Annotated in this window: 53 protein-coding genes and 2 pseudogenes; 37 read left to right on the top strand and 18 right to left on the bottom strand. The window is 46.9% G+C overall.

The genetic code is table 11. The features are described 5' to 3' along the window. Positions 1 to 611: 611 nt before the first annotated feature. From GSO_RS05975 to GSO_RS05900, 15 genes and pseudogenes are all read left to right on the top strand, one after another. Positions 612 to 1,991 carry an aspartate kinase gene (locus GSO_RS05975; protein WP_010490073.1) on the top strand — a complete coding sequence of 460 codons (1,380 nt, stop codon included), beginning with the start codon at positions 612 to 614 and terminating at the stop codon, positions 1,989 to 1,991. A gap of 1 nt (position 1,992) precedes the next feature. Beyond that, complete coding sequence (dapF, locus tag GSO_RS05970) at positions 1,993 to 3,000, top strand: diaminopimelate epimerase (protein ID WP_010490071.1); 1,008 nt, start codon at positions 1,993 to 1,995, stop codon at positions 2,998 to 3,000. 3 nt (positions 3,001 to 3,003) lie between these two features. Then, on the top strand, positions 3,004 to 4,062 hold the full coding sequence (locus GSO_RS05965) for an aspartate-semialdehyde dehydrogenase (protein WP_010490069.1): 1,059 nt from the start codon (positions 3,004 to 3,006) through the stop codon (positions 4,060 to 4,062). A 70-nt stretch (positions 4,063 to 4,132) separates the two neighbouring features. Next, positions 4,133 to 4,282, top strand: a pseudogene (locus tag GSO_RS16725) (transposase zinc-binding domain-containing protein); the annotation flags it as partial. 163 nt (positions 4,283 to 4,445) lie between these two features. Then, positions 4,446 to 4,709, top strand: coding sequence for a MoaD/ThiS family protein (locus GSO_RS05955; protein WP_010490067.1), 264 nt, complete (start codon positions 4,446 to 4,448; stop codon positions 4,707 to 4,709). Positions 4,710 to 4,792: 83 nt separating this feature from the next. After that, entirely contained in the window at positions 4,793 to 5,533 is a 741-nt protein-coding gene (locus GSO_RS05950) for a HesA/MoeB/ThiF family protein (RefSeq protein ID WP_010490066.1), read from the top strand. Then, on the top strand, positions 5,511 to 6,737 hold the full coding sequence (locus tag GSO_RS15640; protein ID WP_044112649.1) for an MFS transporter: 1,227 nt from the start codon (positions 5,511 to 5,513) through the stop codon (positions 6,735 to 6,737). The genes GSO_RS05950 and GSO_RS15640 overlap by 23 nt, the downstream gene beginning before the upstream one ends. Next, positions 6,727 to 7,398: a class I SAM-dependent methyltransferase gene (locus tag GSO_RS05940; protein ID WP_010490060.1), complete on the top strand. Its 672-nt coding sequence runs from the start codon at positions 6,727 to 6,729 to the stop codon at positions 7,396 to 7,398. Before GSO_RS15640 ends, GSO_RS05940 begins: the two co-directional genes overlap by 11 nt. A 31-nt stretch (positions 7,399 to 7,429) precedes the next feature. Then, positions 7,430 to 7,648: a hypothetical protein gene (locus GSO_RS05935; protein ID WP_010490058.1), complete on the top strand. Its 219-nt coding sequence runs from the start codon at positions 7,430 to 7,432 to the stop codon at positions 7,646 to 7,648. 44 nt (positions 7,649 to 7,692) lie between these two features. Continuing rightward, positions 7,693 to 8,370 carry an ATP-binding cassette domain-containing protein gene (locus GSO_RS05930; RefSeq protein ID WP_010490057.1) on the top strand — a complete coding sequence of 226 codons (678 nt, stop codon included), beginning with the start codon at positions 7,693 to 7,695 and terminating at the stop codon, positions 8,368 to 8,370. Next, positions 8,367 to 8,696, top strand: a complete 330-nt coding sequence (locus GSO_RS05925) for a YxeA family protein (RefSeq protein WP_010490055.1) — start codon at positions 8,367 to 8,369, stop codon at positions 8,694 to 8,696. The genes GSO_RS05930 and GSO_RS05925 overlap by 4 nt, the downstream gene beginning before the upstream one ends. 126 nt (positions 8,697 to 8,822) lie before the next feature. Then, positions 8,823 to 9,035 (top strand): hypothetical protein, encoded by a 213-nt coding sequence (locus GSO_RS05920; RefSeq protein WP_010490053.1) that lies wholly within the window; start codon positions 8,823 to 8,825, stop codon positions 9,033 to 9,035. After that, positions 9,019 to 9,345, top strand: a complete 327-nt coding sequence (locus tag GSO_RS05915) for a helix-turn-helix domain-containing protein (protein WP_225358884.1) — start codon at positions 9,019 to 9,021, stop codon at positions 9,343 to 9,345. The genes GSO_RS05920 and GSO_RS05915 overlap by 17 nt, the downstream gene beginning before the upstream one ends. Before the next feature lie 288 nt (positions 9,346 to 9,633). Then, positions 9,634 to 10,048, top strand: a pseudogene (locus tag GSO_RS15635) (NUDIX domain-containing protein). Then, on the top strand, positions 10,041 to 10,907 hold the full coding sequence (locus GSO_RS05900) for a DMT family transporter (RefSeq protein WP_010490049.1): 867 nt from the start codon (positions 10,041 to 10,043) through the stop codon (positions 10,905 to 10,907). Before GSO_RS15635 ends, GSO_RS05900 begins: the two are co-directional and overlap by 8 nt. A gap of 242 nt (positions 10,908 to 11,149) precedes the next feature. Here GSO_RS05900 and GSO_RS05895 read toward each other — a convergent pair whose 3' ends face one another. Both GSO_RS05895 and GSO_RS05890 read right to left on the bottom strand, forming a co-directional pair. Continuing rightward, positions 11,150 to 11,416, bottom strand: a complete 267-nt coding sequence (locus tag GSO_RS05895) for a helix-turn-helix domain-containing protein (RefSeq protein WP_010490047.1) — start codon at positions 11,414 to 11,416, stop codon at positions 11,150 to 11,152. Then, complete coding sequence (locus GSO_RS05890) at positions 11,406 to 11,771, bottom strand: type II toxin-antitoxin system RelE/ParE family toxin (RefSeq protein WP_010490045.1); 366 nt, start codon at positions 11,769 to 11,771, stop codon at positions 11,406 to 11,408. The genes GSO_RS05895 and GSO_RS05890 overlap by 11 nt, the downstream gene beginning before the upstream one ends. A gap of 371 nt (positions 11,772 to 12,142) precedes the next feature. Here GSO_RS05890 and GSO_RS05885 point away from each other — a divergent pair, with 371 nt between their 5' ends. Further along, entirely contained in the window at positions 12,143 to 13,771 is a 1,629-nt protein-coding gene (locus GSO_RS05885) for an ATP-binding cassette domain-containing protein (protein ID WP_010490043.1), read from the top strand. Between the two features lie 491 nt (positions 13,772 to 14,262). On the opposite strand, the gene GSO_RS05880 is transcribed toward GSO_RS05885, so the two are convergent. Next, on the bottom strand, positions 14,263 to 15,351 hold the full coding sequence (locus tag GSO_RS05880; RefSeq protein ID WP_010490042.1) for a trypsin-like serine peptidase: 1,089 nt from the start codon (positions 15,349 to 15,351) through the stop codon (positions 14,263 to 14,265). A 54-nt stretch (positions 15,352 to 15,405) separates the two neighbouring features. Between GSO_RS05880 and GSO_RS05875 the strand changes: the two genes are divergently transcribed. From GSO_RS05875 to GSO_RS05850, 5 genes are all read left to right on the top strand, one after another. Further along, positions 15,406 to 16,155, top strand: coding sequence for a hypothetical protein (locus GSO_RS05875; protein WP_010490040.1), 750 nt, complete (start codon positions 15,406 to 15,408; stop codon positions 16,153 to 16,155). A gap of 276 nt (positions 16,156 to 16,431) precedes the next feature. Continuing rightward, complete coding sequence (locus GSO_RS05870) at positions 16,432 to 18,438, top strand: DHH family phosphoesterase (RefSeq protein ID WP_010490037.1); 2,007 nt, start codon at positions 16,432 to 16,434, stop codon at positions 18,436 to 18,438. A 33-nt stretch (positions 18,439 to 18,471) separates the two neighbouring features. Further along, on the top strand, positions 18,472 to 18,927 hold the full coding sequence (gene rplI / locus GSO_RS05865) for a 50S ribosomal protein L9 (protein WP_010490035.1): 456 nt from the start codon (positions 18,472 to 18,474) through the stop codon (positions 18,925 to 18,927). 523 nt (positions 18,928 to 19,450) lie between these two features. Next, complete coding sequence (dnaB, locus tag GSO_RS05860; RefSeq protein WP_010490034.1) at positions 19,451 to 20,836, top strand: replicative DNA helicase; 1,386 nt, start codon at positions 19,451 to 19,453, stop codon at positions 20,834 to 20,836. A gap of 311 nt (positions 20,837 to 21,147) precedes the next feature. Continuing rightward, positions 21,148 to 22,311 (top strand): hypothetical protein, encoded by a 1,164-nt coding sequence (locus tag GSO_RS05850; protein WP_010490031.1) that lies wholly within the window; start codon positions 21,148 to 21,150, stop codon positions 22,309 to 22,311. A gap of 114 nt (positions 22,312 to 22,425) precedes the next feature. Here the strand turns inward: GSO_RS05850 and GSO_RS15630 are convergent, their stop codons facing one another. From GSO_RS15630 to GSO_RS05830, 4 genes are all read right to left on the bottom strand, one after another. Beyond that, positions 22,426 to 24,435, bottom strand: a complete 2,010-nt coding sequence (locus GSO_RS15630; RefSeq protein ID WP_010490029.1) for a glucose PTS transporter subunit IIA — start codon at positions 24,433 to 24,435, stop codon at positions 22,426 to 22,428. A gap of 1 nt (position 24,436) precedes the next feature. Further along, the gene (gene murQ / locus GSO_RS05840) at positions 24,437 to 25,360 is read right to left on the bottom strand and encodes an N-acetylmuramic acid 6-phosphate etherase (RefSeq protein ID WP_010490028.1); all 924 of its coding nucleotides are present in this window, start codon (positions 25,358 to 25,360) and stop codon (positions 24,437 to 24,439) included. Positions 25,361 to 25,392: 32 nt separating this feature from the next. After that, positions 25,393 to 26,436 (bottom strand): DUF871 domain-containing protein, encoded by a 1,044-nt coding sequence (locus tag GSO_RS05835; RefSeq protein ID WP_010490025.1) that lies wholly within the window; start codon positions 26,434 to 26,436, stop codon positions 25,393 to 25,395. Between the two features lie 208 nt (positions 26,437 to 26,644). Beyond that, complete coding sequence (locus GSO_RS05830) at positions 26,645 to 27,514, bottom strand: MurR/RpiR family transcriptional regulator (protein WP_010490024.1); 870 nt, start codon at positions 27,512 to 27,514, stop codon at positions 26,645 to 26,647. 406 nt (positions 27,515 to 27,920) lie between these two features. On the opposite strand from GSO_RS05830, the gene GSO_RS05825 reads away from it, so the two are divergent. The 8 genes from GSO_RS05825 (at position 27,921) to GSO_RS05785 (ending at position 38,464) form a co-directional block, all read left to right on the top strand. Continuing rightward, a complete protein-coding gene (locus GSO_RS05825; RefSeq protein WP_010490022.1) occupies positions 27,921 to 29,213 on the top strand; it encodes an adenylosuccinate synthase in 1,293 nt (430 codons plus the stop codon). A gap of 463 nt (positions 29,214 to 29,676) precedes the next feature. Then, positions 29,677 to 31,530, top strand: coding sequence for a heavy metal translocating P-type ATPase (locus tag GSO_RS05820; RefSeq protein ID WP_010490019.1), 1,854 nt, complete (start codon positions 29,677 to 29,679; stop codon positions 31,528 to 31,530). Positions 31,531 to 31,596: 66 nt separating this feature from the next. After that, positions 31,597 to 31,941: an ArsR/SmtB family transcription factor gene (locus GSO_RS05815; RefSeq protein WP_010490017.1), complete on the top strand. Its 345-nt coding sequence runs from the start codon at positions 31,597 to 31,599 to the stop codon at positions 31,939 to 31,941. Positions 31,942 to 32,206: 265 nt separating this feature from the next. Then, positions 32,207 to 33,421 (top strand): MFS transporter, encoded by a 1,215-nt coding sequence (locus tag GSO_RS05810; protein ID WP_010490015.1) that lies wholly within the window; start codon positions 32,207 to 32,209, stop codon positions 33,419 to 33,421. Positions 33,422 to 33,674: 253 nt separating this feature from the next. Next, positions 33,675 to 33,818, top strand: coding sequence for a hypothetical protein (locus tag GSO_RS17750; protein ID WP_010490013.1), 144 nt, complete (start codon positions 33,675 to 33,677; stop codon positions 33,816 to 33,818). Positions 33,819 to 34,423: 605 nt separating this feature from the next. After that, positions 34,424 to 34,918 (top strand): hypothetical protein, encoded by a 495-nt coding sequence (locus GSO_RS05795; RefSeq protein ID WP_010490012.1) that lies wholly within the window; start codon positions 34,424 to 34,426, stop codon positions 34,916 to 34,918. Between the two features lie 473 nt (positions 34,919 to 35,391). Continuing rightward, positions 35,392 to 37,575: an anaerobic ribonucleoside-triphosphate reductase gene (nrdD, locus tag GSO_RS05790; protein ID WP_010490009.1), complete on the top strand. Its 2,184-nt coding sequence runs from the start codon at positions 35,392 to 35,394 to the stop codon at positions 37,573 to 37,575. 184 nt (positions 37,576 to 37,759) lie between these two features. Beyond that, the gene (locus GSO_RS05785) at positions 37,760 to 38,464 is read left to right on the top strand and encodes a hypothetical protein (protein WP_010490007.1); all 705 of its coding nucleotides are present in this window, start codon (positions 37,760 to 37,762) and stop codon (positions 38,462 to 38,464) included. 1 nt (position 38,465) lies between these two features. Here GSO_RS05785 and GSO_RS05780 read toward each other — a convergent pair whose 3' ends face one another. From GSO_RS05780 to GSO_RS05765, 4 genes are all read right to left on the bottom strand, one after another. Continuing rightward, positions 38,466 to 39,074: a helix-turn-helix transcriptional regulator gene (locus tag GSO_RS05780; protein WP_010490005.1), complete on the bottom strand. Its 609-nt coding sequence runs from the start codon at positions 39,072 to 39,074 to the stop codon at positions 38,466 to 38,468. A 193-nt stretch (positions 39,075 to 39,267) separates the two neighbouring features. Continuing rightward, positions 39,268 to 39,555 carry a hypothetical protein gene (locus GSO_RS05775; protein WP_029345532.1) on the bottom strand — a complete coding sequence of 96 codons (288 nt, stop codon included), beginning with the start codon at positions 39,553 to 39,555 and terminating at the stop codon, positions 39,268 to 39,270. Between the two features lie 197 nt (positions 39,556 to 39,752). Continuing rightward, positions 39,753 to 40,049 (bottom strand): HigA family addiction module antitoxin, encoded by a 297-nt coding sequence (locus GSO_RS05770; RefSeq protein ID WP_029345531.1) that lies wholly within the window; start codon positions 40,047 to 40,049, stop codon positions 39,753 to 39,755. Between the two features lie 425 nt (positions 40,050 to 40,474). Next, complete coding sequence (locus tag GSO_RS05765) at positions 40,475 to 41,128, bottom strand: hypothetical protein (RefSeq protein ID WP_010489999.1); 654 nt, start codon at positions 41,126 to 41,128, stop codon at positions 40,475 to 40,477. 117 nt (positions 41,129 to 41,245) lie between these two features. Between GSO_RS05765 and GSO_RS05760 the strand changes: the two genes are divergently transcribed. Together GSO_RS05760 and GSO_RS15625 are read left to right on the top strand one after the other, a co-directional pair. Then, positions 41,246 to 43,048, top strand: coding sequence for an ABC transporter ATP-binding protein (locus tag GSO_RS05760; RefSeq protein ID WP_010489998.1), 1,803 nt, complete (start codon positions 41,246 to 41,248; stop codon positions 43,046 to 43,048). A 445-nt stretch (positions 43,049 to 43,493) separates the two neighbouring features. After that, the gene (locus tag GSO_RS15625; protein WP_010489996.1) at positions 43,494 to 44,342 is read left to right on the top strand and encodes an IS110 family RNA-guided transposase; all 849 of its coding nucleotides are present in this window, start codon (positions 43,494 to 43,496) and stop codon (positions 44,340 to 44,342) included. A 904-nt stretch (positions 44,343 to 45,246) separates the two neighbouring features. Here GSO_RS15625 and GSO_RS05750 read toward each other — a convergent pair. From GSO_RS05750 to GSO_RS05740, 3 genes are all read right to left on the bottom strand, one after another. Next, on the bottom strand, positions 45,247 to 46,227 hold the full coding sequence (locus GSO_RS05750; RefSeq protein ID WP_010489992.1) for a phosphatase PAP2 family protein: 981 nt from the start codon (positions 46,225 to 46,227) through the stop codon (positions 45,247 to 45,249). Between the two features lie 177 nt (positions 46,228 to 46,404). Further along, positions 46,405 to 47,586 carry an RNA-guided endonuclease InsQ/TnpB family protein gene (locus GSO_RS05745; RefSeq protein ID WP_010489990.1) on the bottom strand — a complete coding sequence of 394 codons (1,182 nt, stop codon included), beginning with the start codon at positions 47,584 to 47,586 and terminating at the stop codon, positions 46,405 to 46,407. A 347-nt stretch (positions 47,587 to 47,933) separates the two neighbouring features. Further along, positions 47,934 to 49,001, bottom strand: coding sequence for a S66 family peptidase (locus GSO_RS05740; RefSeq protein ID WP_010489988.1), 1,068 nt, complete (start codon positions 48,999 to 49,001; stop codon positions 47,934 to 47,936). Positions 49,002 to 49,162: 161 nt separating this feature from the next. Here GSO_RS05740 and GSO_RS05735 point away from each other — a divergent pair, with 161 nt between their 5' ends. After that, positions 49,163 to 49,414, top strand: coding sequence for an MlaD family protein (locus GSO_RS05735; RefSeq protein ID WP_010489986.1), 252 nt, complete (start codon positions 49,163 to 49,165; stop codon positions 49,412 to 49,414). Between the two features lie 154 nt (positions 49,415 to 49,568). Here the strand turns inward: GSO_RS05735 and GSO_RS05730 are convergent, their stop codons facing one another. Beyond that, positions 49,569 to 50,654 (bottom strand): D-alanine--D-alanine ligase family protein, encoded by a 1,086-nt coding sequence (locus GSO_RS05730; RefSeq protein ID WP_010489984.1) that lies wholly within the window; start codon positions 50,652 to 50,654, stop codon positions 49,569 to 49,571. A 192-nt stretch (positions 50,655 to 50,846) separates the two neighbouring features. Between GSO_RS05730 and GSO_RS05725 the strand changes: the two genes are divergently transcribed. After that, positions 50,847 to 51,338: a methylated-DNA--[protein]-cysteine S-methyltransferase gene (locus tag GSO_RS05725; RefSeq protein ID WP_010489981.1), complete on the top strand. Its 492-nt coding sequence runs from the start codon at positions 50,847 to 50,849 to the stop codon at positions 51,336 to 51,338. 111 nt (positions 51,339 to 51,449) lie between these two features. Continuing rightward, a complete protein-coding gene (locus GSO_RS05720; RefSeq protein ID WP_010489979.1) occupies positions 51,450 to 52,451 on the top strand; it encodes a D-2-hydroxyisocaproate dehydrogenase in 1,002 nt (333 codons plus the stop codon). A 371-nt stretch (positions 52,452 to 52,822) separates the two neighbouring features. Here the strand turns inward: GSO_RS05720 and GSO_RS05710 are convergent, their stop codons facing one another. Then, positions 52,823 to 53,173, bottom strand: coding sequence for a YisL family protein (locus GSO_RS05710; protein WP_010489975.1), 351 nt, complete (start codon positions 53,171 to 53,173; stop codon positions 52,823 to 52,825). Positions 53,174 to 53,369: 196 nt separating this feature from the next. Here GSO_RS05710 and GSO_RS05705 point away from each other — a divergent pair, with 196 nt between their 5' ends. Together GSO_RS05705 and GSO_RS05700 are read left to right on the top strand one after the other, a co-directional pair. Next, entirely contained in the window at positions 53,370 to 54,827 is a 1,458-nt protein-coding gene (locus GSO_RS05705) for an NCS2 family permease (protein WP_010489973.1), read from the top strand. A 124-nt stretch (positions 54,828 to 54,951) separates the two neighbouring features. Further along, positions 54,952 to 55,275, top strand: coding sequence for a DsrE family protein (locus tag GSO_RS05700; protein ID WP_010489971.1), 324 nt, complete (start codon positions 54,952 to 54,954; stop codon positions 55,273 to 55,275). Positions 55,276 to 55,282: 7 nt separating this feature from the next. On the opposite strand, the gene GSO_RS05695 is transcribed toward GSO_RS05700, so the two are convergent. Then, on the bottom strand, positions 55,283 to 56,257 hold the full coding sequence (locus tag GSO_RS05695; protein WP_010489969.1) for a VOC family protein: 975 nt from the start codon (positions 56,255 to 56,257) through the stop codon (positions 55,283 to 55,285). Between the two features lie 192 nt (positions 56,258 to 56,449). On the opposite strand from GSO_RS05695, the gene GSO_RS05690 reads away from it, so the two are divergent. Then, positions 56,450 to 56,746, top strand: coding sequence for a hypothetical protein (locus GSO_RS05690; protein WP_010489966.1), 297 nt, complete (start codon positions 56,450 to 56,452; stop codon positions 56,744 to 56,746). Positions 56,747 to 56,868: 122 nt separating this feature from the next. Here GSO_RS05690 and GSO_RS05685 read toward each other — a convergent pair whose 3' ends face one another. Continuing rightward, on the bottom strand, positions 56,869 to 57,444 hold the full coding sequence (locus GSO_RS05685; RefSeq protein ID WP_010489964.1) for a GNAT family N-acetyltransferase: 576 nt from the start codon (positions 57,442 to 57,444) through the stop codon (positions 56,869 to 56,871). Positions 57,445 to 57,671 lie beyond the last annotated feature (227 nt).

The following is a 57,671-nucleotide window of genomic DNA, read 5'->3' as shown; positions in this document are numbered from 1 at the left end:
AAGAGCGTGAACCGGTGCGATTAGAAGTCGGAGTGTAAGCGGCCTTGGTCGTGATGGCCCGGGCTTAGGCCATTGCGTCCAAGGTCCTTACACGCAGACTTCTGCGCCAGTGAGCGCGTTTAAACAAGAGCGTGAACTGGGCCGGTTAGAAACCGGAGCATAAGCGGCCTTGGGTGTGATGGCTGGTCTTTGGCCATTGCGACCCAGGTCCTTATGTGCAGGTTTCTGGCCCAGTGAACGCGTTTACGAGAGCAGCAGAGAAAACCAGTGGTCTTTAGCCGTTGCGCTCAAGCTCTTCACATACAGGCTCGTTCCCGCACCAACCCACTTTCCGCCAGTCACAACCTCAACTCCTTCATCACCCGTTTGAGCAAAAAAATTAAAAACAAATTTCAACACTTTGTTTCTATGCAATGCCGCCAAAACGTGCTGATTTTCCGCCGTCGCTGGGGGTTGTGTTTCTGGGAGAGTCTGCTAAAGTACAAAATAAAATGACAGAGTTCTCATTTGCAGAAACGAGCTGGCGAAACGCGATTTCATTGGCGCGATGTCTGTGAGCAAATAGCCGCAAGTTGCTTGCACTTGAGAACCCATTAGGGAGGCAGTTTATCGTGCGGGTCGTAAAGTTTGGCGGTTCATCATTAGCAAATGGGTCGCAGTTTGCCAAAGTTGTGGCAATCATGAAAGCAAATCCTGCGCGGCAGGTGATGGTGACCAGCGCACCTGGTAAACGGCATCCCGGCGACGTTAAAGTAACGGACTTGCTGATTCAGTATGCCCAGGCGGCCTTGCGCCATGAAAATGCAACTGAAGTCGTTAAGGAAATTGTTGCGCGCTACCAAGCAATTGCCGATGACTTCGGACTTGATCCCCAAGTCATGCAGCAAATCAGCGAAGAACTATACCAGTTACCGAAAAAGACATTTACCAATCACGATTATCTCATGGCCGGATTCAAGGCTCGCGGGGAAAAATTGAATGCGTTTCTGATGACTGCCGTTTTGAATCATGAAGGCATTGAAGCCACTTATGGCGAACCAAAAGACTTGGGGATCATGGTGACCGATGATCCGAATGATGCAGAAGTTTCACGTGAAACTTACACGCATCTGGAAGCTTTTAGTCGACCGCTGGGTGTGCTGGTAGTTCCTGGTTTCTATGGGTATACCAGTAAAGGCGCGATTGCCACTTTTTCACGAGGCGGTTCCGATATCACCGGAGCAATTCTCGCCAACGGTTTTCATGCAGACTTATATGAAAACTTTACCGATGTTGATGGGGTCGCTGCAGCTGATCCGCGGGTGGTGGCAAATCCCCAGATGATTCAGGAAATGACTTATCGGGAAATGCGAGAGCTATCATATGGTGGGTTTGGCGTTTTCCATGATGAAGCGATTTTGCCAGCTATTGCGGGACAGATTCCCATTAATTTGAAGAACACCAATCATCCCGATGCTCCCGGGACCATGATTGTTCCCGAGCAGCATTTTGTCCCGAAGCACGCCATTACCGGCATCGTGAGTTCGCAACACTTCGGCGCCATTTACCTGCATCGTTACCTGTTGAATAAGGAAGTCGGGTTTACGCTGAAGTTGCTGCAGGTTTTGGAGCGGCACGGCATCAGCTATGAGCATATGCCAAGTGGGATTGACGATCTGACGATTATTTTGGATGATCGGCAGCTGAACGAGGCCAAGCGGAAGGCTGTATGCGATGAGATTCAAGCGGCGGTCCATCCCGATGTTTTGAAGTGGATCGATGATTACGCGATTATCATGGTTGTCGGCGAAGGGATGGCGCAGCGAACCGGCTTGATTCAGACGATTTTGCAGCCGTTAGCGAGTGCCGGCGTTCACGTGTCGATGATCAACGAAGGCGCCTCGCAGATTTCACTGATGCTGGGCACCTCGCGAGAGTCAGCCAATCGCGCGGTCAAGGCGATTTACAACGCCTTTTTCATTCCGATTAATCAGCGTCTGGAGGTGCATTAACATGGTGACATTGCAAAAAGTTCACGGTTCCGAAAACAGTTTCTTTTTATTGGATGAGACTCAATTGACCCAGCCGTTGTCTGATGATCAGCTAACCACACTGACACAGCGTTTAACTAACAAAGAGACCGGTTTGTTAGGTGGTGCGGACGGTGTTTTGGCGATTACGGACGCACCCGGAACAGCGGGAAAAATGACCGTCGTTAATACGGATGGCAGTTTTGCCAAGCTTTGTGGCAACGGGTTGCGGACGGTGGCGCGATATTTAAGTGAAAAAACCGGCCAAACATCATTCCGCGTCCACACTGACTTTGCGGATTTGGCCGTCGCCAAGCAGGAGCCATTAGCGGCGGGTGTGCCGGCGTATTCGGTTGAAATTTCACCGGTTAGTTTTGCGCCAGAAGCATTACCGTTTGCCAATTTAGGCACGGATCGCATTGTTGACACCGTTTTGCCGGCCATTCATCCGCATCTGAAGTTCACCGCGGTTGCCGTGCCCAATCCGCACTTGATTGCGTTTGTGTCCAAGGACGAGTTGGCTGGTCCGGATCTTGAACGGATTGGCAAGCAATTGAACGGGGAGAATCCTTATTTTCCGGAAGGGGTTAACGTCACATTTGCCGAAATCTTAGGGCAGGATACCCTTTTTGCCCGGACTTATGAGCGCGGCGTCGGGTTTACCAATGCTTGCGGCACTGGCATGTCAGCCACGACCCTGGCGTTTATTTTGACCCATCCTCACCAAGCGGCGTTGGATCGCGTCAATACCGTGTATAATCCAGGAGGAATGGTCAAAACGGTGGTTCACCGCGACCACGACCATTATTGGATTGAATTAATCGGCAATGCGACAGTCACCGCCACGATGACGTTGCCAGAAGCAGCATTGATCGGCGGCGATTTGCAGCAGGCGGTTATCAAGCAGACGGGCGAGCAGGCGGCTTATGAACGATTCGTTGCCGCATTACCGCATCGCGCATTGGCAGACACATTGACAGAAGGAGTTTAAAACATGAGTGGTTATCACGTAGCAGTTGTGGGTGCAACCGGAGCCGTTGGAACCCGGATGTTGAAAATGGTCGCAGAAAGCAAATTACCGATTGCATCGGTTTTGGCGCTTGCAAGCAAGCATTCGGAAGGCAAAAAGGTACCGTTTCGCGATGGAACATTAACCGTTCACGAAACAACCGATGATTCGTTTAAGGGCATTGACATTGCGCTGTTTTCCGCTGGTGGGTCGGTTTCCAAACGGTTTGCTCCGGCAGCCGTTAAATCCGGCGCCGTGGTGGTCGATAACACCAGCGCGTTTCGGATGGAACCGGACATTCCGTTAGTTGTGCCGGAAGTGAATCCCGAAGCACTGCGTAACCATCAAGGCATCATCGCCAACCCTAATTGTTCAACGATTCAGATGGTCACAGCGCTGGAGCCCATTCGCAAGGCATTTGGTTTGAAACAGGTTGTCGTTTCAACTTATCAGGCAGTTTCCGGTGCCGGACAGTCAGCCATGAATGAATTGTTTGATGAAACCCGGGCAGCACTGGATGATAAGCCGCTGGAGCCGAAAATTTTACCGACTGCCGGCGATAAGAAGCACTATCCGATCGCCTTCAACGCCTTGCCGCAGATTGATGTTTTCGAACCAGACGGCTATAGTCACGAAGAATGGAAAATGATTCACGAAACCAAAAAAATCATGGCCGGCGATATGAACAGCGATGCGATTAAAGTCACCGCCACCTGTGTCCGCATTCCGGTTCCCATCGCCCACTCAGAAGAAGTTTACTTCGAAGTGGAAGATAGCAATGCTACCGCTGACGCCATTCGCGCGAAGTTAGCAGCGGCGCCCGGCGTTGTCGTTCAAGATGATCCGAGCCAGCAACTTTACCCGCAAGCCAGAAACGCCGTTGGCAGTAAAGAGGTCTTTGTCGGGCGTATTCGCGCCGATGCAGAAAATCCACGCTTCTTCCACATGTGGGATGTTTCCGATAATCTTCTCAAGGGTGCCGCATGGAATTCCATGCAGATTGCGGAGACCATGGATGCGATGGGCTTGATTCAGCCGAAGTAAAAAATATGTTAGGACCGATACCATGTATGGTCGCTGTTTGGCGGCGGGGTGGTGTCGGTTTTTTTAACGTATAAAGGATTATAAACTTTTGAAGAACCATGGACGAAGAATTCGGCCAGTGGTAAAAAAAGAGGTTGCCAAATTTGAATCTTGCGGAGACATTCAAAAAGGTTATCGTTTATTTGTTTGTGAAGGCTGTCGTGACACTAAATGGGTCGCTTTTGCAAAGTAAAAGCGACCCAAAAGCGCTCTGTGCTTCTGAACTTAAAATGATAATCAAATTAGCATAAGGCAGCAATTAAACGTTATTTTTTAAAATTTGGGTTGCATTTTGTTTAGGCTTGCCTTAACTTTGACTTATCAAAAGTAAAGGAAGTGATTTTATGGTCAATGTTAAACTTCGTGGTATTGCAGAAGGTCGCCTTGGGAAGGGATCCATCTTGTCCTCTGGCTCTACTGTGAGCGAGATCGTTAAAGATGTTGCATTCAAAGATGACGACCTGAAACATAACTTGTTTGATGAGAGAACCAATAAGCCACGGCTTCTTTGCCGCGTCTTGATTAACGGAAAATTGGCAACCGTTGATCAACCAGTCAATCCTAATGACGAGGTTATGCTTGCCTCTGTTATGACCTGCGATGGCTAAACGGAAATAAGAATGGCCACCTACAATCAGGTGGCCATTTTTATTTTATAAATATCACATATTTTAAACTTTAGGAGAATAATATGGAATTTAACAATTCACGGTACAATAGACAATTACTCATGCCTCAGGTTGGGGAGCATGGCCAACAATTAATAAACAACTTTAGCGTTGTTAGCGTTGGCGCTGGTGGTGTGAAGTCGCCGCTTCTGTATTATCTAGCAGCTGCTGGCATCGGCAAAATTAAAATTATTGATTTTGATAGGGTAGAGTTAAGCAACCTGAATAGACAGATTCTATATACAACTGAGGACATTGGTGAATATAAAGCCGTAGCCGCTGCCAAGAAGTTAAGATTGCTCAACCCGGACATTGAAATAGAATACTCAGTCGAAAAGGTAACTCCCGACAACATAGATGATCTGTTGGGTGGATTTGATGTGATCCTAGAAGGCGGAGATGGTCCTGAGCAACGATTGATGGTGAATCAGTATGCTGTTGATTATAAAGTTCCAATGGTTCATGTCTCCGCTCAATATGGATATGGTTATGCGTTTACAAGACTAACTGACGATGATCCATGCTTACAATGTGCATTCCCAGATTTGCCTGAAAGCAGAAAAGGTCCTGTAGCTGTTTGGGGCATTGGAACAGGGATTGCCGGGATTATGGGTGCTAATGAAGTCTTAAAGATTGCTTTGAAGGAAGGAGAGCTAGCGCGAGGCTATTTAATGTCCTGCTCAAACTTTCAAAATGATTATTATAAACTTCCTATACCAAAAAATCCGAGGTGTCCAGCCTGTGGTAAGAAAACAAAAGCCTAGAAACAATATACAGTTTGCTGCTTTGCTTTCTTCAGGAATTGATTCCTTTGGGACTGGATCATTCGTTAGTGTCTCAACGGTTTTTTTCTCTACGTACAGTCACGTATCTCCGAGTATTATTGGGATAGGGCTAACCTTATCTGCGATAACAGGGATGATATCATCGCTGCCAGTGGGTTATTTAGCAGATAAATATGGAAGGCTTAAATTGTTTTCAATTTCATATTTTTTAAGAGGCGTGGGTGCACTATGCTGGCTGTTTATAAGCGGCAATCTTCAATTCTTAATATATATGTCCTTATTTGGAATTATAGATAGATCTGCTGCTTCTTTAACTAGAAGTCTAATAATTTCGCCTTTATCCAAAAGAGACGCGACAGTTTTGATGGGTAAAATGATGTTGCCAACAAACATTGGATATGGTCTAGGAGCTGGATTTAGTTTTTTATTGCTCGCTATAAATTGGGGATTAATGCCAACTGTGATTACAAATTCCCTGTCTTTTTTGCTGGTGATTTTTTTATACAGAACGGCATTGAAAGGTGTAGCTGTAACGTCTGGTAAGGTTTTAAAAAAGCCAATATCTATAAAGGTGATAAAGTCTGCATTGGCAAATAAGTTTAGAAGATTGCTTATCATGGAGAATTTCCTGTTTTCTTTTCATAGGACTTTATTGAGTGTGTATGTTCCATTAATAGTTGTCATGTACTTTAAAAACTATAGTTGGCTATCACCGATGGCCTTTATTATTAATACAGTGGTTATTTCCTTATTTCAAGGGAAGGTAAACACCTGGGCCGCTGAAAATAGAAGGTATGATAGGCTATGGGTTATATCAGGCGCAATAATAGCAGCTTCATTCCTTGTCACGTCCGTAACAACCGTAATGCATATTGATACTCTCATCTTTATGGCTTTGTTAATGTTAATAGTCAGTCAAGTCTTAGCCGAGTTATTTAGCAGTGCTGCCTTAGCGATGTACATGGTGATTTATAGTCGTTCTGAATCCTTAACCACTGACTTGAGTGCTATAAATTTGGGGGGACAGTTGCAGAACATTTTAGGCCCAACAATGTTTGGTAGCGCAGCAGTGTCATCTAACGGCCTCATATCCTTTCTTATGTTTACTCTAACCGCAGCGGTATCAGCACATGCGTATATGTATCGAGGGTTAAATAAAGAGGAGCTAAAAGATGAACTTTGATGGTGAAGATAAGAGATGGGACGAATACTACAAAAGAGAATGGAATGATAAACGTAAGCCATTGCCTATAGAGAAGATCATAAAGAAGGCTGTTCCTAAACAAAATGCAGGGCTTTATGTTGGACTTGGTACGGGCAGAAATGTTTTTCCTTTATTGAAAGAAGGCTGGAATGTGTATGCCTGTGATATTGCTCACACCAGTATAAAGAATGCCAAAGAAAATTATCCACAATATGCTACTCATTTTGACTATGGAAGCTACACTGAAGCCTTTCCCCATATAAAAGCATTTGATTATATGATTTGTAGTGAGGTCCTGGTCAATGGGAACTTTCCAAATGTCGTAGAAAGATTTCGACTTTTAAAAGACAGGCTCACCAAAGAGGGTTTCTTGATTTTTGAGCTTCCTGCGATAGGCACGGATATATGGCCTAATTGGAAAAGTTTGTCTATGTCAAAAAATGGCAGCTTAAAATTAAAATATAGGGCAGACGTACCTAATAAGCTATATTTGTCCTTTCAAGACATATGCCATTTATTGGAGAATGCCGGTTTTAAAATAGTATACGGGCCTAAACCCGTTAACTCTGAGAGGTCGAGGTACCCTGGCGGACTTATAAGAGACTGGTTAGGCATAGCTCAAAATGTTTCTTTAACATAGCAGTTGCTCAACAACATGCCAGTTTGTTGAAATGATCTTCATTAATTTCAACTATCAATTTATTCGCACTTTTTTGCTAGCCAATATTTTCATCGATGCCTGTCTCATTGGTGGTGTGATGATTTTACGCGGGAAGTGGCAATTCGCATTCGCATTGACGCCTTATCTTTTCATCGAGGCAGGAATTATTCTACTCGTGGCATGGCGGGCACAGCGCAGAGTTTTGGCAACGCTGAATCGCGGACTTTAAGAGCTAGCGCGCATTTAGTAACTGACAAGAGAGGAAAAAGGTACATGATTGAAGTGAAAGGACTTACGAAAAAGTTTGCCCAGCGAATGATCTTTGAAAATGTCAATTGTCAGCTGGTACAAGGTAAAAGCTATGCCATTATTGGTAAAAGTGGTACAGGGAAGACGACTTTTCTCAACATTCTCGGTGGTTTGGAAACCGCCACGGCAGGCACTGTCATGGTGGATGATCAGCCGGTTTCAACCAAAAATCTACCTCAGCTGCGGCGGGATAAATTCGGTTTTATTTTTCAGAATTTTGGATTAGTCGATAAAGAGACTGTTGCCTATAATCTGAAAATCGGCTTAGCCAATCAGCGGCTATCACGTCAAGAACAAACCATTGCTATGAAAGAAGTTTTGCAGCAGTTGGGATTGGCAAATGTTGACTTGAAGCAACGCATTTTTACACTCAGTGGCGGCGAGCAGCAGCGACTGGCCTTGGCGCGCTTATTGCTGAAGAAACCGACGATTATTTTCGCCGATGAACCCACCGGCTCACTGGATGCAGACAATGCCGATGAGGTGACCCGGCATCTACTACATGACTTTGGCGATCAAGCGACGATCATCGTCGCCACGCATACAGCTGAGGTCTGGCGCCATTGTGATTACTTGATTCGGGTCGAAAATTGCCGCATCACCATTACCGAAAATATTGCTAAGGGAGAGAAACCTGCATGAAAAAGGCCAAAATTTTGGGTAGTACATTGGCAGCACTGGTCATGGTTGCGGTTGCCGGCATATTGCTGATTCACAATCAATGGACAGATCTTATCAATCCATTCGTACCCGAACAAACAAGCTACGCAAAAGTCCCACAAGGTACACAGCGTTATCGCAATGTCGAGTTGTATACCGCAACGCAGACAAAGCCGACGCTGGTACTGAAAGAGATGACCGGCTATGATCCGGATGGGAAGTATGTAGCGGTGAGGCATAAGGGGCAGTACGTGAAGCGTGTGACTTATGTGTCAAAAGAGGTGTTTTCAGAAAAAGTGCGACAGTAGGCAGTGACTTAAAGACTGGGGAAGAATTAAAGCCAAAACAAAAGATTGACGCGGATTGAGTTGTTATGGAATAATATGGCTACTATTGGCAGACGCACAGCTTTACAAGAAAGAAGGTAGGCAGCCATGGCAGTGATTGGGACGATTTTAATGTTGTTGTTGGCAGTTCTGGCGTTGGTTATTGTTTTAGCGTTGATCGTTGCTGGGATACAAACGTTACTATCTTTGTGGCCGTCCACTAAAATGAAGCGACTGCCGTATTACGTGCGTGCTGGTATAATGTTGGCTTCGCTTTTCAACGCTCTTTATAAGGCAGTCACACTTGGATCTGTTATTTGATCAAAGCAAAGGGGAGCTGAGGATGACACCGAGAACATTAAAGATTGAAGATCTGATAGCTAAATATACGGTTCACCCTGAGGCAAAAGAGCAGTTTGATCAGGGGAAGGTTCGTTTAATGGCCGCTTATCAATTTATGAAAGCACGTGACGCCGCCGGATTATCGCAAAGAGATCTTGCAGCGGCAGCCGGTGTACCCCAAAGAGAGATTGCCCGAGTTGAACTGGGCGAGCGTACAAGTCTTGATACTTTGCGCAAAATTGCAATGGCACTTGGCAAAACACTTGATGTGACTTTGGCAGATGATTAGGCTACAAATTGGTCCATGCAGCGCGCATGGGCTTTTTTGCCGCATTTTTACGATTTATTTTTGGCCTTTATCTAATAATGATGTTTCAAACTCATGGAAAGTGATTGTCAGAGAAACATCAAAATAAATGACCAAATAGTGATCAGAGCCGGACAGTTCGCCGATCAAATTGTATTGTGCGGGAAACGAAACCTCGTAGCAGTAAAAAATATGATTGACACTCCTACAATGCTCGTTATACAATCAATCTCCGCGCTTTTAACCAAATAAATGAAGAGGTGATTCGATATGGTCGAGGTTCATTTTGAAACGGTTCCGCAAAGGCTGGATTCGGTGCTGGTTGTTCAATTTTTTAATGGCGGCATTATCTGGGTACATAATTCCAAACGCCGGTGGGAGCTGACCGGTGGCAAGTTGGAAGCCGGCGAGACACTTGCCCAAGCGGCGGTGCGTGAGTCGTTTGAAGAATCTGGCGCCGTGATTAAGCCGGGTTCAATCGTGCCTTTGGGTTTATTATGTGTTACCGACTGGACATGTCACAGCGGTCGTCCGCGCCGAAGTTGATCGGCTGGAGGCGATTCCGGCGTCTTCTGAAACCGACGATCGAAAGTTGTTAATTGCCCCGTTGCCGGATGCTGACAGATCGTTTCATGACGATGTTTACTGCCAGATTTTCCGCCATATCGGGTGGCCAAATGAGTAGCCGTCGCTATGGCTTACTGCTGAATGGGTTGTCGGTGGCGGTGATGGCGCTGACGCCGGTGATGAACAAATGGTCGATGATCACGCTATCGCCACTGGCTGCAAGCTTTTATAATGCACTTATTTCACTGGTGCTGACGCTGGGCACAATCGCGATGACCAAAACAAAAATGGTGTGGATTAAGCAGCCGGTTGTCTGGATTTTAGGACTGACTAATTGCTTGGGCATCTTTTTGCAATACCTAAGCCTCTTTTTCCTTGATCCGGTGAGCGTCGGGTTGATCGGACGGTTTTACATTGTCTTCGCCATTTTGCTGTCGGTGCTTATGCTGCATGAAAAATTTGACCGCCGTGAGCTCGTGCCGATTCTGCTTTGCATTGCCGGTACCGCACTGGTCTCTGATTTCTCGGGAAATGTGAACAACATCATCGGGCTTGCCTGTGCGTTTGGGTACACCTTCAGCTTCGCGTTGACGAACACGTTAGCCAAAAAGGCACTGACCCAGGTTGATGAGAAAATATTACTCTTATACAACCAAGGCAACGCCGTCGTTATTCTCGGATTGATACTCGCCGGAAGCGGCAAGCTCTCTTTTTCACCCAACATGGGCATGGGTGCCGTTGCTATTTCGGCGTTTTGTTCAGGCTTTCTCGGGTTATTACTGTTTTATCGTGGGCTAAAGTTTATCTCGTTTCGCGATGCCAATTTGATCCGAGCGCTTAACCCAATTTTTGTCTTGATCTACTCGTTGCCATTTTTCACGATTCAAATCACTCCGGCCTTTCTGCTCGGCGGCGCCCTGATTGTGCTTTCGATTGTTTGGATGTCGTTACCGGTTAAGAAGTCGCAAATTGATTAAAATGTTCATTCATAGTGAGCAATCTGTTCAGTCCTAAATGCAAGATCATTAAACGGCCAAAACATTTGTGCGCATCTTATGGATTGATTATTTTATCGGGATCGCAGTGAGGTTCATCGAATTAAATATAGCAAAGGGAGATCTTTGCACCTAAACAAATGACCTGCAATGCCCGGAAAGTTCGGCAATTGCAGGTCATTTTATGTAGGCTGGAATCCGTATATCGGATTCCAGTAAAGTTATCAAGCGATCTTAACATAGACCTTTTTACCCATAGCATGAGCAATTTCTGTCAATTTATTAAATGAGACATTATCGCCCCGTTCGATTCGGGCAATCGTTGTCTGTGGTACACCGGCACGTTCTGCTAGGTCAGCTTGTGTGAGGCCTGCCGCTTCCCGTGCGTGATAAAGTGCCAAGGCTGCCGCCGAGCGTTCCTTGTCTAGTGTATAAGCACTGGCAAATTCTGGGTTCTGCATTTCTTTTTTCAATAATTCATCAATTTTCATGGGTTGAACGCCATTCCTTTCTGAGATCCAAGGCATGCTTAATTTCCTTGAAAGGCGTCTTCTGTGTCTTTTTGGTGAAACCGTGTGTAATAACGTACTGATTACCCTGAACGTGAAAATACAGCATACGTTGGATATTGTTACTTGTTTTGCTGCGTAGTTCGTAAAGATTCTTTTCTGTCGTAATCTTTTTAACCCATGCCATTCTCTGTGCCACTAGAAGGCCCTGCTCCTCAGTATCCGTAATTACTTGATAGACTTTGGCTCGATCCTTAATCGGTAGTTCGGCAATCCATTCAACAAATTCATCATGCCCATTAGGACGTTCGTAGGACTCAAACACTGGATTTTCCATACGTCAATTATATCATATAAGTCTTAACAATGTACATATGTGATGTTGAAATTTGATATCACTTGACCATTTAAATAGCACTGATTTTTGTTCAGCAACATGCCCACTATATCTGCTCAGTTTGATTTCGCGAAAGGTTGAAATTTGAAGACTGGCGATTTACATATATTCAAATCTGCTTCCTGTGTCAGATGAGTCGTATTTAAGGTGAGAAGCGGACCAAGCCAAGGAGAATGGCGAACAGCTTTAGATTATACAACCATTATAAGATTAAAATAAGATTATAAGCTCATTGACAAAAACCTTGTCAGGCGTAAAACCATAACTATCCTTAGTTCACTCGCGCTGGCTCACGCTCAGGAGGTGTTTCAATGAACGCTGTCGTATGGCAAACACTAAAGAAGCATCGCGCAGCCTTTATCATCTTGGTGATCTTTACGATGATTAGCACGAGCCTGATCACCTGCAATACATATCTCGAAGGCAAGTTGCTGGATAGTTTGGTGTATAGTCGCAATCCGCGCCTGTTTGTGCTGTTCTTTGGCTTAATGCTGGGCCTTAGCATACTGAGGCTCGGTATTTCCTTTTTTACAAGTCATATTCAGATTCTGACCAAACAAAAAACGGTGCTCGAGTTAAATCGAAAAATCATTTTCCGACTGTTCACAAAAAATACGCTCAGCATCTTAAAGTGGAGTCCGACAACCCTAAGTGCGCGGATCAATGATGATGTGACTGAAATTGTTTCATTTTTCTCCGACACAGTTGTCAGGTTGTGCAGTGTCATTGTGTCGACGCTCACCATCACCGCTTATGTTCTTAGAGCGAATGCTGAAATTTTCACCATTATGGTTGTCTTTTTACCGGTTTATTTTCTTATTTACGTTGTCTTTCATCAGAAAATTTACCGCGTGAGCCTAGAAATAAAAGGCAAACAGAATGACTATTATTCGGCCAGAAACGATTTTATTGGCAGATATGTCGAGATTAAAGGCGCGGAAAATCTGCCTAGTGAGGTAGCGCGGCTCGATCAGGTGGGTCGCAATCTATTCAAGACGTTCACCAAAAGTTTTTGGATTCATTATTGGATGTCAATCTGGCAAATCGTCATGCAGTTGGCGTTTCAAACTCTTTTCTTTGTCATCGGCGGCCTGGCAGTCTTAAGAGGCAGTATCACCATTGGCTTTTTTGCGATTATTCTCCAGTATTTCGGGCAGTTACTCAATTCAGTCGATCAGATTTTCGGCATTGCCATCGGCGCTGAAGCATATCGGGCCTCACTTGCGCGGATGGAGCAAATTCTGGACATGGCGGACGATCAAACCGGGATGCAAGATGTTGCGCGGATTCACCGGATTGATGTTGATGCTTTTAACATTGAACGATTTGAGGAAAAATCCGATGCACCGGAACTTTTCTATTCGCGTGATCTATCTTGCTCGTTTAAGACACCGGGATTATACGTTATTTCTGGGGACAATGGCGTTGGTAAGAGCACGTTTGTCCGAACGATGACAGGGATTTACCAGCCAGAGTTGAAGGGCAACATTTCAATTAACGGCATCAAGATGAGGCAAATCGATATGCGGACATTGCGGAAAAAGGAGATCGGTTTTTCGTTTCAAGATGTCCCGTCTCCGCATATGACGGTTCGCGAATACTTAGCCGGCATGACACAAAATGATCCTTTATCAATGGTCAAAAGGTCACCGCTTTTTGCAAAAGTTTATGATTCGGACGTGTTTAATCTCCGGAATATTTATGATGAGAAGGTCGATGTGCTGTCGAGCGGCGAGTTGCAGTTAGTGCGTCTTTTAGCGGCATTTGGCAAAGAAAATGCGTCCATGTACATCTTGGATGAACCGACTGCCAACATCTATCCGGAGATCCGAGCGGCGGTTATTGGGTTACTCAAAGAACTGGCCAAAAGCAAGTTGGTCATTGCGATTACTCATGATGATCATCTGCTTCATATCGGTACGCCGATTGTGATGCAGTGAGAGTTATTGACGCTGTGTTTACGATAGCATTTTCAGCTGATGATGATTTATGAGTGATAAGCGTCGTGCCACTGCTTGTTGGGGGTGACTCTGCTGCTTATAGGATCATGCTGAATAACAACGAGTAGTGTGAGTGGCGACAGGGTCGAGGATCGCGCTAACGCGGTCTTTTAACGGGGCGGTCGCTTTTGGAACGCGAAAACCCGCGTAGTTACCGAGCTACGCGGGTTGGTGATAATTCTAAGCAATCTCAACCACCATGTCTTAGCATGTTTTCGTCGAAAACCACGCTTGTCTAGTGATTCATCCACTTAATGTTCTTCTATCAGAGGGTAGTCAGTTCATTTGCTAAATAAACTCAGATATGATGTGCTTCCAAATTGTCAGCAAATAGCTCGTAAAAGGGGCGCTGCGACCCTCATTTTAGCTTACAAAATATCCAATTATTTACTCGGTACGGCTATAAACGGGTCTCCACACGTGTCACTGTATCAACTATTCAGCATAAATCCGGCAACACCTGCGTTCATTCGCCTAAAGCCCCATTGATTTTCTGTGCCTGAATCATCATGAAAGGCAAGAATGTTAATTCCGATAACCGTATTGTTGACATCAAGCAGTGGTCCACCGGACATTCCGTGATAGGAACTAACATCTTGTGAAACATATATCCCCATTGGATCTTTATACCACGGAGTAACAGTTCCTCTAGATTCAATCATTACGCCTTGCGTCACAAAACCAGCTTGTGGATCACCTGGAAAACCAATTGACACGGCCGATGTATCATTGGGTGGGTTCGTGTTCAAATTAAACGCTGCCGGCATACTACCTGAATTCATTGAGACAATTGCTGCTGCATAGTCGTTGGAGGTAGCGCTACTATTATTAATCCAAGATTGTGGTACCATCAATCTAGTTAAAGTTCCATAACCTACGCCTTGGTGGTTTGGCCGTGAATCGCCGAAGTTGATAATTGCACCGGAAATATAGTGGCCTTCTTCATACAGCATGTGAGCTGCTGTACCGATTCGGTTAACACCGATACTAAAACCAGTACCACCTGCGGTATTCATAGAATGCGAGCCGTCTGACTTGAGGAAATCACTAAGATAAGGTGAATTGATAATCATGACGCCATTTGCCAGTGATGTCCAAGCACTAATGACACCAACAGAACTGAATGGAGCGATATTAGGATTAGCTACAGGAAAAATAGTGCCCGTGATTTTTAAAACTTGATTTATAGCTGAAAGACGCGTAGGAAGTTTGTCAAGATATTCAGGTGTAATGCCTTGTACACTTTTCCCTGCTTTTAATTCACGATACTGGGAAGGTGTGTATGCCTTGACTTCTCCCTTGAAAGTGGGGTAAGAATATTTGTATTGACGTGTGATTTCACTCAAGAGCTGTTGAGGCGACATATTGTTTGACATCCTAGCATCGTTTTTGGGAAGGTTATGTACATTTGCTGAGTTGAGAACATTAACTGGACTGGCTTCGACATTTACCGTGGGGATATGGGTTAGTGACAGGACGAGCGCGCCTAATATAGCGATAGATAACCAAAGCTTTTTCATTATTTAAAACCCCTTTCTATGTTTTTATGAAACCGTATTCAAGGAGGATTGTCAATGAGTTTTTTTAGAAAAAAATTATATTTATATATAGTTTTTCCGATTATAGCTGTAGCTGTAGCGGTTACGCTGGCTAAAAACTTTTTTGAAGGGAATACAGAAGCAGCTCATCTTAATCAGAGTGGGAATTTAGTTAAGCGTGTCGTAGTAACCGGTGACAATACAATACAAATTTCGTTTGTGTCACCACGAAAGAGTTCATATGTCATTACCGACCTCAACGAGAAAAGGCTTGTTTCAGGGATGACGGACACTTCGAGAACGATAGTAAAAGATTTAACTCCAAGTTCATTCAAGGTAGTGTTGCGGACTGAACATAACGGGAGAAAAGTGAAAGAAATAGTCAAGATTCCTAAGGGGTACACGATTGCTAGAAGTGCTATTAGTAGAAAGCCTGTACCAATGGCAAGCGAATTTACATATCAAGGGAGAGTACATGGCTTATTTAGAATGAAAATCAACTTTCAAGGACAAAAAGTATCGAGCAATCAAGCGACATTTAAGGTTTCTGTCAGAAATCTTAATTATGAAACTCCAGTGGAACTAAAACCCCAATATTTCACAGCTTCGAATGGGGAAGGGAAAGTTGTTAAAATATCATTTCGTGGGAATGATAGTGTGCCGCTTGGGCAGGAAAAGGTATTTTGGATAAGTTTTAAGGAAATTAACAGTAATGAAATTAGCGGAGCAGTTATAACGTATAACACGCCAGATTTAGATAGGCCGATTCCCTTTATCAACGAGTAGTGTTATTTTATTCTTGTGACTGAGATCATAAGAGGACCCTTCATGCCATAACGAATTGATTGGATCACATTCATTAACATTTACTGATCGGTATTTGTAACGTTATGATTTGACTTTGGATAGGTGGAAAAGAGCTAACTTGTTTAGAAGGCTTTAGTGAATTTGCCAAAGCTTAGTGGTTTGCAACGTCTTCTTCCAGAATCCGCTTGCACAGTATGGTAGAATAGCTAAAGAAATCCTTAAGTATCTGCGCCAAGTGAAAGCGAGTTTTTCTATATGAAGAAATTGTTTGAACGGATTCGTATGCCGGAGTTTCTGGAAGACATGCGGATGCGGTATGCAGCAATTGCGATGGTGGTTCTTGCGGTTATCGGCATTTTGATCGGAGCCTTGATCCGCCCGTGGCTGGCTTTGTTGATGCTGTTGATTTTAATCAGTCTTGTGGCGACGATTTTTTATGCCCTTGAGACCATTGCCAAGAATACGAATCAGTATATTTCGGATCTGAGTTATCGGATTAAGCGCGGGGAACAAGAAGCGCTGATTAAAATGCCGATCGGGATCATGATTTATGATGAGGATCTGAATATTGAGTGGACGAATCCGTTTCTCCAGAAGTATTTTGGTGATACGGATGTGCTGGGGCAGCCGCTGGAAAAAGTGGATGCCGAGCTGGCCGAGCTGATTCGCAGTCACGAGGACACTAATGAAACCAAAATGGTGACCTGGGGCCAGCATCAGTTTGAGATTATCGTGCAAAAGAGCATCGGCGTTGTCTATCTGATGGATGTCACACGTTATGCTGAAATTGAAGAGCGCGCCGAAGATGAAAAGATTGCTATCGGGCAGATTTTCATTGATAACTATGACGAAATCACCCAGACGATGGATGACCAGGTTGTCACGAATTTGAATAGTTATGTCACCAACCAGTTGACAGATTGGGCCAACCAATTTGGCATGTTTTTGAAGCGGATCGACAACGATCGCTTTTTCTTACTGGCTTACGCTAAGTCGCTAAGGGATGTTGAACGGGATAAGTTCAAGATTTTGGATGCGATTCGGGAAGAAACCTCTAAACAGAATTATCCATTAACCCTGTCTGTCGGGATTGCTTACGGTGACGAAGATTTAGCTCAACTCGCGGTCACCTCGCAGAGTAACCTGGATCTGGCGCTGGGTCGTGGCGGCGATCAGGTTGTGGTTCGGGCTAAGGGTCATGAAGCCCGGTTCTATGGCGGTAAAACTAATCCCATGGAGAAGCGGACCCGAGTACGAGCACGCATGGTCGCACAGGCCTTGCAAGAGTTGTTTAAGCAAACCGATAAAGTCTTTGTCGTTGGCCATAAACGGCCGGATATGGATGCCGTCGGGGCAGCGATGGGGATTCGGCGGATTGCCCAGATGAATGGCAAGGAATGTTACATTGTCATCGACCCCGACCACTTGCATTCTGACGTGGAACGGCTGATGGGGCAAGTTGGTCAGGATCCGGAAGTGGCCAATGCCATTGTGACCCCGGAAGCGGCGCTGTCACAAGCAACGGATCAGAGTCTCTTGATTTTGGTTGACCACAGTAAGCCATCGATTTCAGCCGCACCTGAATTGTACAAGCGGTTGGCGGCACGAACCGTGATTATTGATCACCATCGCCGCGGGGAAGAGTTCCCGGACAATCCGATGCTGGTTTACATTGAACCGTATGCCAGCTCGACGTGTGAGCTGATTGCCGAAATGTTTGAATATCAGCCGACAAATGTTCCAAGCCTGGATAAGCTTGAAGCAACGGCGATGTTAGCAGGGATTACCGTGGATACGAAGTCATTCAGCCTGCGGACCGGCACGCGGACGTTTGACGCTGCCAGTTATCTGCGCTCCATGGGCGCTGACGGGATGTTGGCGCAGAACCTGCTGAAAGAAAATATCGACAGCTTCATCCAACGCAACCATTTGATTGACACAATTGAAATGATTGCCCCAAATATGGCACTATGTACTGGGGAAGAAGATAAGCGCTATGATCCGGTAATTGCTGCCCAAGCGGCTGACACTATGCTGTCGTTGAATGGCGTCGATGCTAGTTTTGTCATTACCAAACGGCCCAGCGGTGATATCGGCATTTCCGCCCGCTCAACCGGGGATGTGAATGTGCAGGTCATCATGGAGGCCATGGGCGGCGGCGGCCATTTAAGCAATGCGGCCACCCAGATCAAGGGCAAAACAATTGCCGAAGTTCGCACCGACTTACTTGCTCAGATCAAAAAAGCAGACGAAGACGCGTGACGCGTTTGTCAGAGCAGAAAGCAGGGATTTTTTATGAAAGTCATCTTTACACAAGACGTTCGTGGTAAGGGTAATCGCGGTCAGGTGAAGGAAGTACCTGATGGCTATGCCGAGAACTTTTTGATTCGCAAGGGTTTGGCTAAGGCAGCCACTCCGCAAGCCATGAGTGCTTTGCGTGGGCAACAGCGGCTTGAAAAGAAAAAAGAAGCTGAGAAGAAGGCTGAGGCTGAAGCGCTTAAAGCCAAGATTGAAGACGACAAGACAGTTGTGCAGATTCAAGCCAAGGCCGGTGAAGATTCCCGGTTGTTTGGGTCGATTCCTAGCAAGCAAATCGCCACGGCGTTGGATCGGCAATATCAGATTAAAGTTGATAAGCGTAAAATCGATTTGAAGCAGCCGATTCGTTCGTTAGGCTTTACCAACGTTCCGGTTAACCTGTTCCCCGGCATTGATGCGCGGATTCGGGTTCACGTGCTTGAGCAGAAGTAGCACAGAGCCTGCAGATCGATTTCAACTAAATAGTGGCAAGCAATATGACTCGTGCGTTAAGAGGGTGTGTCATAATTCATAGCCACAATACAGAAGCGAACTACTCGCAACAAGAGTATGTTCGCCTTTTGTTTCTATGGGGTAATTCGATTGAGTTATTTAAGTTATGAGTGCCAAGGCGGAGCAATCGTAGGCCAGATGGGGCTCAGCTGTGCCCTCCGCTCTAGCTTCGCGTCGCCAGCCCCGTCTGGCCGGAGATTGCGGAGTTTGGCACGGTCTGGACTTATTGCCTCAACCTTGTAGCGCGCGTTTTTGAATGCTTCGGAGGTTATGCCTGACAATGGCGGCTAAAAGCGCATAAGGGCGGGCTTTTCCAGCATAAAATCAGCAATGTTACGTTAAGCGGGAACGCTTGTTTTGGTCAGCGGTTTAACGTAGACTGTTAAGGATAAGTGCTATCACTTTGCAATATTTTAATAGCGAGGTGTTGCAAAGTGAAATGGCTGAATGGAAGGGGACGCGCATGGATAATCAGTTAATTGAACAGCAACCGCCGCATAGTGATGAAGCGGAACGTGCCGTCCTTGGCGGGATTTTTCTGAATGCCGACACATTGCCGGATGCCCAGGAATACGTGACGGCAGATGACTTCTATAAAAAGGCGCATCGGCTTTTGTTCCAGGCGATGACGGACTTACAGGACAACGGGACTGCCATTGATACGGTCACGGTAACGGACTATCTGGACAATCACAACCAGTTGGATGACATCGGTGGTGCCGGTTATATTACCGATTTGGTGGCATCGACGCCGATCGCCAGTAACGTGGTTTATTACGCCAAAATTGTGCAGCAAAAGAGCACCTTACGTAAGCTGATTAACACGGCGCAAAATATTGCCAGCCGTAGCTATACTGAACAAGATGATGTTGAAGGTCTGGTTGAAGATGCCGAACGCCAGATCATGGATGTTTCCGAGAATCGCAACCAAGCCGGATTTAAGCAAATTAAAGATGTTTTGAATCAAGCGATGGCGCAAATCGATCAGCTGTATCAAAATGATCAGACGATTACCGGTTTGCCGACCGGATTCCGCGACCTCGACAAGATCACAACCGGGCTGCACGAAGATGAAATGATTATTTTAGCTGCGCGCCCGGCTGTCGGGAAGACGGCGTTTGCGCTGAACATTGCGCAAAATGTCGGCACGAAGACCGATAAAAGTGTCGCGATTTTCAGTTTGGAAATGGGCGCGGAACAACTGGTTAACCGGATGTTGTGTTCGGAAGGCAGTATTGATGCCAATCATCTGCGCACCGGCCAGTTGAATGAAGAAGAATGGCAGAATCTGATTATTGCCATGGGCAGTTTGAGTAAAGCAAAAATATATATGGATGATACACCCGGAATTCGGATGGCCGAGATTCGGGCCAAGTGCCGGCGACTCGCCCGCGAACAAGGCGACCTGGGGCTTATCATCATTGATTATCTCCAGCTAATTGAAGGTTCTGGCCAGGAAAACCGGCAACAGGAAGTCAGCGCCGTGTCGCGGCAACTCAAGAAGCTGGCAAAAGAATTACACGTGCCAGTCATTGCTTTGTCCCAGTTGAGTCGTGGTGTGGAACAGCGGCAAGATAAGCGCCCGGTTTTGAGTGATATTCGTGAATCCGGCTCAATTGAACAGGATGCCGATATTGTTGCTTTCTTATATCGAGACGATTATTATCGCGATGCGGAAGGCGATGACGATGATGACCAAGGCGGCAGTGACGACGGGGATGATAATGTCGGCGAAGTCGAAGTCATCATTGAGAAGAACCGTTCCGGCCCCCGTGGCACCGTGAAGTTGTTATTCGTCAAATCATACAATAAATTCACAAATATTGCCTATAATGGACCGGATCAGTAAGTTTTTCGCAAAAGATAACGTACCGAAAATGAGTGACGCACATAACGCGTTCGCCAGCCCAGAAACCTGCGTGTAAGGACCTCAGTCGCAATGGCCAAGGTCGGGCCATCACACCTGAGGCCGCTTACACTCCGGTTTCTAACCGGGCTGGCTCACGCTCGACAATAACGCGTTCGCCGGCGCAGAAGCCTGCACATAAGGACCTTGAACCTGAATGGCTAAAGCCCAGCCATTCAGGTTCAAGGCCACTTATGCTCCGGCTTCTAACCGCGCCGGCTCACGCTCAAAATTAAGAAAGTGAGGGATGCCGCATGGATGCCATTTTAATGAGTTTGATGACAGCGCTCAATGAACACCTGCTGATCAATGTTTACCAGCGTGATACCGATGATTTTTACACTGGGTATGTGCAGGTTTTGGGTCATGATGCGGTTGTTCTGGGAACCTATAATGATTCGGGGATTGCTGATGGCTGCGCGTTGATTGCCTTTTCAGCGATTGACCAAGTGGAATTTGCCGGCGACGATCTGGATAACATGAATTTCCGGATCGGGTTGGCACAGTCGGAGCATTTTTTGACGCTTCAAGGAAAGGAAAAGCCGTTTCAATTTGATGCAACTGAGAGCCTTATTTGGCAATTAGCCAAGCAGGCGCAGGCTAGCGAGCAAATGATCATGGTCGTGGTGGCGGATGACGATGCCTATCTCGAAGGTCGGGTCACGGCGGTCGCTGAGGATCGCTTCAGTATGGCCATTTTCAATAAGTTCAACTACACTGATGTTCGGGCGCTGCAGGTTGATTTTTCGGATATTCTGGTGATGGAATTTCATGGCTTGGATCTCAAGCTGGAAACCGAGCTGGTGCGGCACCGCGATCAACTGCAACATGTGCCAACGAAGCTGTTTCAAAATGACGGGCAGCTTGAAGGCGTCTTTCAAAATGCGCTGGCGGGGAATCGGTTGATTTCGGTTGTGCCAAAAGGGCCGGAAGACCAGTTCTTTGTTGGCCGGGTTAAAGCAGTCAATGACCGGGTCGTGGTGCTGAGTCTGAAGGACATGGCCGGGCAGTTTGGTGGCTATATTCTCATGACGCTGCCGAGTATTCAAAATGTAGCGACTGCTTCGGATTACCTGCAGACGATCAGCTTTTATGAGCAGTGGGATCAAACGCATCATTTCAGTCAGCAACCGGTCCTAAATGCCGACCGGGAGTTTGATCCGAACGATAATCTGGTTAAGGCGATTATTTCCGAAGCCGCTGGTTTTGAACGGGTTGTCCGAATCAAGGTTGCGGATAGCGACGAGCATTTCCTCGGCTATCCGGAACATGTCGATGAAACCGATTTTGATTTGAAACTCGTGGGTCAAGACAGCGGAGAAACGGTGCGCATTCGCTATGGCCAGATTCGGGAGATTGCGTTTGGCCACATCTTCGCGTACTTGCAGGAAGCTCAGTTGAAGAATGCTGATCGCTAATGGTTGATTTTTGAAAAGTTACCGCTTGTGGTTGGTAAAATCTAAAAAAGCATGATTCTCACGATGATGAAAGTGAAAATCATGCTTTTTATTTTGGCACTGGAGGAGCCGGGATTACTTGCTGGTAACTGTAAAGACCTCATCCCCCGCCGCGACAGCCTGATCCGTGAAGGCTGTCAGGGAAGCAACGTGATCCATGTTGGTGATGATGGTCATCACGGTTGTTCCCTTGCCGGCTGCCTGAATTGCTGCTAAGTCCATGGTGGCAATTGGCTGGCCGGCCTTGACGGTATCCTGGTCGTTGACATCAATTGAGAATGGCGCGCCGTTAAGTTCAACGGTGTCTAAGCCCATGTGTACCAGAATTTCCAGCCCGGTGGCCGTGGTCATTGTCCAGGCATGTTTGGACGGCATGACACTGACGATCGTGCCATCCACCGGGGCGACAATTGTCCCACTGGTCGGCTCGACTGCAAAACCGTCGCCCACCATTTTTTGGGAGAAAACGTCATCGGCAACTTCGGATAGATCCTTCAGCTGCCCTGTAGCTGGGGCGACAAAGTTGATCGCTCCGGTTTGAACGGTTGCTGTTTCGGCTTCCTGGTCAGCAGTTGGTTGTTCTGGGCTAGGAGCCTCTTCTTGCGAGGCCGTTTCGTCAATGACCGTGCCATCAGATGCCGTTGCGACCATGGCACTTTTTGGAACGCCAAAGAAGTAGGTGGCCACAAATCCGCCAGCGTAAGAAGCGAGTAAACCAAAGACATACGCCATCCATTGGTGGTTGGCAATCAGCGGGATGAGCGCCGCACCGGAAGGACCGATGGTGATGGCGCCGACGTGGCCAAAAGCACCGACAACTGCGCCGCCAATGCCACCACCGATACAAGCGGTGATGAACGGCCGGCCAAGTGGTAAGCTCACGCCATAAATCAGCGGCTCGCCGACACCAAGAATGCCGACCGGGAGTGCGCCTTTGATGAGGCGGGTTAGTTGCTTGTTCTTGCGGCACTTGATCCACAAGGCCAAAGCGGCACCGACCTGGCCACCGCCAGCCATCGCAAGGATCGGCAGCAACGCCGTGAAGCCGGTATTTTTGATCATTTCCAGATGAATGGGTGTGAGAATCTGATGCAATCCCAACATAACCATTGGCAGGAATGCCAGTCCTAAAACAAAGCCAGAGAAGGCACCGCCGACTTGGAGAATCCAGTTGATGGAGCCGACGAGTGAATTAGACACCCACCCGGCAAGTGGCATGATGAAGAAGATCGTTAGTACACCGATGGATAGTAAGCTCAACATTGGTGTGAAAATAATGTCGATAGAGTCGGGAATCACGCGGTGCAGTTGGTTTTCAACGAGCGCAAGCAGCCAAACAGCGAAGATGACGCCGATGATCCCGCCTTGTCCGGCCAATAACGGTTGATGGGTGAAAATATTGGTAATCGTCACTGGCGCCACCACACCTGGCAGGTAAATCAGTCCGCCGATAATCCCACCAAGACCAGGAGTTGCGCGAAATTCGGTCGCCGCATTGATGCCGACATAGATGTTCAGGAAGGTGAACAGACCGCCGTTGATAACTTTTAGAACGGTAATGAATTGGGTCCAGTCTTTTGGCAGCTGGCCGGCAGCTAGCATGTTTGCTAAAATGCCGGCAATCCCGGAAATTAAGCCAGCGCCGACAAACGCCGGGATTAATGGGATGAAAATGGCCGAAATGTGTTTCAAAGCGGTACGCCACCAGGTTTGTTTCAATGACGCTTTGTGGGCAGCGTGAACCTCGGCTGCCTTGGCCTCGACAGCGGATTTGTTGTCTAGATGAGCATTTCCGGTAGCAGTGCTGTCCGGGAACGGATCACCTAAGCCGACACCGACTTTATTGACCATCGCTTGGGCGACTTTGTTGACGGTTCCGGGACCAACGATGACTTGCAGTGTTTCTTCTTCAACGACGCCGAGCACACCGGGGACCTTTTTCAGGCCAGGCACGTTGACTTTGGCGTTGTCTTTGATGGTCATCCGCACACGGGTCATACAGTGGATCAGTTTCGCGACGTTTTGTGGGCCGCCGACTTGTGCGTAGATGCCGTCCCCCATGATTTGATATTTATCTTGCCCCATTTTATACTTCCTCCTCCTGACTTAGTGCAACGGCTTTGCTGATGAAGCCGTTTGCACGATTGAGTAACGTTTGCGCGATGGTGCTAGGTTGGTCGGTCAAAATCATAACAATTGCTAATTTAACGTGCCGATTGGCTGCCTCAAAGGCCTTCGCTGCAGTTGCTGCATCACAACCGGTCGCTTGTTGAATGATGCGCTGGCTGCGGACAACCAACTTTTCGTTCGTTGGCTGGACATCGACCATGAGATTCTTGTAAACTTTGCCAATCCCGACCATGGCACCGGTTGAGAGCATGTTTAAAACGAGTTTTTGCGCCGTGCCGGCCTTGAGTCGGGTCGAACCGGTGAGTACTTCCGGACCGGCGGGGACTTCAATGGCGATTTCGGCATGCCGACTGATCTCGGCGCCGGCATTGCAAGCCAGACTAATCGTTGCGGCGCCGACAGATTGGGCGTAGTCGAGTCCGCCGATCACGTACGGCGTCCGCCCGCTTGCCGCGATGCCGACAACGACATCGTTGGCGGTCAACTTGCGGTCTTCCAGATCCGTTTTGCCAAGCGCCGGTGAGTCTTCGGCTCCTTCAACAGCAACGGTCATGGCTTTCATCCCGCCGGCAATCAGCCCTTGCACCATTTCCGGCGATACGCCAAAGGTTGGTACACATTCGGCAGCATCCAAAACGCCTAGTCGGCCACTGGTACCGGCGCCGATGTAAAATAAGCGGCCATTTTGTTTGAAGGCGGTGGTGATCGTTTGAATCGCCGCCTCAATAGCTGGCAACGCCTGATGAACGCTTGGGGCAACGGTTTGGTCTTCGGCGTTCATGACAGTTGCGAATTCATGGACGCTCATGGTGTCCAGGTGCATGGTGCGTTGATTACGGGTTTCGGTGGTCATCTGGTCTAAATTGATTGATAAAGTCATCGTTTTTCCTCTTTCATTTTTCGTTTTGGCCATTACTGCTTGAAGCGGAGCGCTTGGTGCGGACCGATATGATCAAGCAAAGGCAACGCTGCCGGTGCGACGTGACCGATCACATTGACTTTCGGATCGGCGGGTAAGTCACAGCGGGTTATTTGGAGTTCGCCAGCGTATCTGCCATAGCGGGTGTTATCAAGGGTAATGCTGCCGCGGGGGCGTTCACCGGTGTGATGCGGCTCCGGGGCGGCGAAAATATGCTCGAGACGGGCTTCTGCCAGCCGCACGACTTGCTGGGCGACATCCGGGCGATTATGCCAGGTTAAATGATATAAGCGCTCATCAGCAGTTTCGGTTTGAATCAAAAGCACCTGGTCGCTTGTGTAAGCCTGAAAAGCGGCGATGCTGCGCGGGCTGAGTTGCGGGTCGCCGATGTAAACATGGTCGGTTGCCAATCGCTTGAGGTCCAGATAAGCGGCCAGCGGTAGTAAGCCGCGATGAGACTCAAGTGTCGGTAAGCCAGCAAAAAGGGGACCCCGTTGCTGTGCGTCGCCTGGAATAAAGGCCATGGTTTTAAAACCGAGTGTGTGCAGCCAATGATTCTTTTGTTGGAACCAACATGGATCCAAGCCGGTTTCCGGTCGCGGATAGAAATTGTGCCACGCCTCGATGTGCCTGAGGTTGGCTTTGGCATTGGCCAACTGATCAATGGTTTTGGCCGAAAGGGTGCTGGCATTGAGTGCAACCCCCATCGTGTGCGACAGCGCTGCGACCGTGGTCATGTCAATGCCGTCGTCAATGCGCACGCCGTCTAGTTGTAAGGCTTCAATGCCGGAGCAGTCCCGCGGCGCAATCCCCAGTCGCTTCAAACTAGCCAGGGAAATGTCGGCCACAACTGCCAAACCTAATTGGTGGCAGCTCGTTATCAAGTGGTTTAAACGTTGTCGTAAAGTTTTTGGATCATCTTCCGGTAACTGCAAAGATGTGAATACCCCGGTGAAGCCTGCTTGCTGCATCTGTTTAAGATAAGCTGTTTGTTGTTCATCAGCCGGTTCACTGAGATAGCATGAGAACCCGATCATCCTTATTCCTCCATAAGTTGTGTCATCACCTGATACTGGTGATGAAGTGACAACCAACAACGAAAGGTGAAAGCCCTTTCGGAATTAAAGATAACCGATTTATCTGAGAATTTCAACACATTTCTATTTTTTTTGAAATAAAATTTCAAAGATGACTAAAAAATAACGCATCGACGGCCGATGCGTTCAGGGTGAAACTCGTTTGTTGTTATTTGAAACCGTGACGCATGAATTCTTTGTATGTTGTTACCAGCGCCTTTGAGTCATCGGTTTGTTTTTTTGAAGTGTCGTAATAGCGGCTGACGTAGGCGTAATATAAAATATCAATTAACATAAACTGTGCGTGTAACGACTGCGTTGCCGCAAATCGATTAGGTGCCTCCATCGGCTGGGACGTTTGAATCACGATATCGGCATAATGCGCGAGTGAGTTGTTGCCGAGTTTGGTCGTGGCAATCACCGGCAGACCGGCCTTTTTAGCCAGTTTAGCGCCCAAGACTGCTTCCGGTGATTCACCGGAGTTGGAAATAAACCAGGTGAGGGTACGCTTGGGATCGGCAGTGGCGGCGACCGGTAGAAAAAGATTCAGATCATCGCTGAAATGGCAGGCGTAACCGAGGCGCCCCCATTTTTGCGCAATATTTTGCGCGGAAAGATACGAGGCGCCAACGCCGAATAGCAACATCTGCCGACTATGGTGAATCAGATCGGTGATCGTTTGCACCGTGGCTTCGTCAACTTGATCAACCGTTTCGCTTAAAGAGCGCTCGGCATTGGTGCGCAATTTGGTTTTAATGGTGGTCAGGCTTTCATCCTTTTGAATTTCCTGATAATCCAGCTCATTAGCCTCACCATTCAAATCAGCGGCCAGCTGCATTTTTAATTCATTATAGCCGGCAAACTGCAGTCGCTGGGCGGCCCGACTGACTGTGGCAGGACTGGCACCGGCAGCTTTGGCAAGTTCATAAACACTCATCGTCAGGACATCCTGCGCGTGGGTTAACACGTAGTCCACGATTTTCTTTTCGGCTTCTGAAAGTTCACCGCGCGTACTTTGGTAATTACCTTCAACACTCATAATTGCTCCTCCTTCTAAGCACGGCGCGACACAGTCTAAAAGGAAAATATTGATCCATACTGATTGATAGACAGTACTAGACTCGGTCCGTGCACGACGAAAAAACGTACAGGTTCGTACAGATTTTGCTATCCTCAAGTCATCATGCCATGAATGACCAAGATTGCCAATGTTTTGATCAGAAATCCAGGATGCCAGATTTTTGCCGGGTGTCAAGTCTGACAAAATTTTATTTTCGGATTCAGCTGAATAAATGCTGCCATTTGATATAATTGTTCGTATTTTTAAAGATAAGAAAGGAAATAAAAGGATAAAGTTCGTATTTTACTTGTCTTCCCTCACCGATCCTGTTAGACTACGAAATGGCGGGCGAATCCCGCACTAATCCGTGAGGAGCGATCGATAAATGGGAACTGTAGTTATTGTCGGCACACAGTGGGGCGACGAAGGTAAGGGGAAGATTACCGATTTCCTGAGCCAAGGCGCCAAGGTGGTAAGCCGTTACCAAGGTGGCGACAACGCTGGCCACACGATTCATGCTAACGGCCAGGTTTACAAACTGCGCTTGATTCCGTCTGGGGTTCTTTATCCGCATCAACTATCTGTGATCGGTAACGGTGTTGTCGTCAACCCTAAGAGTCTGGTCGGCGAACTGGCCCGTCTTGCTGGGCAAGGGGTGACAGGGGAGAACTTACGGATTTCGGATCGCGCCCATGTTATTTTGCCTTACCATATCAAACTTGATAAATTACAAGAGGCTGCCAAGGGTGCCGACAAAATTGGCACCACCAATCGCGGCATCGGACCGGCCTATATGGATAAAGCAGCCCGTGTCGGGATTCGGATGGCGGATCTGCTTGATAAAGAGATTTTTGAAGAACGATTGAAGGCTAACCTGAAGGCCAAAAACGAAGAATTCGTCAAAGTTTATGACAGCACACCAATGGCATTTGATGATATTTTTGAAGAATATTACAACTACGGCCAGCAACTAAAACAATATGTTTGCGACACGTCAATTGTCTTGAACGATGCGATTGATAAAGGCGAACATGTTCTTTTTGAAGGTGCACAGGGCATCATGCTGGATATTGACCAAGGGACGTATCCGTTTGTGACGTCATCGAACCCTGCTGGCGGCGTGACGGTGGGGGCCGGTGTCGGTGCCTCCAAGATCGATCGGGTGGTCGGCGTTGCCAAGGCGTACACATCACGGGTCGGCGATGGGCCGTTCCCAACTGAATTACTTGATGACACTGGCGACTTTATTCGCAATGCCGGTCATGAGTTCGGTACGGTTACCGGGCGGCCGCGGCGGATTGGCTGGTTTGACGCTGTTGTGGTGCGCCACTCACGCCGGGTTGCGGGCATTACTGATTTGTGCCTGAATTCGATTGATGTGCTGACGGGTTTGGACACGGTCAAAATTTGTGTGGCTTACGAACGCGATGGTGAACGGATCGAGAACTATCCGGCATCGCTGAAGTTCCTTAGCGAATGCAAGCCGGTTTATGAAGAGTTGCCTGGCTGGAAGGAAGACATCACCCACGCCAAAACGCTGGCTGATCTGCCGGAAAATGCGCGGCATTACGTTGAGCGGATTACCGAATTGCTTGGCGTTGATCTGTTGACCTTCTCCGTTGGTCCGGATCGTGATCAGACAAATGTGATTGCGAATGTTTGGGATAAGGTTGAGTAAGCGAAGTATTTCGGAATGTTGGTAGGCTCAGAGTTGCTTGCCGTGCCAAACTCCGCAATCTCCGGCCAGGTCGGGGCTGGCGACCGCGAAGCTAGAGGGGTGGGCACGACTTAGAGCCTCTGCAAAAGCGGCAGAGTCTCTAAGCTCGGCCTTGTTGTAGGCGGGGCAAAAGGCGCCCCACCAACAACAATGTCACCCCTGAGCCCCATCTGGCCTCCGATTGCTCCGCCTTGGCACTAAATCTTGAAATGCTAATAAAATTAGCTATGACAAAATAAAGGACGAATGAACGTCATCTGCATGTGCGATGAAAGTTCATTCGTCCTTTTTATAATCTTCCGTGTGGTCCTTCAAATCACCTGAAGATTCTGATTGACATCAATGCCAGAAGCCGGTATATTCAAAGTAACATATGAACAAATGCTCATATGAACATAAAATATAAAGGTGGTTATGATTCGATATGACGAAAGCGATTGGCTTGTATTTATTTGGTGTTATTGCTTTTATCGGCGGTTTATGGATCAGTCAGCCGCTGCCGCGGGCGACACTGCTTATTTTGGCGGCTGTGGTTGCCGGTTATCACGTCATTGCGGAAGGCGTGGTTGAAACGATTCAGGCGTCAAAAGTGCAGCACCACTTTTCGCCGAACATCCATATTCTCATGGCTTTGGCTGCGATCGGGGCGATTGCGATTGGCAGTTTTGAGGAAGCGGCAATGTTGATTCTGATTTTTGCCGGTGCCCATTTTCTTGAGGAATATGTGGAGAATAAAAGTCGCAAAGAGATTACCGCACTTTTGGCAATGGCACCACTTGAGGCCCGACGCTATGGACATGATGGCGAGTTTGAAGTTGTGCCAGTTGCTGAACTTGAAATTGGCGATCGCCTGCAGATCCTTAACGGGGCGCAGGTGCCGACAGACGGCGTGATTGTTGCCGGAACGGCGAGTCTCGATGAATCGGCGATCAGCGGCGAAAGTATTCCGCGCGAGAAACAGGTCGGCGATGAGGTGTTTGGTGGGACGATTAACGGCCAATCAACGTTTGACATGCGCGTGACGAAGAAAAGCGACGAAACGGTCTTCGCCAAAATTATCCAGATGGTTCAGGCGGCGCAACAATCGCCGACCAAAATGGCGAGTGTTATTCAGCGGTTCGAACCGATTTACGTCAAAGCAGTCTTGGTGGCGCTGCCGATTGTTTTCTTAGTAGGGCCGTTCTTGCTGCATTGGTCGTGGATGACTAGTGTTTATCGAACCATCGTTTTCTTGGTGGCGGTGTCGCCATGTGCTTTGGCAGCCAGTGCCGTCCCGGCAACGCTATCAGGTATTTCAAACTTGGCTCGTCATGGGGTGCTTTTCAAAGGTGGCAGTTATCTGGCGAATTTAACCCAGCTTAAAGCAATTGCGTTTGATAAAACCGGGACATTGACAGAAGGCCGGCCAGTGGTGACTAACAGTGAATTTGCGTCGCATGTGGATCAGACAGCGTTGACGGCGATTATCATCGCGATGGAGAAACAAAGCAACCACCCGCTGGCGACGGCGATTGTAGCGCATTTTCCGGCAAGTAGTTTGGTGCTTGAATCCGTGCACAATGAAGTCGGCAAAGGGCTGACTGCCGAGTATCAAGGGCACACTTACACGATCGGCAAGCCGCAGCGGTTCACGCATGTCGATCCGATTTTTCGGCAGCGTGCCAAGGTGCTAGGACAGCAAGGAAAAACCGTGGTATTGGTGGCCATTGATCAGCAAGTCGTTGGCTTGATTGCCTTAATGGACCAAGCTAAAAGCAGCGCTAAAGCCGCGATTGCTTACTTGAAGCACCATGACATTCAGCCGGTGATGATCACCGGAGATGGCAAGCAAACCGGCGAAGCAGTGGCAGCTGATTTGGGCATCGAACAAGTTGTGACCGATGTGATGCCGGAGCAAAAAGTTTCCATCGTCAAACAGTTGCAGGAAAAAATGCGACCGGTCGCGATGGTCGGCGATGGCGTGAATGATGCCCCGGCGTTGGCTAATGCCGAAGTGGGCATCGCCATGGGGTCCGGTACAGACGTGGCCATTGACGTGGCCGATGTGGTGCTGGTTAAGAATGATCTGTCCCGCTTGGCTTTTGCCCACCGCTTATCCGCTAAAATGAACCGGATTGTGATTGAAAATCTGCTATTCTCAATGGCCGTCGTGGTGATGTTGGTCATTTTGAACGTGTTGCAACTCACTAACATTGCCTGGGGCGTTGTTTTCCATGAAGGCAGTACCTTGGTTGTGATTTTAAACGGGTTGCGCTTATTGTTACCGCAGAAACCTTAAGGCAAAAACCGCCTTCGATGCAAAAGTCTGCTAAAATGGCCTTATGTATCGTAAGGAGCCATGAAGATGACAACCAATGATGTTCATACAACTGCCGCCAGCGACAGTGATATTCCCGACGATGAGGGCTTACGTGATATCCTCGAAGTCTTTAAAACCATGAGCGACCCTACCCGGATGCGGATTATTTTGGCCATTGCCAAAGGACCCATCACCGTCAACGAGCTTGCGGCCATGTTAGACCTTGGCCAATCCACCGTGTCGCACCAGTTGCGAATTTTGAAACAGACGCGCCTCGTTGTGGGCGATCGCTCGGGCAAGCAGATTTATTACCACTTGGTCGATGATCATGTTTTGGAGATTTATGAGTTAACTAAGGCGCATATAGAAGAGAAGCAGCATGGGCAATAGGATTGTCATGCGGGAAAATCGTCGTATATTATTGCTGAAAAGGAATGACCAAGCAGACTTGATTGTGACGAGCTTGCTTGGGCTTTTTTATACTCGGAACTCGTTGAGAGAAATTAAAAGTTCTTTACACTTTATTTATTTAATGATAATGTCATTAAATTAACGTGAGCGTCTACTGCAAGTGTGCAGGCCAAAATTCTTGTGAGAAACCCGGATAAGGTCTGTATATTTGTAGAATTTAAGAAGCGCTTAACAGGAGTGTGGGATGAATCGTCAACCGTCGCAGAGCATACAAAAATACTACCTGTACACCCTGTTCACACAGCTGAGATTTACGAGAATTGTCAACGTCATCTTTCTGGTTCATTTTTTGAAATTCAGTTTGGTGCAGTTTGCTGCGTTGCAATCGCTGTTTTTATTCTCTCAATTTGCATTCGAAATCCCGAGCGGTGTTTTAAGTGACCTTTTCAAGAAGAAATCGGTTATTGCGATTGGGTTGTTTTTGCTGATTCTCTCGCCATTAATCATGACCAGCGTGAATCTGACGAATCATTCTCTGGGATTTACCGTTATTGTGTTTGCGTTTATTTTGGAAGGTGTAGGTAATGCGCTTCTTAGCGGTGCAGATGATGCTTTGTTTTTTGAAGCAATCCGGCGCGATGGGTTGGAGAAAGCATATGCAAAAATTCGTGGCAGAATTCAGCTGATTAGTGCCATCGTGACCGGTATAGCAACGTTTATTGGCGGGTATTTATATTCGTTAAATGAGATGTCGCCCTATTTTTTTCAGGCATTTATGCTGCTGGGAGCCGGTGGGGTTATTGTATCGATGAAAGAAGAAAAGTCTACCGTTGAATCAGTTCGGGTTTCTTCACAGTATGAAAAGGTCAAGGACATCCTTCTGGTCTTTGATGAGGTGAGAAGGTCGGCGAACGTTCTTTTTCTTGTTGTTTTCACAACACTCGTCGTTGCGATGGTCAACGCCATTTTTTCTTTGCTGCCGTCTTATGTTTCAGACCTCGGGTTCACTTCTTCTGCAAATGGGACGATTTTTATGATTTTCAGCTTTGTCGGCGGATTTGTCGCAACCCAGGCTTTCCGACTCACAAAAGTAAGCTATCAGACGCTATCGCTGATCATCATTGGTTTACTTAGCGTGGGGATGATCCTTCAAGTTCAATCTAATGCCTACATTTTCTTAATTGGTGCCTGTTTATTGTATGTCACAGTCGACATTTTGGATCCGATTGTTATGGAGATGCTGAATTTATGGGTTAAGGATTCAGCACGGGCTACTTTGATATCAGGGCTTTCATTTGCCGTTAGCTTGGTCACCATGATCGTCAATCCTCTTATTGGCATTGTCATCCAACAATGGGGTACGGTTTTAATGTTGACGGTATTTTCGTTCTTCACGGTAGTCATGATCGCAATTTCTTATATTTTGATTTTTAGGACAAGTAAGGGAAAACGAGATTAAAAGAAGTGACACTGATGAGTGTATTCAGTGTAGCAACTGTGTCATGATGGTTGTTTAAATGGTTTAGGCTTGGGTGTTGCGTAACTGGCCCCAGACAAATGACTTCAAACGAAGGTCGTTTGTCTGGGGCTATTTTGTTACCCAAAAGTATCTTGATGGTTGACTTTAACGGCCCTAAGTTTACAGAGCCTCGATATATAGCGATGATGTGCGCCCTTACAGTGAGAATAGAAGTCAGAAAAGAGGAGGCCAAATGGTAATCAATGCGGGGGCTGTGATCAGCACTTATCGGAAACAGACGGGCATTACCCAGCAGGTTTTGGCAGATTTTATTGGTAGTTTGAAGGCGTTAGTTTCAACGTGGGACCCAGAAGTTCCCCGAGCAGAAGGACATTAGAAACAACTCATGAAATACCTTTTTGCATATAAAAGAACATATTATGATGCTGCAAGATATCGCACAAAGACGGACTCGTATAGATCTACAAACGCAAAAAAACAAAATTAAAACTTACGAGAAATAAAATCCTGCGTTAAAATATAGTTATTAAAGGTGTGGGAGGAATGAGATGAAAAAGACTAAATCGGCGTGTATTCAACACAGATCTTGCATTTCCTTTTGAAAGAGGATTATGACCATGAATATGCCATCAAGGAAATTATATGGAGAAGTAAAGAAACACAAGGAGTATCTAGAGGGAAATCATATAAACCATAAAATCCTCTCGTTAAAACGAGGGGATGGCGGCTCAGTTATTCATTATATGGGGAATACAATACACTGATAGTCGGGAAACATTCTGATTGATCTTTTAATTGACAATAGAAGAAAACCTTTGGTAGAATTAAGGAGTCAAACAGCGGACAGCGTAGAATTTTGATGCTTCTACGTTGTTTTTTTGTTTGTCGGATTTTCTACCAAAGCGTCTCGAATATCGGGAATCTTGTATTGTCTGAGCCGTTTTTCTATTGCACTTTTTGATTTTAGGAGGAACTATAAAGATGGATTTTTACATGAAATTACCACGTAACAAAAAAGAATTTGCACTATTTATGGGGATTGTCTCTATTGTCTCTGTAAATATTATCGCGCCGCTTATTACCTGTTTTGAGTCAGGATTTCACCTTTATGTGTGGCGAGACGTACTGACGATACTTCCGTTTATCTGGCTGAGTGTGATTGCTATTGTGCTTATTACTTATATACCGGCAGAAAAAATGACAGCTCTGATTGCGGCGAAAGACGACAGTTTCCGCTCTCATATTGTCGTGAATATTTTATGTACAGTATTGATGATGTCTGTTTTTCTGACTGTAATCGGAACATGGATTGGGACACGCGCTATCACCTTAGAACCGATACAGATGTTTTTCTATAAGTGGCCCAGAAACTTTGCTATTTCATTATTCGTTGAAATGTGTATCGCACAGCCGATTGCCAGATTTGCACTTTTACAACTGCATACAAGACTTGATGAAAAAAGACAGTTGGGATAATTAAAAAAATGTATAGAATGTTTGAATTCTGACTTTATTTATGCGCAAGCTGAGAAAGAAAATTGATCCGAAGCCTTTGAGCTTGTGATCCTGAATCCAGCCGGTGTGGGCTAACTTTCAGTTGACGGCGTTGAACGGTTTTGCCAAGCAGCATCAAATCAGGACCATCGCGGGCTTTAAAACGAGATGCGACCGGTTTGCAGGACGATGAATGATCGTCTTGCGGAACGGCCGCCTTTTTTGATGACACGATAAAGCCGCAGCTATGCGAGTTTGTTATGTTCTGAGACGGATGAGCCGTTATTTTAAAAATCAATCGTTAACAATCAAATGATGCAAAACCACTATATCATGTATAGTATCGTGTCATTACCTACCAAATTTAGTAGTTTAGTGCTTTCTTTTGAAGAAAAATCCTGTATACTATATATATTGATGCAAGTGGAACAAGTCAGTGTACTGGGGGATTAGCCATGATTGAATTTTATACACAAATCAAGAAACGAGACGGGCGCATCGTTGATTTTGATGCGAGCAAGATTAGCACTGCGATTACAAAGGCGGCGGAGAGTGTGGCAGAGCTGTCACCCAGTGATGTGCTGACGATTGATCACTTGACGGATACGGTGACGGCTAAAATTCGCGATCGCTATCATGATGACGTTGAAATCGCCGAGGTTCAAACGGTGGTTGAACAGACGCTGATTGCAGCCGAGAAGTATGACTGGGCCGAGGCGTATACGCAATATCGGCTGAAGCGGGATTTAGCGCGTAAGCAGAAGCAAGATGTCAATTACAATGTGGCGAAGCTTGTCAATCGCGACAAGAGCGTGGTGAACGAGAATGCCAATAAGGATAGCCGCGTGTTCTCGACCCAGCGCGATCTCACTGCCGGTGCTGTGGCTAAGGCAGTCGGGCTGAAAATGTTGCCGCCAGCTGTGGCCAATGCCCATCTGCGTGGCGACATTCATTGGCATGACCTCGATTACACCCCGTTTATGGCAGAAACCAACTGCTGCTTAATTGATTTTGACTACATGTTGAATCATGGCTTTTGCATCGGTAACGCTGAAGTGGAGCCGGCCCACTCGATTCAGGTGGCTGTGACTCAGATGACCCAGATTATCGCGAATGTGGCTTCCAGCCAATATGGCGGCTGCTCCAGTGATCGCACGGATCAGGTGCTGGCCCCGTTTGCCGAGAAAAATTATCAGAAACATCTAAAGGAATTCGGCGATGTGATTGATGATCCGGCCCAATTGAAAGCGTTGGCTGTGAAGCAGACCAAGAAGGATATTTATGATGCCTTGCAAACGTTGGAATATCAGGTCAACACCCTTTATTCGACGCAAGGACAGACGCCTTTTGTCACCGTTGGCTTTGGATTGGGCACCAGCTGGATCGAACGGGAAATTCAAAAGGATATTCTGAAAATTCGGATTCTTGGTCTGGGTAAAGAGCGCCGTACTGCGATTTTTCCGAAGCTGGTCTTCACGTTGAAGCGCGGATTGAATCTCAACCCGGAAGATCCTAACTATGACATCAAGCAGCTGGCTATTGAATGTGCCACCAAGCGGATGTACCCGGATGTCGTGTCATACGATACCATCAAGCGGCTGACCGGCTCATTCAAAGCGCCCATGGGTTGCCGCAGCTTTTTGCAAGGCTGGACCGATCCTAAGACCGGCAAGGAAGTCAACGCCGGCCGGATGAACCTTGGGGTGATCACGGTTAATCTGCCAAGGATTGCCATGGAGTCCAAAGGCGACAAGGACAAGTTCTGGAAGATTTTTGAAGAACGGATGCGCATCTGCAAGGAAGGTCTGTTGTATAAGATTGAGCGCACCAAACAAGCGACGCCGGAAAGTGCCCCGATTCTTTACAAGTACGGCGCATTTGGCAAGCGTTTGGCTGACACAGACAGCGTCGATGACCTATTCAAAAACGGCCGCGCCACGGTATCGCTTGGTTACATCGGCTTATACGAAGTCGGCACGGTTTTCTATGGTTCAGCATGGGAAAAGAATCCCGAAGCCAAGGCGTTTTCCGTTTCGATCGTCAAGGCGTTGGATGATCACTGCAAAGCCTGGGAAAAGCAGTATGGGTATCATTTTTCGGTTTACGGTACGCCGAGTGAGTCCCTGACTGATACCTTCTGCCGCGACGATACCAAGAAATTCGGGATCGTCAAAGACATTACGGACAAGGAATATTACACCAACAGCTTCCATTATGATGTCCGTAAATCACCGACTCCGTTTGAGAAACTCGATTTTGAAAAGGATTATCCGCAGTACAGTGCCGGTGGCTTCATCCACTACTGTGAGTACCCAAATCTGAAGCAGAACCCAAAAGCGCTTGAGGCAGTTTGGGACTATGCCTATGATAAGATCGGTTATCTCGGCACGAACACGCCAATTGATCAATGCTTCAAGTGCGGCTTCAAGGGTGAATTCACGGCAACAGCGAAAGGTTACGAATGCCCGGAATGCGGCAACCACGACCCGGCAACCTGCGATGTGGTCAAGCGCCTCTGCGGCTACCTCGGCAATCCAAACAAGCGGCCGATGGTTCACGGTCGTCAGGAAGAAATTATCCACCGAAAGAAACATATCTCGTTTAGCTTGAATCAGGTGGCTAATCGGCGGGAAAAGTAAGATGAAATAAGTACTAGCATATTAAAACGGCGATCGCGAGAAGCTTCCTGCGATCGTCGTTTTATGTTGGCTGAAATGAAGCCTGCGACTTTTTATTTTATTTGACTGCGTGTAAAATGCAAAGCAATTAATTGTTATATTGAAGCGCTATTTTGAGGAAGACAAACGAGTCGGGAGGTGCAGCATGGTTGCCAATGCATTTACCACCAGTCAGTGGCAGTCAGCCGAGCAATGGAACAATGGCTGGCTATTTTTCGCTATCGTTGTCATTTTACTCATTGTGAATCATCTTGTGATCATTGGCGTTTATGTTCCGAATCGACTGAAATGGAAATGGGCAGTTATTGTACCGTTTATTTTCATCTGTCTTGGGTTGGCCAGGTACAGCTGGGTTCGGACGACCAGCGCCGCGAATGTGCAATTCAATCAGTGGGCCAAGCAGATCACGCCCCAAATACGAGTCAAAAAAGCCTCTTTTTTCCGACTTGTGCCAGTTCCTGATAGCGCCATTGAAGCGTACCAAGGACTAAATGAGTATCCGGCTTTTAAAACATTGCCCATGTATGCACACCGGCAAGTCACCGCCCCTGTGACTTATTTGGGGCGGAATGCCAACAGCGTTTATTTTAAATGGCAGGGTATGATTTATCGCTACACAGGGACAACGCGCACGGGTGATCACGCTGCTTTAATCGGTTATCGTTTTTGGTTAAAAGACCGGAACTACACGCGACTGGGCTTTGTCAATCCATCTAAAACGTTCACCGCTGCTTTGATGATTCCTAAGGGGCAGGCCAAGCGCATCTATCATCCGGTCAAGCAGATTGTGGTCACGCTTGAGAGTATGGATGGCGATTGGACGACTGAGAAGGTATATCGGGGATCCTGATTTACTTGGCAGGCTGATGTTGCGGCCAAATTGGCTTTGTCAGGATCAGCATGAACAGGCTCCCGACAATAACCAAAATGATGTCAAGGCTAATACCGCGATACCAGACAATGGTCAATCCCGTGATTAAAAGTGTGAGACCAAGTAAGCGGAAGCCAAGTGCAGTGAGCCGGCGGGATAAAACTGACCAGTCGGCGAAGATGTCGACTGTTTTTGGGGCGATAAAATGTCCCCAAACTAAAGTGGTGCCAGTAAGTAACCACCAGATGGCTTGCGTCAGCCAGTGTGGGTAGAATCCAAAAAGCGTCGTTGTTGCCATGCCAATCAGAATGGCAACAACTGTGGTTAAGACAGCCATCACAGTTTGCCAATGATTGACCGTACTATCTTTGATCAATTTCTTCTTCAACTGTGGATTATCCAGAATAAGATGATCAAGGGAGACGTCAAATATCCGGGCAATGCGGGTGACCATTTCTAAGTCAGGTAAATTGCGCTCGTTTTCCCAGTTAGAAACGGTGTGGCGTGAGACATTAAGATCATGGGCAAGTTCGGCTTGAGTCATATGATGGGCAGTGCGGATTTGTTGAAGCTGCTTTGAAAAATTCAAATTGTTCACCTCGCTTGGTCTGATTGTGGCAGACGCCATCGGAAATCACAAGGAAGATAAGCATCCGCACGAGCTCGTCATTCGAGACAAGTAATTATTGCCCGGGAAATGCTGGTTTAAACAATATAAAAAGGCTCACAAGATTATGGGTGCCACAATCTTGTGAGCCGATTGGCGTATGACAAGGCGCCGCTTAAAGACTCGCGCCCCAGAGGTTACTGCCAAGTTGTTTGAAAGAAAAGACTTTATCCCACAGTGCCTTTTCTGTTTCGCTAAATGCAAAGTTGTCAGATACTTTGATGCTAGGTGCCATGTTGAAAAATGTTTGAAGTGTACCGGTAAAAGCAACACCGTCACTGTTCGTCAAATTTTTCAATGTTTGCCGCACATACCGCGCAGTATCAGAGTTGGGATGAGATTCTGCCAATGCGGTATTGAGACGTTCCATTGCTTGAACTACTTCATCCTTTGATACCATGATTGCCACCATCTACTTTTCTAATGACCATGACGTTATTTTCGAAATTCTTTTCTTTTAAGGACACCGTTATTGTAAAAGCGCTTTTAATCGACTGTCAACAATTTGCGATTTCACAGAATCAGATAACAGACAAGGATTGCCTGAAGGCCGCGGTGCCTTAAATAAAAATGTTGCTGAAAAGCCTAGGCGTCAAACTCTTAATCGCGGATTTGATGCCTACGAATGGCATTGTACTCACTTCCATACGCCTCTGTAGCATTCCTAAACTCAATATCGTTTTGAAGGTTGAGAAAATACTTGTCCGATACCCCGAAGAAACGGCCCAAGCGAATTGAGGCATCGACCGTAATCTGCCGGCGATCATGTAGGATATCTTGAATGCGTGAGGTCGGGATGCCAAGGGACTTGGCTAGCGAGTGAGTAGACAGATCGAATGGGAGCATGAACTCTTGCTTTAAAATCTTGCTAATTTTTGGGGTTGGGATTTTTTTCATAAGAATTCGCTCTCTTTCCTTTATAAGGCTATCATGTAAGACCGGAACTCTGTCAACAAACGCTTTCATTATATTAGTGGAAGGATTCTGCTCAGAAAAGAAATAAGGACTATAATTCAACTTAACCATCATGGTTTTACTTAGTATTGACTTTGGTTTCTTCGGTGAGCTTATTCAGTTATTTTCGGCCTTGTAGCTGCTTCTTGTTTATTAGGGTTTATTGCGTTCATCTGGATTTCTTCAGATTTCACCTCGTTATGAGACGCTCCTGCGCCTGGTTAGCTATTCCGACTAGTATGATGTCGGGAGATCTAGTTGATGTCTAATGCCGTCGTGATCACATAGAAAAGCCATCTTGCTATGCAGATGGCAAGGTGGCTTTAAACTCATACTGTTATACCTGTTATACCATACCTGGACATAACTCAAATCCATAAGCGATCGTTCATGTACTGTTGAGAGAACCGATCTAAATCTTTATCACTGATCCTCTGTCTGTTTTTTGCAACATATCGCGTTCGCATAGAGTTGCGAACATCGTAGTGAAGCTCAACTTCTTCGTCTTCATCCAATGCGACGATAGTGAACTTGCGCCCACTTTCATCATATTCGTACACGCGACTGTCATCGGAGAATGAGAAGTACTTGTCGGTGGTCTCATCAACTGGTTCAATGATTACTATAGGAGTGCCTTGATCGTAGCATGATGTCCTATATTTCCCATCACTTACCATTGGAGCAATCTTTCCTCGATGGAATTTAAAAACAAAGCCATCATAAACTGGTTGAAAACCCTCTTCTGTCAATTCAATTTGAAAAGTGCTTTCTTCACGTAAACGGAAGATTTGGCCAAAGTTATCACGAATTTCAACACGGCCTTCATTAGTCTGAAGCAGTTCTTCGCGATTAATGATGGTTCCTGCCAATAATCCATTACCGTTGAGTGTTGCTGGTTTGCCATTGCCCTTAGGCTTGCTAACAAACGTGACCATAAAAGTCTGATTTCCGAGATCTGATATACGTGAAGTGTCCTGTAGACGTTTTGGTGCACTATTAAAGGGAGATGAAGTTTCTGGCATATGAAATTCCTCCTGACAAAAGTTGGCAGTAATTGGTATGCTAGGTATGGCATAGACGAATAATACCATGTTATAATTTAAATATAAACTAAAAAATAACAATAAGATGGTGGTTTTATGGTTAAATCAGCAACCAACTTTCTAAACCTATATCGGAAAAGCTTAAGTGAGTTTTTCAAGGCGTCGCCCTTATATGCGACCATTCTTTTTGTTCTGGTGCCGATACAGTCTGTCTTACCAGCGGCTACCATCGCGGGATCGCAATTATTGTTAACATCCTTAAGCAATAACGATTCCCCTATTACTCCTGCCGCTGTTTGGAGCGTTTCTGTTATTGCACTTGGGATCGCCGGTCCTATTGTTACTTTGACGCAAGGGTTGCTGACTGACCGACTTGTAGCGCATATTAATTTAACCTTGATGGAGCATTCCAAAAATCTAAAGGGAATCGCAACGTTCGAGACTGCCAATTATTATGACGAATTAGAGTTTATTCGCTCACAATCCGGATGGCGGCCAGTTAACTTAATTGTGTTTGGCCTTGATCTTTTGCGCGACACATTATCGATTGTGTCTTATATTGTTTTATTAGCACAATTCAACTTTATCGTTATCCTGCTAGTTTTATTACCGATCATCCCACAAGCAATTTTCACGTATAAAATTCAACAGGATGCATTTGAAACAATGGTGGATAGGAGCCCGCAGTCGCGAAAAATGCAGTATTATGCGAAAACGTTACTTGCAAATACAGACGCTAAAGAAGTGAGAATTTTCAATGCATTTGATTTTTTTATAAAAAAATATCAGCATACGTTTACGCAAATTCACGGCCGGCTTAGTCGAGTGCGATTAAAGCAGATGCGTATTTCAGGAGCCTACGCCATTGTAAACGGTGTTGCGTTAGTCGTTTCTCTATACCTAGTGATCGTTGGCATACAAAGAGGTAGCTATCCAGTTGCATCACTGCTCACGTTTGCTGTGACGGTCGTTTCATTATCTCAAAGTCTAGGAAGTCTAGTGGAAAGTTCTAGCTTGCTGTACGATACGCTTTTGTTTATGCAGAAATACTACAAGTTTCTGAGTAGAAAAGATACGCTTGATATACCTGGTAAAACGATCAGTTTGCCGAAGGTGCCATTTGCAGTTGCATTTAACCATGTTTCTTTTGCCTATCCAGAAACTGACAAAAAAGTTCTGCAAGACATTACTTTCGAGATTGATCCCGGTTCCACTGTGGCTGTTGTCGGCGAGAACGGGTCTGGCAAGTCAACACTCGTTAAACTGTTACTACGCTTATATGAAGTTTCTTCTGGTGAAATTATGATAAACGGGACACCTATTAATCAGTTGAACGTTGATGCATTTAGACATCAGATCAGAGTTGTCTTCCAAGACTATTCTAAATTCAATTTATCCTTGCTAGAAAGTGTGGGTATTGCTGACCTTCAAGACTTTACTCCAGAAAATGTTAAACTGGCACTTCAAAAAGCAAGTGCCTGGGATAACTTTTCGGAACAGAAAATCAGCTTACAGTCTCATTTGGGAAAGCAATATGAAGATGGTATTGAAATTTCAGGTGGGCAATGGCAAAAGATTGCCATTGCTCGAGCATTTTTAAATGATGACCAAGCAAGCTTAGCCATTTTAGATGAACCGACGGCAGCCATTGATCCACGTAGCGAGTTTGAAATTTATCAGCACTTTGCAGAACTCAGTAAAAACAAAACAGTTATCTTCGTTACGCATCGACTTTCTTCGGTGACAATGGCCGACAAAGTACTATTCCTCAAATCAGGTGAAATTATGGGTTTTGCATCACATCAAGAGCTAATGCGAACAAATTCTGAGTATGCAGAAATGTATCGGATGCAAGCAGAAGGATATGTAAAAGGTCTGGATAAGTCTGAAAACCGCTAAACGAAACGGAGGCGAATAGTTCGAGCAAGAGGCCTTCACTTGTTTTGACGCCGATTTTTGGTATTTCACTGTATCTTTATAATCTACAGCGGCGACGACCCTTGTTTTTGTAACCAAAGCCATGCTATACTCCAACACGGTGCCAAACCACGGTGAGTTCGTAACGATCGGCGCGTCAGCGTTCAGAAGGTCGAAGCGACTCGCCATTTTTTTGAGCGTGAGCCAGCCCGGTTAGAAACAGGAGTGTAAGCGGCCTTGGGCGTGATGGCCGGTCTTTGGCCATTGCGCCCAAGGTCCTTACACGCAGGTTTCTGGGCTGGCGAGCGCGTTATAGATAATATGAAGTGACCCCCTAGATTGTCGACTCGGGGATTTAGACTGATAATGGTGTTGTGTTAAAACGAACCATACAATCATTACCCCATGACAATAGGAGGTCACTCACATGGAAAGTATAGTTTACGTCGGGATGGATGTCCATAAAGCCACTTACAGTCTATGCGCGTTAGACAAAGCAACGGGTGCGCTCTTAGCTGAGACCCAGTGCGCTTCAGAGCCAAAATTAGTCGAAAAATTTATTAACGGATTAGCTGAAGAACTGGATCCAGACACAAAATTCGTGACCGGGTATGAGGCTGGTATTTTAGGATATTCACTCTATCATTCACTCAAAAACTTAGGCATTGACTGTATCATTCTGGCACCGACAACGATGTATAGTTCCGCTAAGAACAAAATGGTCAAAAATGATTCAATGGACGCGCGAATGATCGCCAAGAATCTTGCAGCTAATACGTATTGTGCCGTTTATGTCCCTGATGAAGCGGATAACGAGGTAAAAGAATTCATTAGACTACGTAAAATGATGAAAAAGGACCTCATTAGAGTGAAACAGCAAATCGGCATGTTCCTTCTCCGTCAAGGATTGAAGTGCTCAGCATCCAAGTGGACGCTGGCCTATATGGATTGGTTAAAGAAAGTCCCATTGTCTCCGGTATTACGGTCAGTGCTCGACGAAATGACGCTGCAGAAATCTGAATTAGAGGAAAAGATTGCCCGCTACGACCAGACCATCGAGACGTTTGCGAACAGTGAACGTTACACCAAGCCCATTCACGCGTTGACAAGTATGAAGGGATTTAAAACCACAACAGCCATGACCATCCACATCGAGATTGCGGACTTCAAACGTTTCAAAACAGCTAAAGCGTTTATGTCTTACGTTGGGCTAAATCCGTCAGAACATTCAAGCGGCGATCATACCATCAAAGGGGGGGATTTCGAAGCAAGGTAACAGTATCGTCCGCACAACCATCATTGAAGCCACACAGGGATTGGTCAAGGGCAGCATTGGGTACAAATCAAGAGCCCTAAAAGCACGCCAAGCAGGACAAGAATCAGCCGTTATTAGCTATGCCGATAAGGCAGGCGCTCATCTTCATCGCAAATTCACGCGGATGCTTACTCAAGGAAAATCATATAACGTGGCAATCGCCGCAGTCGCCCGAGAACTCGCTGGATTTATCTGGGGTATGGAAACTGGCAATATCAACTACTGATCACCAAAGCGCAATTGAGCCCGAAGATTCAAACAACAAAGATGACAGCAAGAAGTATCAAGGACTAAAGCGTCACGATATTGTCGCTGGTAGCAACAAGCGTCAGAACTCAACGGTCTGGCTATTTACGAGCGTTCTATTTTGGTACAGGCTCGCCCTGGGTATGGCCATATTTAGAGACAAAGAGTTTGTGATCCACGACTATAGATTAGATTCTAAAGCCTTCGACGGGACCATTAACCTGGGGTAGCCAATCCCCGTATAACAGAGTGGTTAAATGTCGAGAGACAACGGAATTCTGGAGCTTGTTAGTGCCATCGACAATATCGAAAATCTTATAAAGATGGGGTTGACAGGGGTCACTTCATAACAGAACGCGAAAGTTAACAGTTCAATTGCCCCTAATAGGATAATCTCCATTGAATCGCTACACTTTGGCCATTTAGGCTTCAAGGTCCTTATGTGCAGGTTTCTGGACTGGTGAGCGCGTTATAGATAGCAAAAGACAACCCCCACAATTGCCCTAAATAAATGTGACACATCTTCATCAACCACCCCAAAACAAAAACCGCAGCCAAACTACCGGCTGCGGCCAAACAAACGATTCAACTGAGCAAGACGTCGCTGATACCCCAAGTTTCAGGACGCCGGCTCAGTGTCTAACTTTTTGGACTTAGCATGTGCCGTTAATGCCTCCCAATTAACCAGCGGCAGTTGGGCAACGGCACCCAGGATTAAGATCAGTGACCAGGTGAGGATCAGACTCATGGTGACATCACCGGTGAAGTGGGCAAGAATCCGGACACGGGTGTAGGCCATGATGGCGCCGTACGCAAAGGTGAGCCAGAAAACCAGGCGTTGGCGCTTAGGCTTGTCGCGGTCAACGAACCAAGTCAGCGTGAGAATCGTTGCGGCGGTTTGCGTATGGCCGGATGGGAAACTCATGTGACCGTTCGCCCCGTTTGGATGGAACCAACTGGTGAAGTGTGCCGGATTGCCATTTAATTCGTATGGACGGAAGCGGCCCCAGAAGGTTTTCATCGCGTTTACAATCTGATCGGACATGATGCAGACTAAGGTGGCCACAAGTGCGACCTTCAATAAGTAACGCAGCTGTTCGTCGCTTTTGTGCGAGAGCCAGTATTGACTGCCGGCAAAAACCGCAATGTAAAGCACAATGAACAAAATGAGACTGGTGGCACCAGGCAAGGCAAGCTTGCTGCCATCGGAATTGGCCATTCCCATTGGCTTGCCGGCGTTGATGTCGTTGAGCGATGTGATCACCATCGTCATCGCATACTTCAGGTAGCCGGCCCATAATTCCCAACCGGCGTAAATGACACTACCAATAATCATCAGCGTGCGAATGTACCACGCAAGCTGCGAGGAGCGCAGCGCATAGTGACAAACAATATTGCAGCTGATCATAATAATCAGCGGTGCCGTCCATAGACCGACGTCTTGAAAGAGCGTGGCGAACGGATCGTTCATATCACCAATGGTTTGTGAAATCTGCCAGTCAAAACCGGCCGCTGCAGCTAACAATAAAAGTAAAATACCAGCAACAATCAGAAAAATATGTTGGCGGATCGGAGCGTTTAACTTTTGCGTTTGGTCCATTTTTCTGCCTGCTATATAAAACGTGGAAGAATGTCTCTTTGACACCAATAAAGGTTTTATATATTTCCTTTCTTGATTGACAATCCTACATTTCATTTAGTCCCGTCAACAACGGTATTCCCGTACTGAAATAATTCAGCATGACAGTGACCGCCTCCTGAACTTTAAGGGTATAGCCTACCCCGTAACCTTTGATTTTGCATAAGCGACTAGATTCTCAACGGCGTTTTCGTCTCGCCGCAACTTCACGCCACACTGATAACAATGATAATCATCATGACCAGTTCGGTGTTTCAAGTTGCCGCTTAGCGTGACTCGTTCATCAGCGGTTTTCACATAACCACAGCAGGAACAACGCTGGGTGCTGGGATAAAACCGATCTGCCAGCACCAACGTATTGCCATACCAGTCGGCCTTGTACTGCATGATCACCTTGAACTTGCCAAACAATGATCGATGCAGATTCTTGGCGAGACGTTTATTCATGCGCATATGGTGATTATCCAAATCCTCAATCCCAATTAGGTCATAATCAGTGACGAGCATAGTCGTAAACTTTTGCAGTAAATCCGTTTGAATCCGTTCAACTCGTTGGTATTGGCGCTTCAACTTGGTTCTCGTTGTGCGATAAGCCTTGGAGTTAAAATGCTTGGGATTTACTTTCCGTTTGCGGGCTAATTGGCGCTGATAATGAGCAATGCGGGCGTAAATTCTTGGTAATCGCTCAGGTAAGGTGGGTTGGGAGGCATAGCCAGTCGACGTTTGATAGTCAAACTTGCCGATGTTGGCATCAACCCCAGTGACCGTTAGAACCGGCCGCTTTTCAACAGCGGACGATACCTCAATTGAAAAGGAGGCATAGTAACCATCAGCGTCTTGAACGACACAAACTTGTTTCAGTTCGCCCTGCCAACGCGGTTGCTCGGCTAGTTTGATGTCATACCAGGCACCAGCACCATGAGGTTTATCTAAACGTAACTTGCCATTCACAAGTTGCGCCCGATCCGTTTTGAAAGTTTTGCGGGATCGTTTCTTAGATTTCCAGTTGGGTTTATCGTGATCTGGCATCTTCGGATTGAAGTAGTTTTTCCACGCTTTACCTAGATCTTTCACGGCGAGCTGTAAAACTCGGGCTGACTGTTCGTACTGCCAATCGGCTTTGTTCCAGACCAGTTCGTCGCGGACTTTGCGTTCATTAGGCCGCAGCGTTTTATCGGCCATCACCAGAGATGCATCGTACATGCCATTCCAAGCTTCGAGGGCCTGATTCCAGCAAAACCGGCGATAATTAAACAACCGCTCCAGTTCACGCCGCATGGTTGCATTGGGATAGAGCTTGATCTTATGCGTTTTGATCAAAAGTTGTCACCTACTCTCAATTAGCTACTTAAACGCCACTTGAGAGGAAGCTCAGAGTAAGCGTTCAAATTAATGCTAGCTGCGAAACTTTGGTAAGAACCATCATACAGTACCGATTCAGGCTCTTGTCAATACATTTCGCTAGTTAACTTAGTTTGAACACATGGACAGCTTCCACTTAATTATTCTGTCCATGTTGTACCGCTTGATTTCATGTTGTTCGTCATATTTGAGTGCTGTTAACCTCCTCCCTGTACTTTGAAAATAGCACAGAGTTTGCAGAAAATGGGCGGATTTACGCGACGTGTACGTAACATTTAAATCACCGATACGAAATTTACAGATGCTTAAGCAAAGAAAGGTTCGTTAATCGTTAATTGCCGCTGGTCAAAGTCGACGGTTGCCTGTAAGCCGTACGGTAAAACGGTGCGTGGATAGGCGTGACCAAAATTGAGGTTGTATAGAATCGGCGTTTGATAAGAAGCCGTCACGTCCAAAAGTACTTGTTGGTACTCGGTAAAATAAGTTTCATTTTGCGGCTTGCCAACCAAAATGGCGCGTACTTGCTGCAGGACACCATGATCATCGAGATGGCGCAGGAATTGGCGATACGTTGCCGGGGCGATTTTTTCCTCAGAGGTTTCAATGAAGAGAATTTTTTCGGCCCATGATTGCGGGAAAAGGTGATACTTTTCCGCAACTTGCGGCTCATCGGAATAGCGGACAGGATATAGCAAGTCGTGAAGGCTGTCGAGACACCCACCGAGCAAGGTACCGGTGACGCGGCCATGACCGCGTAAGGTTAAGTAGCCGTGCTGCTCCGGATGGGCTTTGCGCGGCACGCCTAGCTGGTCCGCGGAAAAATCGGTTCGCTCTTCGTACCATGTTGGACTGGATGTGATCTCGGTGGTCGCTGGGTTTTCAAAGAAATGGTGAAAACTGGCTGCCGTGTAAGGCAATAACTGCTTATCCAGCTCGGCCAGATCATTCAGGAAATTCGGTCCGTAAAAAGTGGTCATCCCCATCTGGTAGAACATGAGATGATCGATGGTTGTGTCAGAAAATCCCGTGAAAATTTTCGGATGATTTTTGACGACTTCAATAAATTCCGGGTCATCAAGCAGATAGGGCACGATGCGGTAGGTGTCATCGCCGCCGATCGCACAAATAATGCCTTTGATGTCAGGATCAGTCATGGCCGTTTTTAAATCAGCGGCCCGAGCTTCAGGATGTGCTTTTAAATACGCTTGCCCGCGTAAAGCATTGGGCATAAAACGCGGGACCAACCCCATTGCTTCGAGGCGTTTGGTCCCTAGTTCCCGTTGATGCGCGGCAAAGGCTTCCCCTAGTGTCCCTGCGCTTAGACTGACAATGGCAACTTGATCAAGTTGCTGCAACTTCGGTGGTTTGATCATTAAACCAGCCCCTTTCGGCTAACAGTTGCCTCTATTATTCATGATGAGTCAGGCACATGCAAGCAGGATTGCTTTTCGCGATTCGTTAAAGTTGTGTTTCCACCCGGCATGCTGGTAAGATCGAAGGGTAGCTAGTGAATGCGTGAACGAGGGGATAAATCATGTATACCATTCAAACTGCCGCAACGGTTGGGGCAAGGGGCACGGTGATCACGATTGCACCGCCGATTGAACGGATTCGACCAGGCGATCCGATTCGGCTTAATGGCAAAAGGATTGGCAGAGTGCGCGCGATTGAAAAAGCCAATCATCCGCACCATGTTAACGACAAGCCGTGTACCGGATTAGTGATCACGATTCCGGTTAAACCCGGTGACACCATTGAGTTTCCGCAATCACCACGCAAGTCATAACGCCGGCGGATTGGCGGGCGGTGCGACTATTTGATGAATGTGAATAAGCATCCACATTCATTTAAAGTAATCGCAACGCAAAAAACGGTCTTAACCCACAAGGACTCGTCATGCGAGTTTTTGTGGTTAAGACCGATTTTTTAATGTAGGTGAACTAGTCGGCTGACGCGGCCGTCATAATGCCAGCCTCAGTCATCCCGTCTGCGTATAGTTTCAGCTTGCCATTAATAATGTCCATGACAAGATCGCCATATTCAACACCGTCTGCTTCGGCTTCTTGTGGCAAAAGCGATAGCGGCGTCATGCCAGGCAGGTTGTTGGCTTCGATGACCCATACGCCTTTATCGTTAGCAAAGAAATCGATGCGGCCATAGTTTTGTAAGCCTAAAACATCCATGGTTTGCAGCGATACATCCTTCATCGCCTGATGGACGTCTTCATCTAAATCCTTTGGCGGGGTGATGAAGTCGGTGTAACCGGCTTGGAACTTGTGCTTGAAGTCATACCAGCCAGAATGGACTTTAATCTCGATGGCCGAGAAGGCGCGCCCGTTGACAACGCCTAACGAGAATTCGCGACCAGGCGTGAATTCTTCAACAATCGCACTATTATCGAAGCGGAAAACGTCGGCGATGCCACTTTCCAATTCTTCCTGATTGTGGGCGATGTGCGTGCCAACACTGGAACCACCAGACGTTGGCTTAACGACAACCGGAAAATCAAACGGCACCTTATGTTCGCCAGGTTGATTCCGTTTGAATTCCTTAAACGCAGCGGTCTGGATCCCGTGGTACAACATGATCTCCTTACTGAAGACCTTGTTCATGGTCATCCCTGAAGCCAGCGGACCGGAGCCGGTATATTTGACATTGTTCAGATCCAGCGTTGCCTGAACCTTTCCGTTCTCACCGTCCCCGCCGTGCAAGGCCAAAAAGACAATATCTGCGGCTTTGCAGATCGCCAAAACATTCGGGCCAAACAGCTGTGTGCTGCCATCGGTCCGTAACTTGTTGATGTCAGCGTCAGTCAGGATGGCATCCGAAATCTTCAGATCCTTACTGGTGTTGGCGTCGTCAAACACCTGGTCGACCGTCTTTCCTTCGAGGTCGTAGCCAAGAAACAGGTCAATAAAGGTGGCCTGCTGCCCTTTTTGTCGCAAGGCGTTTGTGATCCGGTAGCCGCTTGAAATCGACACATTGCGTTCCGTGCTCCGGCCGCCTGCTAAAACGACAATTTTCATTGATAGTACCTCCACGTATTATCCGAGTTTGATAGAAACTACAGTTTAGCACAATCCGGTCTAACCGGCGAGAACGGCGCTTGGATTTGCGGTAAAATTAACCGAAATAAAAGGGATTACCAAAATTGAAATCGACTTAAATTTGAGCAAAAGACTGCAACGGGGTTAACGAACGCAGTCTGAGGAGGTCACATGCAATATTCATGGTTAACAATGCCCGATCATCGTTACTTACTGGTAGCTGATCAGGGAAAACTGGTTTTTGTCGGGTCGCCTGATGCCGATTTGCAAGAAGCAGAGCACTATGTAGACGGGCCGTTTGAGTTTAACGAGGAGGCGATGAAGCCATTTCAAACCGCTTTGACTGATTACCTCACAGGGAAAACACGGACAGTGACAGTTCCAGTAACTTTTCGCGGCACCACTTTACAGGAAGCTGTCTGGCAGTACCTGCTAACGATTCCTTATGGCCAGACCAGAACCTATGCGCAAGTCGCAGCAGCAGTCGGGCACGACCGCGCATTTCAGGCAGTCGGACATGCGGTTGGCCAGAACCCGCTGATGATGGTAATTCCTTGTCATCGGATTTTGCGCAAAGACGGCGGGTTAGGCGGTTTTCGCGGCGGTTTAGCACTAAAACGCAAGCTGCTGGCGCTCGAACAAGGGGAACGTCCACTCTTTTGACCGTAGCGGGAATTTCCATAATTTTTTAAAGGGCGATGCGAAAGGTTCTATTTTTATCTCAGGATCTTGTATACTGGGTTAGACAAACTAAAAACAAGGGGATAGTGAGACATGAAGATTATCGCTTACGGTGCGCGGGTGGACGAGATCCAATATTTCAAGCAGTGGGCCAAGGAAACCGGCAACACGCTTGAGTATCATACCGAGTTCTTGGATGAGAACACCGTTGAATGGGCTAAAGGATTTGACGGGATCAACTCGCTGCAAACGACGCCTTATGCAGCCGGCGTTTTTGAAAAAATGCATGAATACGGCATCAAGTTCTTGGCGATCCGTAACGTTGGCACCGATAACGTTGATATGGCGGCCATGAAGCAATATGGCATCCGGCTAAGTAATGTTCCGGCGTATTCACCAGCGGCCATTGCCGAGTTTGCGTTAACCGATACGTTGTACCTGTTGCGTAACATGGGCAAGGTCCAGGCACAGCTGCAGGCAGGCGATTATGAAAAGGCCGGCACCTTTATCGGTAAGGAACTTGGCCAGCAAACGGTCGGCGTGATGGGCACCGGACACATTGGTCGGGTTGCGATCAAACTCTTTAAAGGCTTTGGCGCCAAAGTCATTGCCTACGACCCGTACCCGATGAAAGGCGAACATCCGGACTTCGAGTATGTCAGTCTGGAAGAGCTTTTCAAACAAAGCGATATCATCGACCTTCACGTTCCCGGTATCGAGCAAAATACCCACATCATCGATGAAGCGGCGTTTGACTTGATGAAACCCGGCGCTATCGTGATCAACACGGCGCGGCCAAACCTGATTGACACGCAGGCCATGCTCAGTAACCTTAAATCCGGCAAGCTAGCCGGTGTTGGCATTGATACTTATGAATATGAAACCGAAGATCTGTTGAACCTAGCCAAGCACGGCAGCTTCGAGGATCCGTTGTGGGATGAACTGCTCGGCATGCCAAACGTTGTCCTCAGCCCACATATCGCATACTACACGGAAACCGCGGTGCACAACATGGTTTACTTCTCACTGCAGAATCTGGTTGACTTTTTGACCAAAGGTGAGACGAATACGGAAGTAACGGCGCCGGCGAAGTAAGGATCAGGAGGTTAGACTAGCCTAGCGAAAAGAGTGATTAAGATTAGATTTAAGATGACGACAAAACGGATTATTTGGATTTGCGCGTTTGGTGGTTATCTTTTTGGTGAACTTACCGGTCGCCTAGCCAAAATGGTAAGCAATGGCGTGCTGTCATGGAGTATTAACATTGGCTCTATTGTCGTTGGGTCATTGGTCGCATACGCATTCGGGTACCACTTTGACAAAAAGGAAAAATCTAATTCATAAACATGACAAAACGCGCTGCCTCCTGTGGATTAGGAAGCGGCGCGTTTTAATATGTCAGCTTTAAATAGAATTAGTGATGACTCTGTGTCACTATCTTTTCGAATGTGTTGGCAACATTCAAATCAAACAAACGGCCGGAACTGTGCCAGCACAAAGCCCGTAACGGTCACAAGTGCGAATGCAACAAGCGCGCTCCACAGGATGGCTTTACTTAGGTGCTGTTGCTTTTTACCTGCAAAGGCAACTTCGATTAACCCGATTAAACCAATAGCCAACAAAATCTTAACGACTGTCAGCAAGGGGTTGCGAGCGAATGCGAAGCGCATCAACACCACACCAGTCACGATCGAAACTAGGTAACAAACGCGCGCGATCATCGTCCACATGACAAACTGCCGCGTGTGACTGAAAATAGCGATTCCGGCTGCGACTGCCAGTACTGCCCACGAAATAAGATGTAGCCAAAGCCACATAAAGAAAACCTCCCTTAAATCAGCAAAAGTATTAGTTACACTATACCACTTTTTCTGAAAAAACGGACGATATTTGGGTGTCGTCAGTAAAACACGAACATTAACGGCAACTTTTTGAAAAATAAACGTATTTTCTATTGCAAGTTGATGTGTTCTTCGGTAAACTTTTCATATTCAAAGTTTAGGGGAGCGTGTCATGGAAAACTTTTTTCATTTGAAGCAAAATAAAACCACGCCGATGACCGAGGTCATGGCGGGGTTGACCACATTTTTTGCAATGTCATATATTTTATTCGTTAATCCTCAAGTGCTGTCACAAACCGGGATGCCGGCGCAGGCAGTTTTCCTCGCGACGATCATCGCGAGTGCGGTTGGTACGTTGGTTATGGGGCTGTTCGCCAATGTGCCTTATGCTTTGGCACCGGGCATGGGCCTGAACGCTTTCTTCACGTACACGGTTGTCTTCGCTCTTGGGTTTAGTTGGCAGGAAGCCTTGGCGCTGGTTTTCATCTGTGGTGTGATTAACATTTTGATCACTGTCACGAAAATTCGGAAATTGATCATTGTGGCGATTCCGGAAACCATTCAACATGCGATTGGTGGCGGGATCGGGGTCTTCGTTGCGTATATCGGGATCAAAAATGCCGGTTTCCTGCAGTTCACCTCCGAAGCATCAAGCATTAACACGATTAATGGTCAGCCGCTGAAGGCCGGTGCATTGACGCTCAAACATGGGGTTGAATCAGTTGTTTCCAACGGTGGGATTGTGCCGGCACTGGTTAACTTCACTCAGGCTGGTGCTGTGCTGGCTTTGATCGGGTTGGTCATCATGGTCATCTTGAATGTCAAAAAGGTACCTGGCGCGATTTTAATCGGGATTCTGTTGACGACGATTATCGGGATTCCAATGGGTGTCACCGATTTGCATCTCAGTGCTGCAAATTCCTTTGGTAGCACCTTCGCATCACTTCAAACAACCTTTGGCGCGGCTTTCTCGGCTAAGGGGATGGGTTCGCTGTTCACGAATCCGGATAAAATCGTGTTGTCCATCATGACGATTTTTGCTTTTAGTTTCTCGGATATTTTTGACACGCTGGGAACCTTCATCGGAACCGGCCGGCGTACCGGTATTTTCTCCGACGCCGATGAGCAAGCTTTGGAAGAAGGATCGGGCTTTTCATCGAAAATGGATCGGGCACTGTTCGCCGATTCAATTGCGACGGGTGTTGGGTCGATCTTCGGCACCAGTAACGTGACCACTTATGTTGAAAGTGCCGCTGGTATTGGTGCCGGCGGGCGAACCGGTTTGACTTCGGTTGTTGTCGCAGGGATGTTCCTGATTAGTTCGATTTTTGCACCATTTATCGCCATTGTGCCGACACAGGCGTTGGCACCGGCTTTGATTCTGGTCGGGATTATGATGATGAGTACCTTTAAGGAAATCGAATGGGAAGACCTGTCCCAAGCCATTCCGGCGTTCATGGCGTCAATCGTCATGGGCTTTGTCTATAACATTTCATACGGCATTGCGGCTGGTTTCATCTTCTACTGCCTGATCAAGCTGATCACCGGCAAAGCCAAGGAAATCCATCCGGTTCTGGCGGTTGTCACCGTCGGCTTCATCTTGAACTTTGTCATTCTTGCAGCGTTATAAAAGCACGCAAAAACCACTGTCAGGCGGCAGTGGTTTTTGCGTGAACGCGTTCTAAGGCATGTGCTATTTTGGACGCTCGGCGAAATGCCGAATCTATGCTATGCTCATCTCGAGGTGATTAACAATGGCGCTAAAAGCAATTTTCCATTTAGATACGACCGAGCGCTGGTCCCATCTGGCTTCGAATCTGACTAATTTTCTGACGGCTGAGCCGGATGCTGATTTGGAAGTTCTGGTGAACGGCGACGGCATTACCGTTTATTTCGATCAGGAAGTTGTCGATTTCATCGCTGCCCATCCGCAGGTGAAGTTTTTTGCCTGCCACAATTCGCTGGCGCAACGCCACTTGGATGAAAAGCAGTTGCCGGCGACTGTGGCGATTGTTCCAGTTGGTGTGATTAAGCTGGCGCAGGCGGAAACAGCCGGTTATGCGTACATTAAGCCATAAAAGTAGCCTAAAGTTTCTCCGTTGATTGTGGTTCCGTGTTGAAGGGGACCAGATTGCGTTCGATGGCGGCGCGCTGATCTTCCAGAAATGGCGGTAATTCAAGGTGAACGCCGGCTTGTTCGTAAGTTTCATCAAGTAGAAAGCCCTGGCCATCGGTAGCAATTTCAAAGAGCAGCTCGGGAATCGGGCGGAAATATTCAGACGCAAAGTAGAACCGATCGACGAAGCCGGAAGCATCCAAGCCGGCTCCGCCGATTTTTTTGATCCAGTATTGCAGGCTATCGCGATCATCTGTCCGAAACGCAAGGTGGTGAACACCGCCAAAGCCTTGGTAAGCAGCGGGGATCAAACGTTGGTAGTCAATGATCACTTGCGCACCATGGCCGCCGTGATTTAGCTCAAGTAAGGTATATTGGCCGTCTTTGGCGACTTTTTCGAAGCCGAGCAGGTCGGTCATAATGCTGATAAGCTCCTCATGATGATCGGTGGTGATGTACTCGGGACCGAGGCCGCCGATCGCAAACTCCGGCGGCACGGGTGAATGCCGCCACGGCGTACCTGCAGGGATGCCATGGTTGTGTTCATCGCTAATCAGTTGATATTGTTGGCCATCGAAATCGTGAAAAGGCAGTATTTTGGCACCGAACAATTCAGTGATCGCGTCATGACGCACGCGTTGCTCGTCAAATCGGTTGATCCAATAATTGAGGGCGTCATCGGAGGGCACGCGAAAGCTGGTGCGGGCAATTTCGTTGTTGCCATGCTGGGCTTTTTGGATGCCGGGGAAGTCGAAAAACGTGATATCCGTCCCCGGGGTGCCCATGTCATCCGTGAAATACAAGTGATAGGTGCGGACATCGTCTTGATTGACGGTTTTCTTAATGAGATGGAGACCTAGAATACTACTCATAAAGTGAAAAATCCGTGGTGCGCTTGACGTAATAGCGGTTAGATGATGTAAACCGGTTAATTGATTTGGCATGCTTGGCACTCCCATTTACTTATATTTAGTAAGTGAAAGGTACCATGCTGCCCAACAAATTGCAAGGGCTTGCGTTTTCCTTAAGTTGATTAAGCTCTTTTCAAAATGTTGTACTCGGTCGCGATCTGGCCCTAACGACATGATATGCTCACCTCATTAACGTAAATCCAGGTAAAGGAGCCCGAGGCGAACATGTTTAACTTTTTAGATAATCCAGATGAATATAAACGGTTGATGAAAATGGAAATATTGATCACGGTCGTTGCCGTGGCTGCCAGTGTCGTGCTCTTCAACTTTGGCGTGCTGACTGGGGCCTTGTTTGCGACCATCGCTGCTGCATTCTTCTTGATGGACGCAATCGTCGAAGGGCTGCGACTGTTAGGAGCATCACGCGGATTCAGCTGCTTCATCGGCACAGCCGTTGCGATTCCGGCATTGGCAGGCTACTTGATGGTGATGATCGCCCGCTTCCCAATTGGCATAGCGTAACGGGCGTGAAGGTATCAACGGCATAACAGCTGACCAAGCACAAAACGACTCAAAAAGCGATCTCCGCCATGGGGATCGCTTTTTGAGTGTCTCTGGATTGATCTGAACCTTGCTGCACAGCTTTAAAAGTGGAAGTCGTCTTTATCCGCCACCGCTTCAGCCGTGAGTTCATAACGAACCAGCGGCACCTTACTGCCATCGGGGAGGGTTCGTTCATGCCGATAATCGCCCACCTGCGTGAAGAAGTTGGCGGTTAATAACTTCGCAGCGCGGTCATTACTTGCTGGCAGAATGACATAAACCCGCTTAAGGCCAAGTTCGAAAAAGGCAAACCCAATCATGCGTTTAAGCACTTCGCTCATAATGCCTTGCCCTTGATAAGCAGCTAAAGTTTCAAAACGAATCTGGGCAACAGTCTTCTTCTCGCTAAAGTTCCAGATGCAGAAACTGCCGAGAAAATCATTCGTGCTCCGATCTTTAATGCCGTAAAGCAAGGCATTATTACTCATCACCAGCCGCATCGAGCGGTTAACATAGCGCGCGGTGTCGGTAATTTTCTGGTCAAATTGACGCCCAGACTCCGCGGCAATCTGCTGATCAGCTCGCAACTGAAAAACATCTTTAATCTTAAAGGTCGTCAGCCAGTCCATCGTGTAATGAACCGACATAATCGGATGGTACTTTTCAAAACTCTGCATAGTCTTCCTCCATGATCATGGTGATGACGTAAGCTTAACATAAAAGTTGGTGAGCGTGAGCCAGCCCGGTTAGAAACCGGAGTGTAAGTGGCCTCGGGCGTGATGGCCGGTCTTTGGCCATTGCGACCGAGGTCCTTACACGCAGGTTTCTGGGCTGGCGAACGCGTTATAGGAGTGAGCGTGAGCCGGCGCGTTTAGGAGTCGGAGTGTAAGTGGCCTTGGGCGTG

It is taken from the genome of Lacticaseibacillus zeae DSM 20178 = KCTC 3804 (assembly GCF_000260435.1).
GTDB lineage: Bacteria > Bacillota > Bacilli > Lactobacillales > Lactobacillaceae > Lacticaseibacillus > Lacticaseibacillus zeae.
Note: the sequence above shows the minus strand (reverse complement) of the source record. Positions and strands in the feature narration are given on the sequence as shown.

What these genes read in the sequence shown, in the direction of transcription:
- dapF (WP_010490071.1), top strand. Translation starts at nt 1,993, where the DNA reads ATGGTGACATTGCAAAAAGTTCACGGTTCCGAAAACAGTTTCTTTTTA.
- GSO_RS05965 (WP_010490069.1), top strand. Translation starts at nt 3,004, where the DNA reads ATGAGTGGTTATCACGTAGCAGTTGTGGGTGCAACCGGAGCCGTTGGA.
- GSO_RS05955 (WP_010490067.1), top strand. Translation starts at nt 4,446, where the DNA reads ATGGTCAATGTTAAACTTCGTGGTATTGCAGAAGGTCGCCTTGGGAAG.
- GSO_RS05950 (WP_010490066.1), top strand. Translation starts at nt 4,793, where the DNA reads ATGGAATTTAACAATTCACGGTACAATAGACAATTACTCATGCCTCAG.
- GSO_RS05940 (WP_010490060.1), top strand. Translation starts at nt 6,727, where the DNA reads ATGAACTTTGATGGTGAAGATAAGAGATGGGACGAATACTACAAAAGA.
- GSO_RS05935 (WP_010490058.1), top strand. Translation starts at nt 7,430, where the DNA reads ATGATCTTCATTAATTTCAACTATCAATTTATTCGCACTTTTTTGCTA.
- GSO_RS05930 (WP_010490057.1), top strand. Translation starts at nt 7,693, where the DNA reads ATGATTGAAGTGAAAGGACTTACGAAAAAGTTTGCCCAGCGAATGATC.
- GSO_RS05925 (WP_010490055.1), top strand. Translation starts at nt 8,367, where the DNA reads ATGAAAAAGGCCAAAATTTTGGGTAGTACATTGGCAGCACTGGTCATG.
- GSO_RS05920 (WP_010490053.1), top strand. Translation starts at nt 8,823, where the DNA reads ATGGCAGTGATTGGGACGATTTTAATGTTGTTGTTGGCAGTTCTGGCG.
- GSO_RS05900 (WP_010490049.1), top strand. Translation starts at nt 10,041, where the DNA reads ATGAGTAGCCGTCGCTATGGCTTACTGCTGAATGGGTTGTCGGTGGCG.
- GSO_RS05895 (WP_010490047.1), bottom strand. Translation starts at nt 11,416, where the DNA reads ATGAAAATTGATGAATTATTGAAAAAAGAAATGCAGAACCCAGAATTT.
- GSO_RS05890 (WP_010490045.1), bottom strand. Translation starts at nt 11,771, where the DNA reads ATGGAAAATCCAGTGTTTGAGTCCTACGAACGTCCTAATGGGCATGAT.
- GSO_RS05885 (WP_010490043.1), top strand. Translation starts at nt 12,143, where the DNA reads ATGAACGCTGTCGTATGGCAAACACTAAAGAAGCATCGCGCAGCCTTT.
- GSO_RS05880 (WP_010490042.1), bottom strand. Translation starts at nt 15,351, where the DNA reads ATGAAAAAGCTTTGGTTATCTATCGCTATATTAGGCGCGCTCGTCCTG.
- GSO_RS05875 (WP_010490040.1), top strand. Translation starts at nt 15,406, where the DNA reads ATGAGTTTTTTTAGAAAAAAATTATATTTATATATAGTTTTTCCGATT.
- GSO_RS05870 (WP_010490037.1), top strand. Translation starts at nt 16,432, where the DNA reads ATGAAGAAATTGTTTGAACGGATTCGTATGCCGGAGTTTCTGGAAGAC.
- rplI (WP_010490035.1), top strand. Translation starts at nt 18,472, where the DNA reads ATGAAAGTCATCTTTACACAAGACGTTCGTGGTAAGGGTAATCGCGGT.
- dnaB (WP_010490034.1), top strand. Translation starts at nt 19,451, where the DNA reads ATGGATAATCAGTTAATTGAACAGCAACCGCCGCATAGTGATGAAGCG.
- GSO_RS05850 (WP_010490031.1), top strand. Translation starts at nt 21,148, where the DNA reads ATGGATGCCATTTTAATGAGTTTGATGACAGCGCTCAATGAACACCTG.
- GSO_RS15630 (WP_010490029.1), bottom strand. Translation starts at nt 24,435, where the DNA reads ATGGGGCAAGATAAATATCAAATCATGGGGGACGGCATCTACGCACAA.
- murQ (WP_010490028.1), bottom strand. Translation starts at nt 25,360, where the DNA reads ATGACTTTATCAATCAATTTAGACCAGATGACCACCGAAACCCGTAAT.
- GSO_RS05835 (WP_010490025.1), bottom strand. Translation starts at nt 26,436, where the DNA reads ATGATCGGGTTCTCATGCTATCTCAGTGAACCGGCTGATGAACAACAA.
- GSO_RS05830 (WP_010490024.1), bottom strand. Translation starts at nt 27,514, where the DNA reads ATGAGTGTTGAAGGTAATTACCAAAGTACGCGCGGTGAACTTTCAGAA.
- GSO_RS05825 (WP_010490022.1), top strand. Translation starts at nt 27,921, where the DNA reads ATGGGAACTGTAGTTATTGTCGGCACACAGTGGGGCGACGAAGGTAAG.
- GSO_RS05820 (WP_010490019.1), top strand. Translation starts at nt 29,677, where the DNA reads ATGACGAAAGCGATTGGCTTGTATTTATTTGGTGTTATTGCTTTTATC.
- GSO_RS05815 (WP_010490017.1), top strand. Translation starts at nt 31,597, where the DNA reads ATGACAACCAATGATGTTCATACAACTGCCGCCAGCGACAGTGATATT.
- GSO_RS05810 (WP_010490015.1), top strand. Translation starts at nt 32,207, where the DNA reads ATGAATCGTCAACCGTCGCAGAGCATACAAAAATACTACCTGTACACC.
- GSO_RS17750 (WP_010490013.1), top strand. Translation starts at nt 33,675, where the DNA reads ATGGTAATCAATGCGGGGGCTGTGATCAGCACTTATCGGAAACAGACG.
- GSO_RS05795 (WP_010490012.1), top strand. Translation starts at nt 34,424, where the DNA reads ATGGATTTTTACATGAAATTACCACGTAACAAAAAAGAATTTGCACTA.
- nrdD (WP_010490009.1), top strand. Translation starts at nt 35,392, where the DNA reads ATGATTGAATTTTATACACAAATCAAGAAACGAGACGGGCGCATCGTT.
- GSO_RS05785 (WP_010490007.1), top strand. Translation starts at nt 37,760, where the DNA reads ATGGTTGCCAATGCATTTACCACCAGTCAGTGGCAGTCAGCCGAGCAA.
- GSO_RS05770 (WP_029345531.1), bottom strand. Translation starts at nt 40,049, where the DNA reads ATGAAAAAAATCCCAACCCCAAAAATTAGCAAGATTTTAAAGCAAGAG.
- GSO_RS05765 (WP_010489999.1), bottom strand. Translation starts at nt 41,128, where the DNA reads ATGCCAGAAACTTCATCTCCCTTTAATAGTGCACCAAAACGTCTACAG.
- GSO_RS05760 (WP_010489998.1), top strand. Translation starts at nt 41,246, where the DNA reads ATGGTTAAATCAGCAACCAACTTTCTAAACCTATATCGGAAAAGCTTA.
- GSO_RS15625 (WP_010489996.1), top strand. Translation starts at nt 43,494, where the DNA reads ATGGAAAGTATAGTTTACGTCGGGATGGATGTCCATAAAGCCACTTAC.
- GSO_RS05750 (WP_010489992.1), bottom strand. Translation starts at nt 46,227, where the DNA reads ATGGACCAAACGCAAAAGTTAAACGCTCCGATCCGCCAACATATTTTT.
- GSO_RS05740 (WP_010489988.1), bottom strand. Translation starts at nt 49,001, where the DNA reads ATGATCAAACCACCGAAGTTGCAGCAACTTGATCAAGTTGCCATTGTC.
- GSO_RS05735 (WP_010489986.1), top strand. Translation starts at nt 49,163, where the DNA reads ATGTATACCATTCAAACTGCCGCAACGGTTGGGGCAAGGGGCACGGTG.
- GSO_RS05730 (WP_010489984.1), bottom strand. Translation starts at nt 50,654, where the DNA reads ATGAAAATTGTCGTTTTAGCAGGCGGCCGGAGCACGGAACGCAATGTG.
- GSO_RS05725 (WP_010489981.1), top strand. Translation starts at nt 50,847, where the DNA reads ATGCAATATTCATGGTTAACAATGCCCGATCATCGTTACTTACTGGTA.
- GSO_RS05720 (WP_010489979.1), top strand. Translation starts at nt 51,450, where the DNA reads ATGAAGATTATCGCTTACGGTGCGCGGGTGGACGAGATCCAATATTTC.
- GSO_RS05710 (WP_010489975.1), bottom strand. Translation starts at nt 53,173, where the DNA reads ATGTGGCTTTGGCTACATCTTATTTCGTGGGCAGTACTGGCAGTCGCA.
- GSO_RS05705 (WP_010489973.1), top strand. Translation starts at nt 53,370, where the DNA reads ATGGAAAACTTTTTTCATTTGAAGCAAAATAAAACCACGCCGATGACC.
- GSO_RS05700 (WP_010489971.1), top strand. Translation starts at nt 54,952, where the DNA reads ATGGCGCTAAAAGCAATTTTCCATTTAGATACGACCGAGCGCTGGTCC.
- GSO_RS05695 (WP_010489969.1), bottom strand. Translation starts at nt 56,257, where the DNA reads ATGCCAAATCAATTAACCGGTTTACATCATCTAACCGCTATTACGTCA.
- GSO_RS05690 (WP_010489966.1), top strand. Translation starts at nt 56,450, where the DNA reads ATGTTTAACTTTTTAGATAATCCAGATGAATATAAACGGTTGATGAAA.
- GSO_RS05685 (WP_010489964.1), bottom strand. Translation starts at nt 57,444, where the DNA reads ATGCAGAGTTTTGAAAAGTACCATCCGATTATGTCGGTTCATTACACG.